51 protein-coding genes and 5 pseudogenes (1 of these 56 running past the window's edge) are annotated in these 56,909 nt (G+C 68.5%); 35 read left to right on the forward strand and 21 right to left on the reverse strand.

Features of this window, described 5'->3' with window-relative positions; all coding sequences use genetic code 11:
* Positions 1 to 237: 237 nt before the first annotated feature.
* The 3 genes from ACF1B9_RS27490 to ACF1B9_RS27500 form a co-directional block, all read right to left on the reverse strand.
* Entirely contained in the window at positions 238 to 1,572 is a 1,335-nt protein-coding gene (locus ACF1B9_RS27490; protein WP_391740672.1) for a flavin monoamine oxidase family protein, read from the reverse strand.
* 377 nt (positions 1,573 to 1,949) lie between these two features.
* Entirely contained in the window at positions 1,950 to 4,925 is a 2,976-nt protein-coding gene (locus tag ACF1B9_RS27495; RefSeq protein WP_391740673.1) for an aminotransferase, read from the reverse strand.
* A gap of 50 nt (positions 4,926 to 4,975) precedes the next feature.
* A complete protein-coding gene (locus ACF1B9_RS27500; protein ID WP_391740674.1) occupies positions 4,976 to 5,416 on the reverse strand; it encodes an Lrp/AsnC family transcriptional regulator in 441 nt (146 codons plus the stop codon).
* Positions 5,417 to 5,585: 169 nt separating this feature from the next.
* On the opposite strand from ACF1B9_RS27500, the gene ACF1B9_RS27505 reads away from it, so the two are divergent.
* The 3 genes from ACF1B9_RS27505 to ACF1B9_RS27515 are packed head-to-tail and all read left to right on the forward strand — an operon-like array spanning position 5,586 to position 6,612.
* Entirely contained in the window at positions 5,586 to 5,987 is a 402-nt protein-coding gene (locus tag ACF1B9_RS27505; protein WP_391740675.1) for a hypothetical protein, read from the forward strand.
* Positions 5,984 to 6,232, forward strand: coding sequence for a hypothetical protein (locus ACF1B9_RS27510; protein ID WP_391740676.1), 249 nt, complete (start codon positions 5,984 to 5,986; stop codon positions 6,230 to 6,232). Before ACF1B9_RS27505 ends, ACF1B9_RS27510 begins: the two co-directional genes overlap by 4 nt.
* On the forward strand, positions 6,229 to 6,612 hold the full coding sequence (locus ACF1B9_RS27515) for a hypothetical protein (protein ID WP_391740677.1): 384 nt from the start codon (positions 6,229 to 6,231) through the stop codon (positions 6,610 to 6,612). Before ACF1B9_RS27510 ends, ACF1B9_RS27515 begins: the two co-directional genes overlap by 4 nt.
* 46 nt (positions 6,613 to 6,658) lie before the next feature.
* On the opposite strand, the gene ACF1B9_RS27520 is transcribed toward ACF1B9_RS27515, so the two are convergent.
* The 8 genes and pseudogenes from ACF1B9_RS27520 to ACF1B9_RS27555 form a co-directional block, all read right to left on the reverse strand.
* The gene (locus tag ACF1B9_RS27520; protein WP_391740678.1) at positions 6,659 to 7,516 is read right to left on the reverse strand and encodes a class I SAM-dependent methyltransferase; all 858 of its coding nucleotides are present in this window, start codon (positions 7,514 to 7,516) and stop codon (positions 6,659 to 6,661) included.
* 21 nt (positions 7,517 to 7,537) lie between these two features.
* Entirely contained in the window at positions 7,538 to 7,882 is a 345-nt protein-coding gene (locus tag ACF1B9_RS27525; RefSeq protein ID WP_391740679.1) for a VOC family protein, read from the reverse strand.
* Position 7,883: 1 nt separating this feature from the next.
* On the reverse strand, positions 7,884 to 8,063 hold the full coding sequence (locus ACF1B9_RS27530; protein WP_391740680.1) for a CopG family transcriptional regulator: 180 nt from the start codon (positions 8,061 to 8,063) through the stop codon (positions 7,884 to 7,886).
* 468 nt (positions 8,064 to 8,531) lie between these two features.
* Positions 8,532 to 10,604, reverse strand: coding sequence for a discoidin domain-containing protein (locus tag ACF1B9_RS27535; RefSeq protein ID WP_391740681.1), 2,073 nt, complete (start codon positions 10,602 to 10,604; stop codon positions 8,532 to 8,534).
* 205 nt (positions 10,605 to 10,809) lie between these two features.
* Entirely contained in the window at positions 10,810 to 12,066 is a 1,257-nt protein-coding gene (locus tag ACF1B9_RS27540; RefSeq protein ID WP_391740682.1) for an MFS transporter, read from the reverse strand.
* Positions 12,067 to 12,080: 14 nt separating this feature from the next.
* Positions 12,081 to 13,448 carry a GH1 family beta-glucosidase gene (locus ACF1B9_RS27545; protein ID WP_391740683.1) on the reverse strand — a complete coding sequence of 456 codons (1,368 nt, stop codon included), beginning with the start codon at positions 13,446 to 13,448 and terminating at the stop codon, positions 12,081 to 12,083.
* A 553-nt stretch (positions 13,449 to 14,001) separates the two neighbouring features.
* On the reverse strand, positions 14,002 to 14,664 hold the full coding sequence (locus ACF1B9_RS27550; RefSeq protein ID WP_391740684.1) for a TetR/AcrR family transcriptional regulator: 663 nt from the start codon (positions 14,662 to 14,664) through the stop codon (positions 14,002 to 14,004).
* Positions 14,665 to 14,924: 260 nt separating this feature from the next.
* A pseudogene (locus tag ACF1B9_RS27555) lies at positions 14,925 to 15,365 on the reverse strand (reverse transcriptase domain-containing protein); the annotation flags it as partial.
* Positions 15,366 to 15,520: 155 nt separating this feature from the next.
* On the opposite strand from ACF1B9_RS27555, the gene ACF1B9_RS27560 reads away from it, so the two are divergent.
* Positions 15,521 to 16,189, forward strand: coding sequence for a DUF4232 domain-containing protein (locus ACF1B9_RS27560; RefSeq protein WP_391740685.1), 669 nt, complete (start codon positions 15,521 to 15,523; stop codon positions 16,187 to 16,189).
* A 187-nt stretch (positions 16,190 to 16,376) separates the two neighbouring features.
* A pseudogene (locus tag ACF1B9_RS27565) lies at positions 16,377 to 16,716 on the forward strand (transposase family protein); the annotation flags it as partial.
* Between the two features lie 23 nt (positions 16,717 to 16,739).
* Here the strand turns inward: ACF1B9_RS27565 and ACF1B9_RS27570 are convergent.
* Positions 16,740 to 17,477 carry a hypothetical protein gene (locus ACF1B9_RS27570; RefSeq protein WP_391740686.1) on the reverse strand — a complete coding sequence of 246 codons (738 nt, stop codon included), beginning with the start codon at positions 17,475 to 17,477 and terminating at the stop codon, positions 16,740 to 16,742.
* A gap of 254 nt (positions 17,478 to 17,731) precedes the next feature.
* Between ACF1B9_RS27570 and ACF1B9_RS27575 the strand changes: the two genes are divergently transcribed.
* Entirely contained in the window at positions 17,732 to 18,739 is a 1,008-nt protein-coding gene (locus tag ACF1B9_RS27575; RefSeq protein ID WP_391740687.1) for an LGFP repeat-containing protein, read from the forward strand.
* A 1,327-nt stretch (positions 18,740 to 20,066) separates the two neighbouring features.
* Here ACF1B9_RS27575 and ACF1B9_RS27580 read toward each other — a convergent pair.
* Complete coding sequence (locus ACF1B9_RS27580) at positions 20,067 to 20,948, reverse strand: DMT family transporter (RefSeq protein ID WP_391740688.1); 882 nt, start codon at positions 20,946 to 20,948, stop codon at positions 20,067 to 20,069.
* Between the two features lie 133 nt (positions 20,949 to 21,081).
* Between ACF1B9_RS27580 and ACF1B9_RS27585 the strand changes: the two genes are divergently transcribed.
* The 4 genes and pseudogenes from ACF1B9_RS27585 (at position 21,082) to ACF1B9_RS27600 (ending at position 22,477) form a co-directional block, all read left to right on the forward strand.
* On the forward strand, positions 21,082 to 21,639 hold the full coding sequence (locus ACF1B9_RS27585; RefSeq protein WP_391740689.1) for a CGNR zinc finger domain-containing protein: 558 nt from the start codon (positions 21,082 to 21,084) through the stop codon (positions 21,637 to 21,639).
* A pseudogene (locus tag ACF1B9_RS27590) lies at positions 21,638 to 21,757 on the forward strand (aminoglycoside phosphotransferase family protein); the annotation flags it as partial. The gene ACF1B9_RS27585 and the pseudogene ACF1B9_RS27590, both read left to right, overlap by 2 nt.
* Positions 21,758 to 21,957: 200 nt before the next feature.
* Positions 21,958 to 22,104, forward strand: coding sequence for a hypothetical protein (locus ACF1B9_RS27595; protein ID WP_391740690.1), 147 nt, complete (start codon positions 21,958 to 21,960; stop codon positions 22,102 to 22,104).
* Between the two features lie 43 nt (positions 22,105 to 22,147).
* Positions 22,148 to 22,477, forward strand: a complete 330-nt coding sequence (locus tag ACF1B9_RS27600) for a hypothetical protein (RefSeq protein WP_391740691.1) — start codon at positions 22,148 to 22,150, stop codon at positions 22,475 to 22,477.
* Between the two features lie 126 nt (positions 22,478 to 22,603).
* On the opposite strand, the gene ACF1B9_RS27605 is transcribed toward ACF1B9_RS27600, so the two are convergent.
* Positions 22,604 to 23,626: an NUDIX domain-containing protein gene (locus ACF1B9_RS27605; RefSeq protein ID WP_391740692.1), complete on the reverse strand. Its 1,023-nt coding sequence runs from the start codon at positions 23,624 to 23,626 to the stop codon at positions 22,604 to 22,606.
* A gap of 77 nt (positions 23,627 to 23,703) precedes the next feature.
* Positions 23,704 to 25,566 (reverse strand): ABC transporter ATP-binding protein, encoded by a 1,863-nt coding sequence (locus ACF1B9_RS27610; RefSeq protein ID WP_391740768.1) that lies wholly within the window; start codon positions 25,564 to 25,566, stop codon positions 23,704 to 23,706.
* Between the two features lie 1,361 nt (positions 25,567 to 26,927).
* On the opposite strand from ACF1B9_RS27610, the gene ACF1B9_RS27615 reads away from it, so the two are divergent.
* The 12 genes from ACF1B9_RS27615 (at position 26,928) to ACF1B9_RS27670 (ending at position 39,486) form a co-directional block, all read left to right on the forward strand.
* Complete coding sequence (locus tag ACF1B9_RS27615) at positions 26,928 to 28,319, forward strand: ATP-binding protein (protein ID WP_391740693.1); 1,392 nt, start codon at positions 26,928 to 26,930, stop codon at positions 28,317 to 28,319.
* A gap of 5 nt (positions 28,320 to 28,324) precedes the next feature.
* Positions 28,325 to 28,762, forward strand: coding sequence for a roadblock/LC7 domain-containing protein (locus ACF1B9_RS27620; protein WP_391740694.1), 438 nt, complete (start codon positions 28,325 to 28,327; stop codon positions 28,760 to 28,762).
* Positions 28,759 to 29,142, forward strand: a complete 384-nt coding sequence (locus ACF1B9_RS27625; protein WP_391740695.1) for a DUF742 domain-containing protein — start codon at positions 28,759 to 28,761, stop codon at positions 29,140 to 29,142. The genes ACF1B9_RS27620 and ACF1B9_RS27625 overlap by 4 nt, the downstream gene beginning before the upstream one ends.
* Positions 29,114 to 29,734: an ATP/GTP-binding protein gene (locus tag ACF1B9_RS27630; protein ID WP_391740696.1), complete on the forward strand. Its 621-nt coding sequence runs from the start codon at positions 29,114 to 29,116 to the stop codon at positions 29,732 to 29,734. Before ACF1B9_RS27625 ends, ACF1B9_RS27630 begins: the two co-directional genes overlap by 29 nt.
* A complete protein-coding gene (locus ACF1B9_RS27635; RefSeq protein ID WP_391740697.1) occupies positions 29,731 to 31,005 on the forward strand; it encodes a cytochrome P450 in 1,275 nt (424 codons plus the stop codon). The genes ACF1B9_RS27630 and ACF1B9_RS27635 overlap by 4 nt, the downstream gene beginning before the upstream one ends.
* A 148-nt stretch (positions 31,006 to 31,153) precedes the next feature.
* Complete coding sequence (locus ACF1B9_RS27640; RefSeq protein ID WP_391740698.1) at positions 31,154 to 32,233, forward strand: polyprenyl synthetase family protein; 1,080 nt, start codon at positions 31,154 to 31,156, stop codon at positions 32,231 to 32,233.
* A gap of 47 nt (positions 32,234 to 32,280) precedes the next feature.
* Entirely contained in the window at positions 32,281 to 33,840 is a 1,560-nt protein-coding gene (locus ACF1B9_RS27645) for a prenyltransferase/squalene oxidase repeat-containing protein (RefSeq protein WP_391740699.1), read from the forward strand.
* Between the two features lie 61 nt (positions 33,841 to 33,901).
* The gene (locus ACF1B9_RS27650; RefSeq protein ID WP_391740700.1) at positions 33,902 to 35,266 is read left to right on the forward strand and encodes a cytochrome P450; all 1,365 of its coding nucleotides are present in this window, start codon (positions 33,902 to 33,904) and stop codon (positions 35,264 to 35,266) included.
* A complete protein-coding gene (locus ACF1B9_RS27655) occupies positions 35,263 to 36,240 on the forward strand; it encodes a terpene synthase family protein (RefSeq protein ID WP_391740701.1) in 978 nt (325 codons plus the stop codon). The genes ACF1B9_RS27650 and ACF1B9_RS27655 overlap by 4 nt, the downstream gene beginning before the upstream one ends.
* Positions 36,241 to 36,684: 444 nt before the next feature.
* On the forward strand, positions 36,685 to 37,998 hold the full coding sequence (pcaC, locus tag ACF1B9_RS27660; protein WP_391740702.1) for a 4-carboxymuconolactone decarboxylase: 1,314 nt from the start codon (positions 36,685 to 36,687) through the stop codon (positions 37,996 to 37,998).
* A gap of 12 nt (positions 37,999 to 38,010) precedes the next feature.
* Complete coding sequence (locus ACF1B9_RS27665) at positions 38,011 to 38,658, forward strand: MBL fold metallo-hydrolase (protein WP_391740703.1); 648 nt, start codon at positions 38,011 to 38,013, stop codon at positions 38,656 to 38,658.
* Between the two features lie 48 nt (positions 38,659 to 38,706).
* Positions 38,707 to 39,486, forward strand: coding sequence for an exodeoxyribonuclease III (locus ACF1B9_RS27670; RefSeq protein WP_391740704.1), 780 nt, complete (start codon positions 38,707 to 38,709; stop codon positions 39,484 to 39,486).
* A gap of 18 nt (positions 39,487 to 39,504) precedes the next feature.
* On the opposite strand, the gene ACF1B9_RS27675 is transcribed toward ACF1B9_RS27670, so the two are convergent.
* Complete coding sequence (locus ACF1B9_RS27675) at positions 39,505 to 39,747, reverse strand: mycoredoxin (protein ID WP_391740769.1); 243 nt, start codon at positions 39,745 to 39,747, stop codon at positions 39,505 to 39,507.
* 218 nt (positions 39,748 to 39,965) lie between these two features.
* The gene (locus ACF1B9_RS27680; RefSeq protein ID WP_391740705.1) at positions 39,966 to 41,144 is read right to left on the reverse strand and encodes a Cmx/CmrA family chloramphenicol efflux MFS transporter; all 1,179 of its coding nucleotides are present in this window, start codon (positions 41,142 to 41,144) and stop codon (positions 39,966 to 39,968) included.
* A gap of 586 nt (positions 41,145 to 41,730) precedes the next feature.
* On the opposite strand from ACF1B9_RS27680, the gene ACF1B9_RS27685 reads away from it, so the two are divergent.
* From ACF1B9_RS27685 to ACF1B9_RS27705, 5 genes are all read left to right on the forward strand, one after another.
* Positions 41,731 to 42,171, forward strand: coding sequence for a DUF6278 family protein (locus tag ACF1B9_RS27685; RefSeq protein WP_376277006.1), 441 nt, complete (start codon positions 41,731 to 41,733; stop codon positions 42,169 to 42,171).
* Between the two features lie 123 nt (positions 42,172 to 42,294).
* Positions 42,295 to 43,038, forward strand: coding sequence for an amino acid ABC transporter ATP-binding protein (locus ACF1B9_RS27690; RefSeq protein WP_391740770.1), 744 nt, complete (start codon positions 42,295 to 42,297; stop codon positions 43,036 to 43,038).
* 13 nt (positions 43,039 to 43,051) lie between these two features.
* Positions 43,052 to 43,963 (forward strand): glutamate ABC transporter substrate-binding protein, encoded by a 912-nt coding sequence (locus ACF1B9_RS27695; protein ID WP_391740771.1) that lies wholly within the window; start codon positions 43,052 to 43,054, stop codon positions 43,961 to 43,963.
* Between the two features lie 16 nt (positions 43,964 to 43,979).
* Complete coding sequence (locus tag ACF1B9_RS27700) at positions 43,980 to 44,624, forward strand: amino acid ABC transporter permease (protein WP_391740706.1); 645 nt, start codon at positions 43,980 to 43,982, stop codon at positions 44,622 to 44,624.
* A complete protein-coding gene (locus ACF1B9_RS27705; protein ID WP_376277009.1) occupies positions 44,621 to 45,493 on the forward strand; it encodes an amino acid ABC transporter permease in 873 nt (290 codons plus the stop codon). Before ACF1B9_RS27700 ends, ACF1B9_RS27705 begins: the two co-directional genes overlap by 4 nt.
* 348 nt (positions 45,494 to 45,841) lie before the next feature.
* Here ACF1B9_RS27705 and ACF1B9_RS27710 read toward each other — a convergent pair whose 3' ends face one another.
* Positions 45,842 to 47,056 carry an Ig-like domain-containing protein gene (locus ACF1B9_RS27710; RefSeq protein WP_391740707.1) on the reverse strand — a complete coding sequence of 405 codons (1,215 nt, stop codon included), beginning with the start codon at positions 47,054 to 47,056 and terminating at the stop codon, positions 45,842 to 45,844.
* Between the two features lie 224 nt (positions 47,057 to 47,280).
* Here ACF1B9_RS27710 and ACF1B9_RS27715 point away from each other — a divergent pair, with 224 nt between their 5' ends.
* The 6 genes from ACF1B9_RS27715 (at position 47,281) to ACF1B9_RS27740 (ending at position 53,862) form a co-directional block, all read left to right on the forward strand.
* Positions 47,281 to 48,447, forward strand: a complete 1,167-nt coding sequence (locus ACF1B9_RS27715) for a lipid II:glycine glycyltransferase FemX (protein ID WP_391740708.1) — start codon at positions 47,281 to 47,283, stop codon at positions 48,445 to 48,447.
* On the forward strand, positions 48,444 to 50,105 hold the full coding sequence (murJ, locus tag ACF1B9_RS27720; protein ID WP_391740709.1) for a murein biosynthesis integral membrane protein MurJ: 1,662 nt from the start codon (positions 48,444 to 48,446) through the stop codon (positions 50,103 to 50,105). Before ACF1B9_RS27715 ends, murJ begins: the two co-directional genes overlap by 4 nt.
* Positions 50,106 to 50,170: 65 nt before the next feature.
* Positions 50,171 to 50,854, forward strand: coding sequence for a response regulator (locus tag ACF1B9_RS27725; protein ID WP_376216796.1), 684 nt, complete (start codon positions 50,171 to 50,173; stop codon positions 50,852 to 50,854).
* Entirely contained in the window at positions 50,851 to 52,284 is a 1,434-nt protein-coding gene (locus tag ACF1B9_RS27730) for an ATP-binding protein (RefSeq protein ID WP_391740710.1), read from the forward strand. Before ACF1B9_RS27725 ends, ACF1B9_RS27730 begins: the two co-directional genes overlap by 4 nt.
* A complete protein-coding gene (locus tag ACF1B9_RS27735; protein ID WP_391740711.1) occupies positions 52,281 to 52,811 on the forward strand; it encodes a hypothetical protein in 531 nt (176 codons plus the stop codon). Before ACF1B9_RS27730 ends, ACF1B9_RS27735 begins: the two co-directional genes overlap by 4 nt.
* A 343-nt stretch (positions 52,812 to 53,154) precedes the next feature.
* Positions 53,155 to 53,862: a hypothetical protein gene (locus ACF1B9_RS27740; protein ID WP_391740712.1), complete on the forward strand. Its 708-nt coding sequence runs from the start codon at positions 53,155 to 53,157 to the stop codon at positions 53,860 to 53,862.
* Positions 53,863 to 53,877: 15 nt separating this feature from the next.
* Here the strand turns inward: ACF1B9_RS27740 and ACF1B9_RS27745 are convergent.
* Positions 53,878 to 54,159, reverse strand: a pseudogene (locus ACF1B9_RS27745) (restriction endonuclease); the annotation flags it as partial.
* 54 nt (positions 54,160 to 54,213) lie between these two features.
* Between ACF1B9_RS27745 and ACF1B9_RS27750 the strand changes: the two are divergent.
* A complete protein-coding gene (locus ACF1B9_RS27750; protein ID WP_391740713.1) occupies positions 54,214 to 54,567 on the forward strand; it encodes an antibiotic biosynthesis monooxygenase family protein in 354 nt (117 codons plus the stop codon).
* A gap of 240 nt (positions 54,568 to 54,807) precedes the next feature.
* Here ACF1B9_RS27750 and ACF1B9_RS27755 read toward each other — a convergent pair whose 3' ends face one another.
* Both ACF1B9_RS27755 and ACF1B9_RS27760 read right to left on the reverse strand, forming a co-directional pair.
* Positions 54,808 to 55,368, reverse strand: a complete 561-nt coding sequence (locus ACF1B9_RS27755) for a cysteine hydrolase family protein (protein WP_391740714.1) — start codon at positions 55,366 to 55,368, stop codon at positions 54,808 to 54,810.
* A gap of 224 nt (positions 55,369 to 55,592) precedes the next feature.
* Positions 55,593 to 56,158 (reverse strand): annotated as a pseudogene (locus ACF1B9_RS27760) (DUF1062 domain-containing protein); the annotation flags it as partial.
* A 402-nt stretch (positions 56,159 to 56,560) separates the two neighbouring features.
* Here ACF1B9_RS27760 and ggt point away from each other — a divergent pair.
* Positions 56,561 to 56,909, forward strand: the 5' end (the start) of a protein-coding gene (gene ggt / locus ACF1B9_RS27765; protein WP_391740715.1) for a gamma-glutamyltransferase. It continues 1,460 nt past the right edge of the window; only the first 349 of its 1,809 coding nucleotides appear in the window; it begins with the start codon at positions 56,561 to 56,563; its stop codon lies beyond the right edge, outside the window.

Raw genomic sequence — 56,909 nt, forward strand, 5'->3', positions numbered from 1 at the left:
GGGGGGGTGGGTGGGGGGGGGGGGGGGCGGCCCCCGGCGCCGCGCCCCCCCGCCCCCCGGGGGCCCCCCCCCCCCCCCCCGCCCCGCGCCCCCCCGCCCCCCCCCCCCCCCCCGGCCGGGAAGGCGAGCCGAAACCTATGGCCGACGCACGCGCCGCTGACCGGACCACCGGTTGCCGCGAAGGACCTCGGACTCCGCCGGTCGTGCTGAGCCCCTGCACCGCTGGACCCGGCTACGTCACCTCGAAGGGTTCACGCCCCGTGTGAGCTCGGCCGGGGAGATCGGTGAACCGAGGATCCGCTCGGCCGCGCGATGCCCTGAGTGGAGCGCGCCGTGGACAGTAGCCGGCTCGCGCCCCCAGGTTGCTTCTCCCGCAAAGTGGAGAACGCCGTCGACGGGTCCTGCCATCGCATCGTGATCGTCGTGCGAGGAGCCGAGGGCGACGTAGGAGTACGAGCCGAGGGCGAGAGGGTCGATGCCCCAGCGTGTGATCCAGTGCGCCACGGGCCCGGGGACGGAGTCGCCGTAGATCTTGCGGAGGGAGCTGAGTACCGACGAGACCACCTCTTCGTCGGTCTTCTGCTCGATCTCCCGCCCCCAAGCACCGCCGGCGAAGGTCAGCAGCATCGGCTTGCCGCTCACCACGGAGACGTCGTACCAGGAATGCCAGGGGACGCCTGCCCGGCCGTGCTGCCGGATCGCGTAGACATCGTCCTGCCAGAACCGGTCTGGAAACTGAAGGAAGACCTTGTTGAAAACGCCCATTCCGAGTCGAGCGATCGGTCCCGCAACGGCTTCGGGCAGAGCGGGCGTGAACTTGATCGCCCCTGCTTTGAGCACGCCCAACGGCACCGTGACGATCACGTGGGCGGCGTCGAAAGACTCGTCCTCCGTGTCGACCCGCATCCCTGTCGCCGACCTGGTGATCGCGGTCACGGTCATTCCCGAACGCACGTCGAGGCCTTCCGCGAGAGCCCGGGGAAGCACATCGTAGCCACCCGGGAAGATCACTTCGTCACCTTCGATGGTGTCCTCGTCGAGGGCGTGAGCGGCGACCTGTTCGACCTCTGCGCCGCATTGCTCCTCCGTGCGATGCCGATAGAACGCGCGGACCCGCTCGACGCGTTCGGGCTTCCATCCGGTCGCGGCAAGGGCGCGCTCGGCCGCAGTGGCGTAACTCTCGTCGTGGCCGGATGCCGCGACGGTCAGCTGGAAAAGGTCATCTGCCGTGTCGACGTCGGTGGTCCACTGCCGTGTCGCGTCGTCGTCCAGCAGGCGCCGCGATTCGTCGTAGTCGGCGATCGGCCGCCCGCCGGCCTGGAAGCTCCCCACTGTGAACTCGCGTGTCTCCATCTCGAGCGCGGTGACAAGTCCCGTGAGTGGGTTGCCGGTGAGGCCATGGATCCATGAGGCGCCGTGGTCGACGGAGAACCCTGCCGTGCGGTCCGTCCATATCCGCCCACCGATGCGGTCTCGCGCCTCAAGCACGACAACACGTTGTCCTGCGGCGTGAAGCAGTCGCGCTGCGGTGATGCCGGCGATTCCCGCTCCGACGACGATAGTGTCCATCATCTTTTCTCTTCTCCAGGGAACTCAAGGTCGGATCTGCAAGTCGGCTGTCGAGGGAGGTGTGCCGTCGACGGCGAAGCGGTTCATTCAGGAGCGAGCACCTGCAGTGCGGCCGTCGCGTGGACCCACGCCCGAACCTTCCGCACCCGGACAGGGCTGAGGACACCACTGCACAGCTGTTCCGGCCACTGACGTCCCTCACCGGTCGGCGCGACGCGCCTTTGCCGCCCGTGCGATCCGCCGACCGGAGCCGGAGCCGGAGCCGGAGCCGGAGCCGGAGCCGGAGCCGGAGCCGGTCGAGGCTCGGAAGGCCAGGTGCCGCACGGAGGCGACCGCGATAGAAGCACGTGTGGCCGAAAGCGCCGATGCCGAGCCCGGGGTCACCAGGTGTGGCCGTGGCCGAGTTGGGTGAGGGCCAGGTCGAGCATGTCGGCGAAGAAGTCCGCGGCGGTGGTGTCGATGCACAGTGGCGGCTTGATTTTCAGGATGTTGAGGTGGTCTCCGGTGGGCTGGACGATGACGCCGAGGTCGAGCATGCGGTCGCAGAGTTCGGTGGTCTCTTCTGTGGCGGGTTCCAGGGTGGTGCGGTCCCTGACGAGTTCGAGGCCGAGGTAGAGGCCCGTGCCGTGGACGGCGCCGATGATGCCGTAGCGGTCGGCCAGCGCTTCGAGTCGGCGCTTCAGATGGCCGCTGACGCGCACCGCGTTGCCCTGGAGGTCCTCGTCCTGCAGGGCGTCCAGCACGGTGAGGCCGACGATGCTGGAGACCGGGCTGCCGCCGGTGGAGGAGAAGAAGTAGCCCTGCTCGCGGTAGCGATCGGCGACCGCCTTGGAGGTGATGACGGCGCCGAGGGGATGTCCGTTGCCCATGGCCTTGGCGACGCAGACGATGTCGGGGATGACCTGCTGCTGTTCGAAGCCCCAGAACCAGTGTCCCAGGCGGCCGTAGCCGACCTGGACCTCGTCGGCGACGGCCAGGCCGCCGTGACGGCGGACGGCCGCGTACACCTGGGCGAGATAGCCGTCGGGCAGGGCGACTCCTCCGGCATTGCCGTAGTAGGTCTCGCTGATGAAGGCTCCGGCCGGGCGGCCGACGGCGGCCAGTTCGTCGATGACCGCTACGGCCTCGGGCCCGTAGTGCACGGCGTCCGCCCCTCGGTGCCGGCCTCGGTAGGAGTTGGGGGAGTCCACGGTGTGGACCCAGTTCGGGCGGGTGGCGAGGGCGTTCGGGTTGTCCTGGAGCGAGGTGGAGACCGCGTCGGAGGCGTATGTCCAGCCGTGGTACGCCTCGCGCAGTGCGACGACATCGTGCTGCCCGGAGGCCCCGATGGCCAGCCGGAGGCCCAGATCCACCGCCTCGGAACCGGAGTTGACCAGGAACACCGTGTCCAGGGGCTCGGGAAGCAGTCCGGTGAGGCGTTCGGTGAATTCCACCACCGAGGCGTAGTGGAATCGCGAGTTGGTGTTGAGCCGTCGCAGCTGCCGGGAGACCGCCTGCTCGACGCGGGGGTGGGCATGGCCCAACGGGGTGACGTTGTTGACGATGTCGAGGTACGAGCGGCCGTCGGTGGACAGGAGATGGTGGCGCCAGCCTCGTTCGATATGGGGAGGGTTGGCGTAGTAGTGCTCCTGCACGGCGGCGAACGCGGCGTCGCGCCGGTCCAGCAGGTTCCTCTCGCGCGTACGGTCGGAGTCGACCAGGAGGCCGAGGAGCGGGGCCGGGTCGGCGGTGAGCGCGAGCCAGCCGGTGGCGTACTCGGGCCGGACCAGGCGCGGGGCAGCGGGGCCGTCGGCGGCGCGCAGCGCAACGTGGACCGAGGCGCCGGAGCTGAGGTGGGCGATGTCGTCACCCGCCTGTACCGTCGCACCGGTGCTGACCACGGGCCGGACCGCGCGGGGGAAGGACAGCGACAGCGCCTGCGCGCCGTAGGTGAGTTCCATACGGCCCGGCGCCGCGGCGAGGACCCTGCCCGCGGCGGGCGCCTGCACCACGGTATCCCGGCCGAGCCAGAGGTCGATTCCGGTAGGCACCGTGGCGGTGGACACCGCCGACAGCGCCGACGTCCGAGAGAGCCGCGCATGGGCGTACCGGGTGGCGACCGCGGCCGCTCCTTCCACGAGCGCGGAGGCCGCCAGCTGGGCCTCGATGCCGGCGTCCGTCCAAGCTCCGCCGTCCATGGAATCGGCGTCGGCGGACAGGTCGAGGAGGGTGATGTCGCCGACGGCGAGGTCCCGCAGGAGAGGGCGCACCGGCGTGTCGGTCTGCGCGGCCTGGGCAGGCACGTCGGCCATGTCGGTCGCGTCCCTGACGAGGTGGATCATCACGGGAAGGGGCAGGCGGGTGGCCTGCTCGAATATGCGCCATTCGCGGTCGAGCGCGGCCTTGGCGTAGGCGTTGTCCTCGTCGACAGCGGCCTGCTGCCGCCCGCTGGCCACCAGGACGGCGGCGCGCAGGACCACGAGCGGCCACACCGACTCCGCCTCCTCGAGGGAGAGCGGCCGAACGGCGTGGAAGGCCCGGACGGCCGGCAGCACGTGGTGAGGCTCGATCCCGTCGTGGTGCATCATCGAGGAAAGTGACACGGCAAGTTCGCCCACCGCCCAGCTCGTGGTCACGTCACCGAAGTCGATGACCCCGTCCGGCATCGACGGACGGCTGTCGGGACAGCGGATCAGATTGTCGTCGGTCAGATCCAGGTGCACGGCCTGCAACGGCAGCGCGGCGGCGAGCTTCTGGACACGGGCCCAGGCTTCGGCGGCCGCGGCCTGGACGGCGGCGCGCCGGTCGGGCTCCTCGATGTGCCCGGCGAGCTCGGCGACGACACGGTCGGCGTGCTGCAGGTCCCACTGGAGCACGCGCTCAAGGCCCGGGTGCCGGAAGTCGCGCAGGGCGGTGCTGACCCTTCCGGCGATCGTGCCCATGGCCGCCACCGTGGTCGGGGACAGATGTCGTGGTCCCGAGAGCGTGCCGCCGGGCAGGTGGCGCAGCAGGCGCGCGACGGCCGGACCGTTCTCGGTGTCCACCGTCGTGCGCCGCGGGGAGCCGTCGGGGCGGCGCAGGACGGTGGCGATGCGCAGTTCCGGGCAGGCCGAGGCGATCAGGTCGGCTGCCGCGTCTTGGGCTTCGATCTCCGTGGTGCCGAAGGCGGGGTTGGCGATCTTCAGAATCGTGGCGGGCGTCCCGTCGTCGGTGTGTAGCAGGAAGTTGGCGTCCTGCTGGCTGCCCAGCGCCTGCGCGCGAGCAGTCATGTCGAGGTGTTCGGCGGCGATGAGCTCAGCCTCGGCCGGCGCCACGCGGGGTGCGGGAAGGGCGCCCTCGGCGAAGAAGTCGATCGTGCGGTACTCGTCGGGCAGCATGCAGGGTTCCTCGGCTGGTGTGGGCAAGCAGGCTGGGGCGCTCGGATGCCTCAGTCGACGTGCCACAAGAAGCGGTGGGTGTGGATCGCGAAGTAGGGGAAGTTCTCCACGGACGCCACACCCTCGACGGGCCGCACGACGTCGTTGATGAAGTCCAGAAGATCCCGAGGCTTACTGCACACCACCTCCGCGAACAGGTCGAAGTTGCCGGCCGTCAGGACCGTGTACACGACTTCGTCGTGCCGGGACAGCTCATCGGCCACTGCCCGGGGATCGCCGTCGATGCGCAAGCCCAGGAGGGCCATCGTCTGCTGGCCCATGGTCATCGGGTCGGTTACTCCGACGACCTGGACCGCCTTGGTGTCGATCAGCCGCTGCAGCCGGAGCCTTGCGGCCGAGGGTGACAACCCCACCTTCGGCCCCAGATCGGCGTAAGGGATACGGCCGTCAACCTGCAGCTCCCGCAGGATGGCCCGGTCGGTGTCGTCCATGAAGCACCTCTCTCCTGCGTAAACGGCAGGCATCACGCTTGTTTCAAGCACAATGCCGGATCTATGTGCTCGATTCAAGTGTGGAGGCGATGAAATCGAACGAATCGTGGTACGGGTTCTCCTGAGCACTCCAGAGTCCTGACGTTTCTGGAACGTGCTGCCGGCGGTGATGGCTTTCAGGCAGCCGGGCCTTGGGTCAAGGCCCGGCGGCGCCTGCCCCTGGAACCTGGACTGCCACACCTGTGACAAGTTCGTCCTGTCCGGCGCCGACTGGCGCCGCAAGCGAGAGCAGTGGCGGCTACTGGCCGAGCGTGCCCCCGACGACTGCCTCCACCGCTGCTTCGAGCCCACTGCCCGCGCCATCGACGGCCTGGAGACGGCCCTGGCCGGCCTCGGCCTCCTCGACGACGCCCTCGCCCTGGATCTGCGTCAACCCCAGGACTACTTCCACCGCGTGTGGTCCACCGCCTTCCGCGCCGCCGACCTCGCAGGCGCGGGGTGCGAGGGGGAGGGCGAGTACAGCGATACGTGCACAGCCGAGTACACCAACCCCGAGCAGGACATCGCATGAACACCGCTGCCATTCCCGAGCCTCGCACCGCGGCGGCCCTGGCCGCCCGCCGCCGCAGGACCGAGACCGCCCTTGAGCGGGTCCGCGAGGCCATCGCCTGTCTCCGGCGTGAGAAGGCACAGGTCGGCGTCACCGCCGTCGCCCGCCGTGCGGACGTCTCGCGCACCTTCCTCTACGGCAACCCACGGCCACAGCCGCGGTCGCCGCAGCGATGGCCGAGGCCGGCGAACGTCGGCCCCAGATGATCGCCGACCAGGACGACGAGCACGAGGCAACTTGGCGCGAACGTGCCCGGAACGCAGAGGAAGGTCTCAAGGCTGCCAGGGCCGAGATCCTGACCCAGCGCACCCGCTTCGGTGAACTCCTCGGCCAGATCAGTGACTTGCAGGCCGAATGGACCGAGGAAGCCATCCAGCGGATCAGCGTCGAGAACACCGCCCTCAAACAGCGAGTCCGGCAGCTCACCACCGACAACCGCAGCTTTGACGAACGACTCAAGCCGCCAGCTCAAGGCTGCGTTTCCAGGATCGTCGCGTCGCCGACCTCGCAGCCCAGCTCACCGGTCCCGACAACTGATGGTGCGTTGGCTCTGATCGCCACTCGGCCACCGAAAGCGTGTCTTTGAACCGCAAGGCCCGGAGGCTCCTTGGAACAGAAGGCGTGACGAGCAGTCAGGTAGCGGCCAGCAGCAGGTCCTCTCCGCTTGACGGGCGGAGATCGTCGGTGCGATCGGCGAAGTAGCGCTCGGCGAGCAAAGCTCCCGACACGTGTCGCGCGTCTTCGAAGCCGGCTTCGCGCGCCAGTGCCAGCATCTCGGGCGGTGTGTAGAAGCTGATGAACGGCGTTCCGGATGCTTGCGCGCCTTCCCTGCTCGTCCGGAGGCCGGGACGGTCGGCGGCGTCGAGCAGTTCGGTTGGTAGCAGGAAGGTCATGGCGAGCGTCGAGCCGCGTGCGAGTCCGGTGATCTGGCGCAGGGTGGCCGCGGTGGCGTCTTTGGTGAGGTACATGGTGACGCCGGTGGAGACGATGACCGCCGGCCGGCCGGCATCGAAGCCGGCAGCGGCCAGCTTCTTCAGCCAGTCTTCGCTTGCCTCGAAGTCGACCGGCACCAGGTGCAGCCAGTCGGGGATGTGGTAGCCGAGTTCGACCAGGCGGTGGCGCTTCCATGCCTGGGTGCCGGGCTGGTCGACCTCGAAGATCCGCAGGCGGGAGGCGAGCTCCGGCTTGCGCTGGGCGAAGGTGTCCAGACCGGCCCCCAGGATGACGTACTGGGTCACGCCCCGGTCGGCCTGCTCAGCGATCAGGTCCTCGATGAAACGAGCGCGTGCAACGATGGCTGCCCGGAACCCGCTGGTGGCCTGCGGGTCCATGTCCGGACGGGCGTGCCAGCCATCGCCGGGGGCCGCCAGCTGCAGGCCGATCTCGTCCTCGATCACATGCGGGGGCGGGTCGACCCGGAGGTGCATCGCCCGCCAAAGAGCGGTCCGCACTGCGGTGTTGTCCGGTGCTTGCATCTGCTCGTGCGCCATGATGTTCCCCCTTCGTCGCAGTCAGTTCTTGGCAGGAGCCTGGAGGCTCCACAGGCGCCCGTCGGGGTCGCGGACGGTCATCTCCTTGGTCCCGTAATGGGTGTCCTCGAATGGTGTGACCACCTCGACGACAGGATCGGGACGGAACCTGTCTGCGTCTGGCACCTTCAGCGCGAGCCGTGCCTGAGGCTCTTGGTCCTCGGGAACCTCGGCGATGAAAACGTAGGGGCCGTCGCCGTTGCGCAGCTGGCCGGAGTTGTGGTCCGTCGCGAACTCCAGCTCGTACCCCAGCGCCTGGAAGAACCGCGCCGCCTTACCCCAGTTGTGGGTCGTCAAGAACACGGCCTCGATGCCTTCGGTCGCCATGTCAGGTCTCCTTCTCAGTCGACTGCTGTGCGTGCCCATGAGCGTCCTCGAGGTAGGCGCGCAGTGCGTCAGCGACCAGTGCCGACAATGACATGCCCGACTCGATGGCGCGGTACTTGACCTGCTTGATCAGCCCGATCGGCAGGTACACGTTGAACTGCTTGACTTCCTCATCACTCACAAGGAAATGCTAGCACCCTAGCAAGCTAGATGCGAAGCGTGCCGATGACGTCCGGGCGTCCCACGAGACCACCCGGACGAGCTGCAGCAGCGGCCTCGACTCACCGTCACGGACATGTGATCTACGAATCGTCGCAGTTCAGAGCCGGTGTCCGCTGGAGCCGGCCCGCGACCTCCACGACTTCGTGGCCCACCACGTGCTGCCGGCCGTCGCTCCACTTCTTCGCAGTGCCGCTCCTTTTGGCGCTTGCGGCGGTCGTGCCAGTACATCCACGAGGCCGTCAACTCCCGCAACGAGCCCAGCGGTATTGACCCGTTCCCCATCCTTCCCGCACTCGCCCAGGCGCCGGCACCGGCGCCGGCACAGGCAGGGCGCCTGCGCTCTTCGTGGCGTGCCGGGACGTCAGGCCGGCCGGATCGGGAGAGTTGATCCGGCCGGTCCCGGCCCGGGACACCGCCGCCGGTGCCGTCAGTCGCTGTAGACGCCGACCTCTTGGAGTGAGTAGCCCCACTTGGTGCCGCGCTCCAGGCCGTGGATTCGTACGTAGCGCGCCGGAGTCCGGGCGAACCACGCTGTGTCCAGGCCGCCGTCACCAGCGGCCGTGGACCATGCCGTCTGCCAGTTCTTGCCGTCCTGCGACAGCTCGATGCGGTACGACTTCGCGTATGCCGCCTCCCAGTCGAGGGTCACGCGCTTGACCGGCTTCGCGGATCTGAGGTCGATCTGCAGCCACTGGTCGTTCGTCCACTCGCTGGCCCAGCGGGTGCCCTTGTCTCCGTCCACGGCGTTGCCGGGAGCGAAGCTGACGAACGGGTTCCACCACTCCGACGTGGACGCCGAGGCGTCCGCACCCGAGGCCAGATTCACCCCGGACTTGTGCTTCTCGGCGTTCCCCCAGGTGCGCAGGTAGGACTCGGCACCCGTGAAGAGGTCGTCCACGACCTCCTGGCCGCCGACGATCCGGATGTCCTCGATCCAGTCCGGGACCATGCCGTAGTGTGCTGCGCCATCGGTGTTGAAGTCCCACGTGCGCTCGCCGGTGGTCTGCTTGTCGATCACCGAGCCGCCATCCGTGCTGCGGAAGGGGTATTTCACCGGGTTGGGGGTGTCCCCGCCCCGCGGACCCGGCCAGCCGCCGACGCCGTTCATGTCGGTGCCGTAGCCGTAGCCGACCCGGTACTTCTCGCGCAGCGCGTTCGTGCGCCCGGCCTCCGCGCTGAACGCCGCGGAGCCGCTCATGTACTGGGCGGCGAACCCGCCGAGCTTGTAGAGCCGTTCGGTCCACCCCAGGTCCATCCAGCTGTGCGAGGAGATGACGCCCGGGTACGACTCGGACTCTAGGACGTCGAAGGCCTGATCCGCGGCCTTGACGCTCATGTGGTCGATCTCCAGCATCATGTGGCGCTTCATCAGCCCGCGTACCGCATACTCACCCAGGCTGGTCAGCCCGCGGGTGTTGCACTGCGCGCCCGAGGCGTACGAGGGGACGGCCACCCCCTTCGGCAGTTGCTTCTCCGCCTCCGCCGCCACCGCGTTGCCGATGGGGTTGTCGTGCTGCGGGCCGCGGCAGGTCTCCGTCTTCCAGAAGGTGCCGGTCGACAGGAACTGGCCCACGTTGATCGCGGTACCGAGGGCGCCGGAGTCGAAGCGCACCCCGCACAGGGCGTTGTCGAACTTGTGACACAGGAACATGCTGCTCACGCCCAGTTCGTGCAGCTCGTCCAGGCCGCGGTCGATGTCCTCCTTGCTGCACTGCGCGATGTCCAGGATCTGCTTGCAGCCGAACGGCTCGGAGGTCTCGACCCCCAGGACTACGGCCAGCTTGCCCTGTTCGATGACCTCACGGGCCTGCGTGCTGTTGGTGACGATCCGGAACCACCCCTTGCCCGGGCCGCCGTACATCTTGTCGATGAAGGCCTGCATGTCGTACGACTTCTTCGCCTCAAGACGGATGGCGGTCATCTCGTCGCAGCTGCGGTCCTTGAAGAAGTAGACCGAGCAGATGACGCCGTTGGTGACCAGGTCGTTGACCAGCACCCGCTGGCCGCCGCGCCATGCCCGCTCGATTTCGGCGTAGTAGTTCTGCTGGTGGGTCAGCGAGTCGTGGGCGGGCCAGTCCTTGAAGGTGGGCCACCCATTGGGGTCGTGCTTGCCGTCGCCGCCCTTGGTGACGAAGTCGAAGATGGCGAGCGAGCCGTCGGGGTAGTGCTCGGGGCAGTCCTTGAGCGCATCAGCGACGCCCTGCTCCGAGAACGGCTTGCCGCAGATCAGCCGGCCGCCGAAGCCCTCGTTGGCCATGATGTGGTCGTGGGCGTCGACGAAACCTCTTACGCGGCCCTGGGCGTCGGTGCCCTTGAAGGGCTCGCCCGTGACGTCGATCTGCGCGTCGGGCGTGGGCCGCGCGGTCGGGTTCCACCAGCCCGGGTCGGGCTCCGCCGCGGAGCTGGGCATCGGGCCGAGTACCAGGGACATCACGGCGAGGAGCAGTGACACCACCGTGAGGGATCTGATTCTGCGGCGCGGAGGTTGAGCCATGGTCATCACTCACTTTGATTGACATGTGCACTCAAGTTACTGACGAGTTTTCAGAATCGCGACCGCCGTCGACAGAGTCAACGGTCCGGGTCGAAAAACATGAGAACTTCTCAACTTTTGTGAACTCGTGTTTGCTCGCAGTCAGTTGGGGGTTGATCGATTGTCAGGAGTCGAGCGGATGGGACGGGCGGGCCCGCACGCCCGGCCATCGTCAGGCGACGCTGCGGATGCGGTTGACGAGGAGGCCGCCGATGAGGATGACCAGGGCCGCGGTGGCGTACAGGCCGGTGTAGCCGCCGAGGTGGGTGATGATCGGCGAGGCGAGGGCGGGGGCGAGGACCTGCGGGCCGGAGTTGGCGATGTTGATGACGCCGAGGTCTTTGGCGCGGTCGGCGGCCTCGGGCAGGACTTGGGTGACCAGGGCCTGGTCGACGGCGAGGTAGATGCCGTAACCCGCGCCGAGGACCGCCGCGGCGGCGAGGGCGGACGGCCAGGTGTGGAGCAGGGCGAGCAGCACGGCCGCTGCGGCCATGACCAGCGAACAGAGGACGACGAAGACCTTGCGGCGTCCAACACGGTCGGACAGGACACCGGCGGGGATGGCCGTGAGTGCGGCGCAGAGGGTGTAGATCACCGTGAGGATCAGTACGCCGGTGCCGGGGTCGCCGTAGTGGACGGCGTCGGCGAGGAAGTAGAACAGGTAGAGGGTGCCGAGGGCGTTGCCGAGGTTGATCAGGAATCGGGTGAGCCAGGCCCAGCCGAAGTCGGGGTGCTGCCGGGGACTTACCCAGAGCGAGCGGGCGAAGGCGCGGGCGTCGAAGGCGGGGCGCAGTGCCCGGGGCAGGGGCGGCTCGGAGTGGCGCAGCACGAAGGGGAGGGCGAGTGCGACGGTGAGCACGGCGAGGGTGCCGTAGCCGGAGCGGACACCGGTGATCAGCAGTGTGGTGATCAGCGCGCCGAGGACGAGGCCGAAGGACTGCATGAGGCCGGTCCAGCCGGAGACGTGTGCGCGTTGGGTGAGCGGTACACGGTCGGCGATCGGGGTGGTGACCCCGGCCAGCATCGCGTTCAGGCCTGCCTGCGCGAGGCACCAGCCGACGGCGACCCCGGCCACTGCGTGCTGGGTGGCGGTGACCGACAAACCCGCTGCCCCGGCGAGGGCGCCGCCGAGAATCCAGGGCCGGCGGCGGCCGAACCGGCTCGTGGTGCGGTCCGACCATGCGCCGGCGAGCGGGTTGGCCAGCACCGCGACGAGCGCGCCGAGGCCGGTGACGAGCGAGAGCGCATCGTTCTTACCGAGCGGGTCGATGTGCTCCAACTGGAGTGGCAGCAAGATCTGAATGGGGGTCATGAACGCCATGAAGACGGCGAGCGTGGCCAGCGAGAGGTTCGCCGTCCAGCCGGCCCTGACCGGGACGAGGGGCTCGGCGAAGACGGCGGCGTCGTCCGCTGCGGAGGCGTGGGGCATGACGAATCCGTCGCTCAGGACCGCTGGGAGGCGATCAGGTCGCGGTACCACTCGAAGCTCGCCCGGGGCGTGCGACGTCGGGTGGCGAAGTCGACCTCGACCAGACCGAAGCGCTGGTGATAGCCCTCGGCCCACTCGAAGTTGTCGAGCAACGACCACGTGAAGTAGCCGCGCACGTCCACCCCGCGGGACACGGCGCGGGCGACCGCGGCGATGTGTCCGGCGAGGTACTCGATGCGCGCCTGGTCGCGCAGCCCGGCCGGCTGCGAGCAGCCGTTCTCGGTGATCCACACCGGTGGGAGGCCGTCGCCGTAGCGGGCCTTGAGGCCGGTGAGCAGCTCCGTGAGCCCGTCGGGGACCACCGGCCAGTCGAACGCGGTTCGCTCGTACGGCTCCGCGGGCTCGGTCAGGTCGAAGGGAAGTGCGGCGGCAGGATCGGCCGGGGCTGTGACCCAGGTGGGGTTGTAGTAGTTGACGCCCAGCCCGTCCAGCGGTGCGGCCATCGTGGCGAGATCGCCGTCGCGCACCACTCCGCCCCAGCTCGGGTCGGTCATGCCGTAGGCCGACAGGTCGGGATAACTCCCCAGCAACAGCGGGTCGTTGAAGAGCCGGTTGTGCAGGGCGTCATAGGCGGAGGCCGCCGCCACGTCCTTGTCCTGCTGGGCGTCGGAGCGCAGACGGACGGGCGTGCAGTTGTTGGCGATCAGTATCTGCCCACCTGGAACGGTGGCCCGCAGCGCCGCGGTCGCGAGGCCATGGCCGAGCAGCTGGTGATGTGCGACGGGCAGTGCGTCCAGCATCAGTGCGCGGCCTGGGGCGTGGACGCCGAAGCCGTAGCCGAAAGACATGTGAACGAAGGGCTCGTTCAGGGTGATCCACCGCTTGACCCGGTCGCCCAGCCGTTCCGCGACCACGGTCGCGTACTCGGCGAACCGATCGGCGGTCTCGCGGTTCAGCCATCCGCCCTCGTCCTCCAGGGCCTGCGGCAGGTCCCAATGGAACAGGGTGGGTGTGGGCTCGATCCCGGCGTCGAGCAGCGCGTCGACCAGGCGGTCGTAGAAGTCCAGTCCGCGCGACTCGACCTTGCCCGCGCCGGTCGGCAGGATGCGAGGCCAGGAGACCGAGAAGCGGTACGCGTCGAGCCCGAGTCGGCGCATCAGCGTGACGTCCTCGTCGAACCTGTGGTGATGGTCGCAGGCAATGTCGCCGGTGTGGCCGTCGCGTACGGCCCCGGGGCGCCGTACGAAGGTGTCCCAGATGGACGCTCCCTTGCCGTCCTCGTCGGCGGCACCCTCGATCTGGTATGCGGCGGTCGAGGCGCCCCAGGCGAAGTCGGCCGGGAGCCGAGGGAGTCGGGTGGCATCGGTGGAGCTTGTCGTCATTGGCGCCTGCCTTCATCGGTGATGCGCGAGTAGCCCGGGTTCGGCCGCCCGCCCGCGGGTCCGGAATTCTGCCGACGGCCGCTCTGCGCGCCCCAACGGCAGCCTGGGGGACGCCTGTTCGTGACCGGGGCACGCCGTCCAAGGTGGGCCGCACCGTAACATGAACCATCGTTCACGTTCTATGGGTCGGGCCTGGCCACGACCTGGCCGGTGGGAAGGGGGAGGGGGCGCTGCTCGGGCAGTGGCAGCGTTGGCCGGGAACTCACTGGGCAATACACATGGGGCGAGCGTCGAGGCCGAGACCACGGTCCGCGGCGGCGGACCTCGGATGGTGGCGGACCTCGGTGGCCGGCTCGGCGAGCCCCCGGAGTCGGCCCCCGGCGGGGGACTTCGGGTGGCTGGGCTCGGCCGGCGCGAGTTGCCGGGCAGGGCCTGGCCGGAATGATTGCCCGTGTCACGACGCCCAGGGTGCGGGCCGGTCAGCGGCGGTACCGGTCGGTCCGACAGTCCGGGCCCGCGGCCCGAGGCCCGGCGAGCTGCTGAACGCCTCGGTTCACCCTTCCGCGGCCGTCAGCCGGCCGCGCAGGTCCTCCCAGTAGGCGTTCAGCATCCGCTTGAGCTCGTCCACGGTTTCCAGGTCCGGTTCGCCGTCGCTCTTGAACACTTCGTGCAGCACGGCGTTGGCGGCCCACACCACCATCCGCGTCGCCCGTTGCGCCCGTTGACCACCGGGCCCGCCGGTCAGGTGCTCCACGATGCGCTGCAGGCCCTTGGCGATGTGTGTGTTGCTCGCCTCGTCGGCCCGCGCGAGCTCTGGACTGAGGTGCCGCCCGGCCCACAGAGCCATGCCGCCCGCCTGGGACCGGAAGAGCTCGGCGTAGACCCCGACCATCATGCCGACCGGGTCGGTCAGTTCGCCCTCGACGGTACGCTCGACGAGTTCGTCGATGGCGGCCTTGAAGGCATCGAGGTACCGCTGGCCCAGCGCGCCCACGACGGCGCTCTTGTCCGGGTAGAACTGGTAGATGCTGCCGACCGGCGCGCCCGCCTCCTCGGCGATCCGCCGCATCGTCAGCGCCTCGTACCCCTCCTGAGACAGGATCCGGTCGGCCGCGGCGAGGATGGCCTCGACCCGGGCCCGGCTGCGTGCCTGCTGAGGCTGCCTCCGTAGCCGCGCCCGCGATGTCGGCTGCGGCTTGCCTGCTTCCGTCACCACGTGCCCCCGGTCGTCCGATGACGCGAACGTAGCACGCGGCCACGGAGCGGGGGCCGGCCATCCAGCATCGCGTCCGGCGCGGGCAGCAGGCCATGCCCCCGGTCTCCGTCTACGACAGTCTGGAACGGCTCTGGAGTGCACCGATGCCGTTTCTCTTCCAGCGCCGCTGCGGCCCAGAGGACCGAGCCATCCCGGGCAACTACCTCTACACCTGCCTCAACGACGCCCTCGCGGCCAGCGGGCTGACCGGGCCCGGCGCCTTCGGTTGACATCGTCCCGCCCGGCTCCCATGGCCCGTGCAGGTGCTCGTCGAGCGCCGACAGGGCGATGTTCGCCAGCAATGGGGACAGGATGCCGCCCTGCGGGGTGCCGGTCAGCGTCTCCTTGCTCTCGCCGAGTTCCATGAGGACTCCGGCCTTGAGGAAGGCCTTGACCAGCATCAGGATGCGCTTGTCCTTCACCCGGTGACGCACTCGGTCCATCGGGGCCGTGTGGTCGATCGAGTCGAAGCACGCCTCGATGTCCGCGTCCAGCACCCAGCGATATCCCCGGGTGCCGAAATAGTGGATCTCGGCGATCGCGTCCTGGGCCCGCCGTCGGGGCCGGAACCCGTAGGAGACCGGCTCGGCCTCGAAGATCGGTTCCAGCACCAGCTTGAGCGCCGCCTGAACGACCCGGTCCGCGATCGTCGGAATCCCGACTGGTGCATAAGAGTGACCGTACGGTGACGCCTTGGCGGTCCGTGAGGTCGATACGCCTGTGACAGAACGAAGACGTCGGGGAGGACCGCCTGTGACTCGGTGCGAGATACAAATACTTCCGACCACATGCACCGCGCTACTCCCGGGGGAACACCATGAAGTACACCCGCATCACTGCTCTCGCCGCCGTCGGCGTCGCCGCCACCTTCTCGCTCACCGCCTGCGGCAGCGACAGTTCCGGGAAGGGCTCGTCCTCCAAGGGCGCCTCGTCCTCGTCTTCTTCGTCCTCGGACGGTGACTCGAAGTCGGAAGGCAGCACGGGCTCCGGCGGCTCGGAGGCCAGCAACGCGAAGTCGGGCTCCGGTGATGACACCGAGACAGAGGCAGCCCCGAACGGCGCGACGAAGACCGGTGGCAAGGTCACGTTCTGCAAGACGGAGGACCTGGCCATCGACGCCAGGGACGCCGCGCCCGACAAGGACTCCGGCAGGATCGACATCACCATGATCAACCGGGGTTCGACCACCTGCTCGGCGACGGGCTTCGCGGGCGTCGACATCAAGGACGCCGACCACACCTCGAACCCCATCGAGCGCGGCCACGCCCAGCCGCGTATCACCACCCTGAAGCCCGGCGACGCCGCTGTCTTCAACCTCGCCTACGACATCGACAACACCGGCGACAGCCTCGCGTCCCCGACCAACATCCTGGTGACGCCCCCGAACGAGACCCACACCGTGAACCTGAAGTGGCCCGCGGGCGCGGGGGAGATCAAGGGCGCCTACACCGACGTTGAGGTCTACCCCACGCACACGACCGAGTAGGGGTGGTGCCCGCGGCCGGCCCCGGTGGCCAACCGCCGTATGCGGCGGGGACCTTGACCATCCAGCATGTAGCCAGCCTCCTGTCGGCGACGCTTGGCATGCCTCTTTCGCAGCAGTTTCCAACGAGTTGGTGTGTGATAGCGGATGAAGCGTCCGCGCTGATGGATGACGTGATCCATTTGTGACGATCAAGGCCAATCGGGCGATCCTCGACATCGGCTCTTCACAGAGATTTCCCGGGGCATCTGGGCTGTCTGGCACAGGAGTTGGCCCAGCCGCGGCAGGCCGCAGTCGATGGGCGCCGTCATGAAGTACGAGGCGGGGCGAGAAGGCGGGCCGCGGGTGCCGGCGCTCGGCACCAGTTGGTCTTCGTCGACCGGCTGGTGGCCACACTCATCCACCTGCGGCACGACTTGCCGCACTTGGTACTGGGGCTGCTGTTCGGTGTCGACCGTTCCACCATCACCAGAGCCGTCGGCGAGATCCGCATCCTCTTGGCCGAGCGGGGCTGCGCGGTCCCCGGCCGACGCCCGCCCTGAATCGTCGCAGTTCAGAGCCGGTCCACGAGCTCCTGCGGTCGGTAAAACGGTCCGCGATCCAGGTCGCGATGAAGTGCTCCATCTGCCCGATCGTCTGCACCGCGTCGGCCTCGGGATCCGCCCCGCGGTCGGCGAAAATCCGTGCCCGTGAACCCCAGCAGGTGCTCGAGCAGCATCGTCTTCAGAGAGCCGAAAGTCCGCTCGACCGCGAACTTGTCCGTGGTCCGCAGCGTGCAGGCCGGCAGGATGTTGCAACCGATCTCGTCCTGGGCCTGGACGATCTGGTGGTTCTTGTAGGAGCGCCGCGGACGGTGGTGACCGTCTCTGGAGCGAAGAACGGCAGACCTGCGACCTTGTGGTCGGCGAAGTCCGCGACGATGTCGGCGGGGACCCCTGGGTAGGGCCATTCCATCTCCTCGCCCCAGCCCTCCCGCATCGGCAGGGGCGTGCGTGTCCAAAGCGAGCGTGAGCATCACCGATACGGCTTCGCCGAAGACGCTCTCACGGAGCTTGACCGGCAGGGGCGTCGAGTCGAGTGCGACGACCTGTCCCGGGCGGTGCACCACCACCCGGGGCCCGGTGTCGTCCAGCATCTCCGCGGTTCCCGGATGGCGCTGGCAGCCGCCGCCGGGCCCGAACCACTCCCGCCAGATCCGGGTCAGGGTGTCGCAGCTGGGGACATCCTTCGTCGGGAAGGCGGGGAACCGCTCGGCCATGCACTGGTGCAGCAGACGGTGCTTGCCCCGCATGGAGATCCGGGATCGCCGTACCGACTCCTGGCGGGGCGCCGCGGCTGACGCCGTGTTCGCGGGCGAGGGCGGCGATCGAACGCCCCTCCAGGTACGCGGCGCGCACGTCCTCGGTCTTGTCGGCGGGGATGGCCGAACGGCGCCCACCCTTGGATGCGCGGGGCGAGACGGTCGCAGTGGAGGACCCTCGTACGATGCGTTTCTCACCCTACAGTGGGGCGGCCACACAGAATCCCGGCAAAAAGGAGCACCGCATGACACCACGCACCAAGCTCTTACAGCGGACCACCCGACTGATCCAGGCTGCAGCCCTCGCGCTTGCTGCCCTCGCCGCGCTCCTCGTACAGGCACCCACGGCCGCCGCTGTGGACATGTGCGGCTACCAGGTCGGCGGGGACATCCTCATCGCCTACAACGCCACCGGCGGCAAGGGCGGGCCGCTCGGCTGCCCCACCACCGACGAACTGGTCACCCCTGACGGCGCCGGCCGCTACAACCACTTCACCGGCGGCAGCATCTACTGGACCGCGCAGACCGGCGCACACCCCGTATGGGGCGCGATCCGTGACAAGTGGGCGGCCCTGGGCTGGGAGACCGGCAAGCTCGGCTACCCCACGTCCGGCGAGCTGACCAACCCCGACGGCACCGGCAAGCGGCAGACGTTCCAGGGCGGCACCGTCTACTGGCACCCCTCCTACGGTGCACACCCCGTGTGGGGGAAGATCGGCGAACTCTGGGGCCAGTACGGATGGGAAGGCGGGGCGTTCGGCTACCCCACCTCGGATGAGCAGTGGGACGAGAGCTACAAGTCCATCTATCAGCGTTACTCGAAGAACAACCTTGTTCTGTTCTGGTCCGCCGGCAACGGCGTCGAAGGCTGCACCGGCGAATGCGTCGGCTATTCCGGCACCACCGGCACAGACTGGTTCCGTGAACTCCGTGTCGAGATCCCGTACGGCACGAGCAACGTCGTCGTCCGCGCGTTCCCGACGGAGGCCGGGTTCATCAACGCTCGCACCGACTTCCAAGGCGGCTGGTACCAGATGTGGTCCCTCGCCCCGTACCCGAACGACGTCAGCCAGACCGAACACAACTCCCTGTACGAGCAGTACGCCTGCCACGCGAAGTTCGCCGACCAACTCCTGCCCGGCGAGTGGAACACCGGCGTCAGCTTCGACCTCGAATCGTGGCGCAGCGACATCGGCATGGAGGACGCCACCAGCCTGACGAAGTTCCTCAGCCACCACTGCGAGTGGGACTGACCAGCAGCACCCTGTACGCACCGCCCCTCGGTGGTCGAGGAGGCGGGGCGTACGCACATCCATACCCCTTCAGTCAGGGCCGCTCGGGTGCAGTCTGCGCCCCCCGGACGGACCGAAGCAGGGCTACGAGCGAACCCCCGTTCTCACCCTGCACGTTGGAGTGAACAACCAGCCCCAGCGGAATCGGGCTTCCCCTGTCGGGACCCGTAGGGAACAGCGGGCCGCGGGCGCCCCGGCGATCCCGGCGCAGCGCAAGGCCCGCCGTGAGTACGCAAACCGCGTCAACGCCCTTGGCGGCAGCATCTGAAGGGGAGCGGGGAGTATCCGCAGGTCAGGGAGAACCACTGCCCCCCTGCCCCCGCCGCGCGGCGGTTCTTCCGCCGACGGGAGTGACGGCTGCACACAGTGAGGCGAGGTCGGCCGCCCCGGTTGCGAAGAAACGCCCCTGATCAGCAGCTCTGTTGCGCAGGCAAGGGATGCGGCACACAAGTCGTAGACCAAACCCGAACGTGTAGACGGCTCCAGCTCACTGTCGGCCGGACTGGCGGGACGCGGCCAGGATTCCTTCGTCCTGGCCGGAGAGGCTCACGCGAAGGCCTCGCGGTTCATCTCGGCGATGACTTTCCGGCGGCGGTCGTCGGGGGCGGCCCCACTTGGTGTTGGAGTAGTACACGAGCACTCCTGTACCGGGCTCCCGGAAGTGATGTTGCACCCCACATCGGCGTGGGTGTGGCCGCACAGACAGGTGCACCTCTTGTGAGCGACTTCCCAGCCCAGCTCGGTGGGGCCGTCGCCGAGGAGCCGGATGAGGTCGGGGCACGGCGGGCCGTCGGTCGTCTCCAGCCGGAAGCCGCGGATGGAGCTCCACGCGTCGGTGCCGTTGATCGGGCCGGGGCCGGCGGTTGCACGGATGAGGCGTACGGCTTTCGCCGCAATGGGTGGCCCGTCTCGCTCGCGATGAGGGAGGGGAGCCGCCTGACTCCGGGGTGCCGCCCCCACGCCGCAGAGTGGCCTGGGCCTGAACCTGGGCCCTGATGCCGACGGCTCCGCTCGTACTTCACCCACGGTCGGCGGGGAGAGCTTTAACCATTTCGCCGTTGACCAGGACGACGAGGCAACCGCAGCCACCGGTGCAGTACTCGACCTCGCCCTCGGACGTACGGTGGCGGGATCGCAGCGTCCACCACCGTGCTTCCCCTTCAGTCGGCTCATGGCAGACGGGGCAGCGGTCCTGCGACGGCGTGACGGTGACCGAGGGCACGGGTGTCATGCCACCAACATGCTGTCACCGTCTATAGCACTTCAACCATTACATCAAGCAGAAGGTTCAGCTGTCAGGGGTGTGGGGCCGGGCCTCCGGTGCGGCAGGCCGTCCAGCCCGCCGCACCGACCAGGCACCGGCCAGGACGACCAGCGCGATCGCTGCCAGCTGGCGTACGGTCAGCTGCTCGCGCAGCAGAAGGAAACCGACGGCCGCCGCCACGGCGGGGCTCAGTGCGAGAAGCACCCCGAAGGCGCGGGCATCGATACGCCGCAGCACCGTCATGTCCAGCGCGTACGGAATCAGCGAGGACAGAAGAGCCACGAGGAGACCGGTGAGGAGAACCGCCGGGTGGCTCGCCACCGCAACGCCGTCCGTGACAGCGGAGACCGGGGTCAGGACGCAGGCACCGCAGGCCAGCGCCAGCGACAGGCCCGTCCAGTCGGGAAACAGCCGGCCGACCCGCCGACTCAGGGCCACATACCCGGCCCGGCACAGCGCGGCGGCGCCTCCCAGCACCAGCCCGGCGGCGGGCAGCGAGGCACCCGGGCCCGTCAGCAGCAGTACGCCCGCCAGTGCCAGCAACGACACCGCGAGATGCTCCAGCCGGCGGGACAGAGCGATCGACAAGGCGAGCGGGCCGAGCAGTTCCACGGTCGCGGCCACGCCGATCGGCAGGCGGCTGATGGCCTGGAAATACGCCACATTCATGGCCGCGAAGACCAAGCCGAGCGGGATCACTGCACGCCACTGCACCGCCGTGACTCTGCGCAGTGACGGCCGGACAAGCAGCCAAAGGATCGCGGCGGAGAAGAACAGCCGCATACCGGCCAGAGCCGAGGGACCGACGGACGCGTACGCCTCCTTGGCGACGGCCGACCCCGCCTGAAGACTGGCGATCTGGACCAGCATCAACGCCGGCGCCGTCGCGGTCCCCTGCCACGGCAAGCGGACAGCCTGCACCATCGTGCCTCCGAGATCTCGTCGTATCCGGTGTCGTCCAGCAGGCCACGACGGCCATACGGCGCTTCAGCCTGTCGCCCCGGTGCGACCCGGAGCCACACGATGATGTAATTGTCTTATGCAGTTCAACCATTACGGCGGTGAGGCCGCCCGACTCGCCGCTGACCTGGTCAACCTGACCGAGGCACCCCATTCCGCAGACCTGGAACCGCTCCTGGCCGTGCACGGCGTGGTGAACCGCACGCTCACCACTGCGCAGGCCGAGACCATCTGGACATGGAGCCGACGCCTGGCCGCATGTTTCGGGCGACAGAACCTCGACGAGCGGTGCGATGCAGTCAATGCGCTCCTCGCCGACGCTTCGAGCAGCCCCCGTATCTCTCTGCACGATGGACGGCCCCACCTGCACTACAGCGCCACCGGCGCCGACCCGGCCGCGCACATCCGCGCCATCACCGCGGCCGGACTCGCCTACGTCATCTGCTCCGCCGACGCCCAGCGGCTGGGACGCTGTGCACGACGCGACTGCGCTCTGGCTTTCGTCGACACCTCCCGCAACGGCAGACGCGCCTACTGCTCAGTGCGCTGCGCCAACAACGATGCCGTGGCCCGCCACCGCGAGCGACGCCACGGAAGCGCGACACCGACAACCAGACCAACAACACCACGAGCATAAAGAAGTGCAGTCGGTGGCGCAGACATGGCGAGAGGCAGGGCGGACAGAGCTGACGACGCGAGCCGTAGAGGAGCGGCTGGATGCCTATGGCACCGCGCTGATGGACGTGCCGGGCTGAGCCAATGAGCCAAGGCGGGCCGGGACACGGAAGGTGCCAGGGCGTCCTGTGCCTCAGAATGGCTGAGCACAGCAATTCGCCTGACAACTGCCTAGCCCTGCGTGGCGGCCCGTCGCGCTGCCAAGTATGTCGGACAGTTCCCGCCGACGAGGGTGGCCCAGCGTTCGGCTGTCTTGGGGTGGATGCCGAGCAGGTCGGCGATGACCACGTTCGTCCGCCGCATCGGCGACCACACCGTCGTCGACATCCCGCTGCGCTACGAGGCCGGCGACATGAAAGCCCGCGTCGCGTTCGACACGGACGAGAAGGTCGCTGGAATCTTCGTCCTCGCCCCCGAGACCCCGTGAAACGCCGCCCCGCAGGCAGTTGGTTGAACTTCAGGAGATGCAGATGAGCGTGAACACGGCCGCCTACGACGATGGCGGAATCCTCTGCGACGATCAGGGGCTCACCATCCGCCGCTACTACCCGTGGGGAACGAAGCGGATCCTCTACACGTCGATCAGGGGCGTTGAGACGCTACCTCTGACCGGCGTGAACAGGGTGCGGAAGTGGCGCATCTGGGGCTCGGGAGACTTCGTCCACTGGTGGAACCTCGATCCGAACCGGCCAAAGAAGAGCGTCGCACTCGTGATCGACGTCGGCCGCCGGGTACGCCCCACGATCACTCCGGACGACCCGACTGTCGTCGCCCGCATCCTCACAGAAAAGACCAAGTGAACCGGGAAGGCTGCCGACAGCCACGCCGCAGAAGCTGACGGCAGCCCCGGGGCTGATCCACACAGACATCCGCGCATCACTCGCGCACGGTCCCCGAGTGGAGCGCCCGCGCTGCCCTCCCGGTCCTCAAGGCGGCACGCTGGAAGGGACCACACCGTGCAGCGGACGGCCCGGCACCGCGGTGATCACCACCGCCCGCAGCGTCTCGTCGGCAGCCACCAGCCGGGGCGCGGCCGCGCCCAGCGCCGGCGCCCACATCCGCAGGCCACGCACCTCCCTGCCGTGGAACCGCTCGCTTTGGTGCACCTTCACATACCAGGCGGCACCCTGGGCGCCGTGGGCACGCCAGACGCGGCTGTTCTCGCGCGCCCACGACGTGTCCGTCCACCCGGTGATCCGGCCGACCGCCCGCTCCGCGAACTCCACGACCGCGGCGTCGGGACCGGTGAGACCCGGCCCGCCGCCGAGGAGAGCGAACGTGCCGGGGGCCCAGATGCCTTCACGCTGGTCCCGCAGGTGGAGCAGGTATCTGCCGTGGCCGTCGTGGATCAGCGCGGAGGCGTTGACGGGTTCCGGCCGCCCGTCGAGGCCCTGGTCGCGGACGTCCAGGAGCTTGGCGCGCAAGGTCGGGGACCTGACGTCGGCGAACTCAAGCCACTGGGCGTCGGTCACCTCCTCGTCCTGCAACGTGAGCTGCGGGTGCTCCTCGGGCACGAGGTAGAAGGCGAAGCGGAAGTCGAAGTGCTGGTGCGCGCCTTCGCCCTTGGCAGGGTTGGCGTCGATGTCGTGGACGGCGATGTCGATCGGAGCGCCGAGGAACTGCGGGGTCAGGCACAGGTCGCCCGGCCGGAGGCCGGTCTCCTCGCATACTTCCCGCAGTTCCGCGGCCAGGAGCGTCCGGTCGTCCTCAACATGGCCGCCCGGATCGAGAAGCAGCCCTGTGGCCATGTGGCCGATGTGCAGAACCCGTTGTTCCCGGTCGATGACTGCTGCGCTGCACGTGACGTGGCCGGGGAGCGTCGCACGGCCGGCCGGGTTGTCGGCCCCGTCCAGGACGGACAGCAGCCCGGCGAGGGATTCCCGCTCGTGCGGATGCCGGGCCAGGTACTTCTCGGCGGTCGTGCGGATGTGAGAACGGGTGAGCGGCACGTCATCACCTCGGGACGGCGGAACGGCCGTAGGGGCGGCCGCTCCGGCAGGGCGTACTGAGGAGGCGCCGGGGCCGCTCATGCGGGGGTCTCGTGCTTCTCGCCGTCCGGCTCGGACGTGATCTGGTAGGACAGCAACTGCTGGAACAGACCGGGCTGTCGGGAGAGCTGGGCGTAGGTGCCCTCCTGAACGATGCGGCCTTCGTCGAGGACCACGATGCGGTCGGCGACGGCGACGTTGGTGATGCGGTGGGTCACCAGCAACACCGCTCGGTCCCGGGCGAGGGCCCGCAGCCGCTGGAAGATGCGGTACTCGGCGCGGGGATCCAGGTTCGCCGTCGGCTCGTCGAGGACCAGCAGACCGGCCTGGCGGAAGAACGCTCGCGCCAGGGCGATGCGCTGCCACTGACCGCCGCTGAGTTCCTCCCCGTTCAGCCACTCGCGGGCCAGGAGGGTGTCCAGGCCGGCGCCGAGCCTGTCGACGACCTCGTCGGCGTCGGCTGCCTGGCATGCCTCGTGGACCGCCGCGTCGCCGCGCGCGGTGGGCTGTCCCTGGGTCACGTTCTCGCGAACGGTCAGTGGCCAGTGCGCGTAGTCCTGGGGCACGAGGGCGACCTGCTGCCACAGGGCCTGCGGGTCGGCGTCGCCGGTGGGGACGTCGTCCCAGAGCACTTGCCCGTCGGTGGGCAGATAGAGGCCGCTGACCAGCTTCGACAGCGTGGACTTGCCCGAGCCGTTGAAGCCCACCAGCGCGGTGACCTCGCCCCGGCGCAAGGTGAGGGAGACGTCGGACAGTGCGTCGCGGTCCTTGCCGGCGTAACGATGGGTGACCGACTTGACCTCGATCGTCTCCGGCGGCTCGGGACGGTGCGGGCCCCGGCGCATGCGGAAGCCGCCGGCCCTGTCGAGGAAGCCGGTCCAGTCGTCCATGTACAGCCCGGTCCGTACGGCGCGCGCGCCGACGGCCACCAGGCCGCGGACCGACATGCCGACGGTCTGCAGGGCGAAGACGGCCGTGCCGGCATGTCCGACGGTGATACGGCCGGTCGCGAGCAGCCACACGACGGCCGCCCACACCACCGCCGACCCCAGCCCTCCGCACACCGCGCCGGCCAGGGACATCCGGGCGCCCTGGTCGGCCGCGGCCCGGTCCTCGCGGTTGATCCGGGCGACCGTGTGCCGGTACCGGCCGGACAGGAAGCCGGCCATGGTGCCGGCGCGGATCTGGTCGGCGGCGTCCTTGGTGTAGATGTGCCAGCGCAGCACCGACAGCATCCGGTTGTCGCCGTTGCTGCGGAGGTTGGCCAGGTACCGGACGCGCGCGGCGCTGACCTGGGCCAGGGCCTGCGGCAGGCTGGCTGCGACGAGGAGCGGGAGAAGAACCCAGTGCACGCCGGTCAGCACGATCGCCCCGGCGAGGAAGCCGGCGCCCGAGGCGATCAGGTCCTGGCCCTCGTTGATCAGGTCGCCGGTGACTTGGGCGCCGCGGTCGGCGGCTTCCCGGTCGCGGTTGAAATCGGGGTCGTCGTACGCGCACAGTTCGACCTCGGCGCAGCCGGTCAGCAGCATCTGCTCGGCCTCGCGTGACATCAGCGGACCCAGCCGGGAGGACAGCCAGTTGACGGTGATTCCGAGGAGCGCGCGCACGCCGGCGGCACCGGCGAGCAGGGCGACGGAGGGCCATGCCTGAAGGAGCCGGTGGTAGACGTCCCCGTCGCGCAGCAGGGCGGTCAGGGTGCCGGCGATGGCGACCAGGCCCAGGGCCTGCATCACGCCGGTTACGGTCTGGCACAGCATGAGGCCGACGGTCGCTCGGCGGTCGACGCGCCAGGCGAGAGCGAGCGAGCGGCGCACCAGTTGCGGCAGGCGGCGGGCCATGTCACGCATCCGGATCGAGCGGCCGGCTGCCTCGCGGCTGCCGGTCAGGTCGACGTACCGCATCTGCGGCTCGGGAGAGGGCGCGGGCGGAGTGCCCGCCGGCGAGAGTGCGGACACGGACGGCGCGGTGGGGGACGCCGCGGGGGTGGTGCGCGGTCCCGGAACACTGTCGGCTGATGCATCGGTGGGCTCACTCATGCCGCCCACCCCGTATCCGGACGTTCTGAGGTGAGCTTGCCGTCAATGTTGTGTGTGATCACGCCGGGCCGCTGTTCGATTCCGGGAGGCTGCTGCAAGGGGGCGGGGGTGGGGTGCATGGCGTTCCTCCGTCTGGGCGTCGGTGTGGCACTGATGCTCTAAAAACGCGCTGGATCTGGTCCCGTCACGGCCCGATCGGAGGACATTCGGTGAACGCGCGTTCTCATGCCGGGGGCGGGGCGTGCGGGCTCTGGGGTGTCGCCGCTCAAACTCGTTCGATCAGCCCTTGACCCTGCTCGGGACACGCCTGCGGTGCAGCCACGCCGCCGGCTCGCCAGCGCCAAGGTGATTGCCGCAGGGCTCACCACTGTCGCCCGCTGCGGCCTCCTGGCACGCCTGACGCCGCCCCCCGGGCCACGAGCGAACGCCAACCCTGCAGCCGATGCCTCGTGATCTGCTCGCCTGGTCGGTGTGCGGAGGGGGTGTACTGAGAGCCGCGGTGGTCGAGTCGATCGGTGCGCATCCAGGTGGTGGGGTCAGCGGCGGTGGTGATGGTGGCCTGCGACGGTACCTCCGATGGTGAGCACGGCGGTGTAAGCGCGGGACACGCCGGCTCGGCGACGTCGGCGACATCGGCGTCGTCCACAGTCTGCACCCGGGCACGCTGCCGGAGAGTGACATCGCTCACGCCGTGTGAGCGGCGAGAACTCGGCATACAAAGATCACCTGGTTCGTGATTGTGGGGCCCATCAACGCTGCGTACACAGATCAACTCCAGTAAGCTGACCGCGCGTTAGCAAGTGGCAAGGCCGCGAGTCGAGTGCGTGGGATGGCGGGAAGGCTCAGATGGAACCTGCGTTCGCCGTCCTCATCGGAGCTCTGATGAACCTGTTCATTCACGTTCACCGGGCTCCGCCCTGCGACTGTTTCCCAGGCCGGGAGTTGCCCGCGAGGCGGGCTGGACGGCCAATGTCCCTCGTGGGGGATCGCGCCGTCAGAGCCTTGGCCGGTTCGGGCGATTCACCGGGCTCGTCTCGGTCACGCAGTCGTTCGTCTGCGGTGCCACCTCTTCACCCTGCACGAACGGTCCACGGACTGTTCACGAATTGCCACACATTACTCCTGCCCGCCAGTTCTCCGGAGACCGTGCTCACCTCCCTCTGAGGGGAGCGAACCGCTGCGCCGTTCTTCGAAGGCTCGACCCCCGACATCTAGGACCACTCTCCGTGATCTTGTCCTCAAAAATCGCCCTTGCCCTCGGCGTCTTGTCCCTTCTCCTAGCAGTCTGGGCGCTGCTCCTGGCACGCTCGCGCCGCAAACACATACGACGGGGCAGCGAGTTGTCCGCGGAGGCGCAGGCCGCCAGTTCCCGTGCGCAGGCTGCCGAGGGCCGCGCCCGAACCGAGGTGCAGAAAAGGCAGACCGCAGAGTCCCGCACGCAGGAAGTCAGTACCCGCGAGGCGGAGCTTCTCGACGAAGTACGTCACCTGGTCTCCCAGCGGCTCCCCGCTCTGGCACTGCACCTGATCAGCTCTCATCACCCGGTCCCCGGACTGCTGCACAAGAACCTCGTGGGGTCCGAGGCCGCACAGCTCCTCGACGCGCTGCCCGAAGCCGTCTCTGGCATCGTCCTCAAGGAACGGCGCCGCATCGACGCAGCTGCTCGGGCCGCCCTGCGCGGCGCGACTCAGGAGTCTCAGGCTCTTTCCTACCGGCTGCAGACGAATATCGTGGGTCTTCAGCACGAGTTCAGCGCGCCGCCCCGTCTGACGCAGAGCCTGCTTGAATCCGACCACCTCAATGAGCAGAACCTGCGCCTCACACAGAGGTCCGCCATCGTGTGCGGAGGCTGGCCGGGTCACGTCCGCAAGGACACCTACGTGGGTGAGGTCGTCAGTGGCGCCTCCTCCCGACTGCGCGGTTTCGAACGCGTCAACATCGTTTCTCGGCACAGTCTTTCCAGCATCGGAGTGGTCGGGCGCGCGGCCGAGCCTGTTGCTGTGGTCTGCGCCGAGCTGATGGCCAACGCGCTGGAGCACTCCCGTGACGACTTCATGGTGGACGTCACCTTGGTCCAGGCCGGCAACGGCAGTGTGTGCATCACGATCGACGACGCCGGCAAGGGTATGACGTCAGAGGCGCTCGCTCGCGGCCGAGGTCTGATATCGGGTGAACAGCAAGAGGTGATGCTCCTTGAGCTCGGTGACCCGCCGTCTATGGGCTTCGCCGCCATCGGCCGCCTCGTCGCCGACTACGGCCTCCGCGTCTCCATCGACAATTCCTCTCCCTATGGCGGGGTGCGCGCTGTGGTGTCAGTTCCCGAGAACTTGCTGACGTCGATGGACGAAAACGCAACACCTCCGTCGGTCCTGGCGCCCCAACCTGCCGCGGCACCTCAGGCCCACAAGCGGCCCGCGGCTGCCGACTCGCCGGCATCCCCGTCCGAGCCAAGCGGCGCAACGGAGCTGCCGCAGCGCCGCCGCCGTTTCTCAGCGACAGCCACCCATGACGACGCCGCCGTGGCCCCCCGCCCCTTGGACCCGGAAGATACCGGCGCCCTCTGGAGCGATTTCCAAAGTGGCCTCACCAACGGCCGGTCCGTCACCGATTCGGAGTAAACACTGTGATCACGCCTGAAAACCGCGATGTGACCGGCTCGTCCGCCTGGGTCCTGAAGCCCATCACTGAAATCCCTGGTGTCCGGCACGCCCTGACCATGACTCTCGACGGGATGGTCCAGGCCACCTCCGAGAGCCTGACCAAGGACGAGGCGGACGGCATCGGTGCGATGACTGCCGCGTTGCACTCCGCCTCCCGCGCCGCCACCAACGCTGTTCTGGGAGTACCCCCAGGCACTCCACTCAAGACCGTCACCTCACACAATGATCAGGGAATTTACATGGTCATGCCGGTCGGCGAAGGAACCAACACCCTGATCGCGGCGGCGGGCGATCAGGACATGCCGATGGGGGTGGTCGCGGCCACCATGGCCCGCCAGGCCATGAAACTCGGGGAACAGATAATGTCCGTTCCCGCCCGTGTCAGTGACGGGGCATCATGAGTCGCGGCCAGGAACAGCGACGTCTGCTTCCGGCCTACCTGGCCACCGGAACCAGCCCCGGCACCGGCCTCTCGGGCACCCTCGATTCGCTGGCTGCCCTGCGCGCCAGCGGTCTGCCCCTCGCCAGGTTCCACACAGCGGTGCACCAGCGCGTGACCGAGCTCGTTACCGACGGATCTCTCAGCGTCGTCGAACTGGCCGGCTATCTCGGCCTCCCGGTCAGCGTGACTCTGGTACTTGCCGAACAACTCGTAAATGACGGGCAGTTAAAGGCCACCGTTCCGATCCCGGACGCTCTGCGCGCGTCGCAGGATGGCCGACCGTCGAAAGAAGTCTTGGAAGAGGTTCTGAGTGGACTCCACGCTCTCCTTGCCGCCTAGCTCGCCTCCCGTCTACCTGCCTGAGGGAGAACACCGAAGGATCAAGATCCTGGTTGCCGGCCCGCTCGGCATCGGCAAGACGACTGTGGTCAAGTCGCTGTCGCAGATTCCGACCCTGCACACCGACGAGGTCATGACGAACGCCGCCGTCGCTACCGACGACCTCAGCCACGATGTCCTGCGTGACAAAACCACCACCACGGTCGCCATCGACTTCGGCCGTCTGACCCTGCCAGGCGACAAGATCGTTCTGTACCTGTACGGAACTCCCGGGCAGCGCCGCTTCCTTCCTCTGTGGGAAGGCATCGCGTTCGGAGCGCTCGGTGCCCTCGTCCTGGTCGACACCCGGCGGCTCAAAGACTCCTGGGAAGTGATGGAACTCATCGAGGAACGCGGTTTGCCGTACGCCGTCGCTGTGAATGTCTTCCCCGACTCACCCAAATACGACCTGGCACTCATCCGTTCGAAGCTCGACCTCGCCCCAGAGACCCCCCTGGTCACCTGTGACGCACGACAGAAGAACAGCGGCCTCAGCGCCCTCATCAAACTGACCGAACATTCCATAACCCGTGCCGGAGTCAACGCCTCGTGACGCTCACACCACCCGAAGCACCCGTGTCCCTCCACGGGGCCGAACACGCCGCCAACCCGCAGCGCAGCTATGAACTGCTGCGCATGCAGGGACCGGTCGGCGTAGCCGAGGTGGCCCCCGGTCTCGTGGTCAACCTGATCACCGACTACCGGGCCGCCCTTGACCTCCTCCAGGACACCGATACATGGACCAAGGACACCCGGAGCTGGCTGCCGCAGGTGCCGGAGGACAGCCCGATCCGGCCCCTGGTGGAGTGGCGGCCGAGTCTGTTCTTCGCCGACGGCGAGGCACACGCGCACCTGCGACGTGTGATCACGGACAGCTTCGGTCTCCTGGACCCGAACGATGTGCGTGTCCTGACATTCCGTTATGCCGACACACTGCTTCAGGAATTCGCTGATACCGGGAGCGTCGACCTCGTCCGCCAGTACGCGCAGCAGCTGCCGCTGATGGTCTTCAATGCTCTGTTCGGCATGCCGGACGAGGAGGGCCCCCGGCTCGTTTGGGCGCTAGAGGCGATGATGGACAGCGATCCGGAAACACAGGCAGCCGGCGGGCAGTCGTTCGGCGCCTACCTCGAAACTCTGTACAGGACGAAGGCGGCGCAGCGCGGCCACGACTTGACCTCCTGGTTCATCGATCACCCCAATGGGCTGAGCCAGGAAGAGGCCGTCCATCAGATCCTCATCACCCTTGGGGCCGGGAACGAGCCACTGTGCAACCTCATCGCCAACACACTCGTCCGCATGCTCAGCGACGACCGCTATTTCGGCACCCTGACCACCGGGAGCCTGCCCATCCAGCACGCCATCGATGACGCGCTGTGGCACGACGCGCCGCTGGCCAACTACAGCGTCCACTTCCCCAAGAAGGACGTGACCTTCCACGGCACCCGCATCCCTGCAGGATCGCCCGTCATGGTGTCGTACGCCGCTGCCAACACCTGCCCCCACTCGGGCATGCCGAAGGACGGCTATCGCTCCGGGACCAAGGCGCACCTGGCCTTCGCTGCAGGGCCCCACGCATGTCCCGCCCGTGACGTCGCCATGCTGATCGCCACCGCCGCCATCGAGAGGCTCCTGACCTACCTGCCGGACATCGAACTGGATAGTTCCGCCGACAAGCTGACCTACCGCCCCGGGGCTGTCTACCGGACACTCACCGCGCTCCCGGCCCGATTCACGCCGCTGACCCCCGACGCCAACGGGGCCACCCCCTGGAGCCGGAGCCCCGCGCCACTCTCCCCGACGCCAGGCGGCACCAAGGCGTAGAAGCCGTATCACCTGCAGTCGATCGTCGCGGTGGTGCTCGCCGACACCACCGCGACAGCCCTGGCGAGAAGACACGTGCTGGTGGCTCCGTCCTCTGCAAGAACGGAACCGCAGCAACGGGTCTCGAACGAAAGAGGATCAACCGCCGGTGACACAAACACTTCCCACGGAACTCCCCGACCTCGCATCCCTACGACAGAACGTGGGAGCGGTTCTGACCGGGTTCCTGGACACCAAGGAACGTGCTGCGCCAGGAGCAGAGCTGCTCTACCTGACCACCGCCCTGCGCGGATTTTTGACTGGCGGAAAACGACTGCGGTCCCTGCTGTGCCTGTACGGATGGCAAGCCGCCGGAGCAACAGGCGACATGACTGCTGCCGTTCGTGCTGCCGCCAGCCTCGAACTTTTCCAATTGTTCGCCCTGGTACACGACGACGTGATGGATGACAGCGACATCCGCCGCGGCCAGCCGTCCGCCCATCGCGCACTGGCCACCGCCTATACCGACAGCGGCGGCCCGGGCAGCAGGGCCGAGGCACACGGCCTGGGCGCGGCCGTCCTCCTCGGAGACCTGGCCCTGGTGTGGTCCGATGAACTCCTCCACACAGCGGACCTCGGCCCGGGGCGGCTGGCACAGGTACGGCCCCTGGTGGCCGAAATGCGGAGCGAAGTCATGTACGGCCAGCTCCTGGACTTGCAGACCACCGGCCGTCTTGCTGGCGACGTGGATACGGCATTGCGCGTCATTCGATACAAGACGGCTAAATACACCATTGAGCGGCCTCTGCACATAGGGGCGGCCGTGGCCGGAGCGACCCCTCCCGTACTCGATGCCTGCACCGCCTTCGGCATACCGCTAGGAGAAGCGTTTCAGCTGCGGGACGACCTGCTCGGGGTCTTCGGTGATCCCGCCAAGACAGGCAAGCCAGTACTTGATGACCTGCGCGAGGGCAAGGCCACCGTCCTGATGGCACTCGCGGTCCGGCGAGCCTCCAAGGCCGAACTGAAAACGCTGCGCGAATTCGTCGGCCGAAGCGACCTCGACGATGAACACGCCGCCGCAATCCGCACGGTCCTGAACTCTACCGGCGCCCGGCAGACCGTGGAGGAAATGATCACCACGCGACGGACGGCCGCCCTCGCCGCCCTGGACGACGCTCCGTTCCCGGGAAGTGCCACAGCCGCCCTGCGCCGGCTCGCACTGGACGCAACAGCCAGGCAGTCATAGGGCGTTGCCGCACAGCGTGATCAGAATCCTGAGGAGAAAGTCACCCCATGAGCATCAGCACACCCATTGGCACGTCCTACGCCGAACGAGCCACCAGCCTGGTGGCCAGGGCCGACCAGGACAGCTGGGGAAGCGTCCGCCCCTCCCTGTACGAGACGGCCCGCGTCCTGTCGGCGGCGCCGTGGCTGCCTGGGGAGCCACGGCGGATCGCGTACCTGCTGGAACAGCAGGCGCCTGACGGCAGCTGGGGGGAGGGGCCGCTGCCCTACCGGCTCCTGCCGACACTCAGCGCGGTGGAGGCCGCGCTGGCGGTCCTGCGAAGGGGCACCACGTCCGCAGAGGTCACCGGCCGGCTCACGACCGCGGCGAACAAAGGCCTCGACGTACTACGCGCACTGCCACCAAAATGCCCGTGGCCGGACACGGCTGCAGCAGAAATACTCGTACCCAGCCTGGTAGCCGAGATCAACGAGAAGCTGGACTCCCTGACCACCAGCAAAGACATGCCGCACGTCGACAGCTTCCGCCTGCCGGTTCCGGACGGCTTCCACGAGTCGGCACCTGCTCATGTGGCCAGACGGTACGAGTCACAAGGCAGCCTGCCCGTCAAGTTCCACCACACGTTCGAGGGCATAAACAGCTACATACCGTCCGCTCTCGTTCCTGATGCCGAAGGCCTGCTGGGCAGCTCGCCGGCCGCCACCGCGGCACGCGCAACGCGGTCACCTGCCACCACCGCTCAGGCTGTCGCCGACCTCTCCGCAGTGGCGCAGCGCTACGGCGGACTCTTCCCCGAGGCCGCACCCCTGCGCGTGGTCGAACGGCTTTGGGCCGCTGCCGCGCTGGCGCGCGCCCACCTGCCCACTGCCGCTCTTCCCACGGTCTGCGGATGGGCCGAGGAGATCTACGACCTTCAAGGCGTGCGCGGTGCGCCCGGCCTCATGACCGATGCCGACGACACCGCCATGTCAGTGCTGGTGGCCTCGCTCGTCGGCCTGCCGCACGACCCGGCACCGCTGGACCCGTTCCATAACGGCAGCCACTACGACTGCTACATCGGCGAGGACACCGGATCGGTCACCGCCAACGCCCACGCCCTCCAGGCCCTCGTCAGCTACCTGAGGCACTGCCCGACGGCAGACGACACATACGGCCCCCGAGCGGCGAAACTGTGCGACTGGCTGGCCGGCCAGCAGCAACCCGAAGGCCACTGGACCGACAAATGGCATGCCTCCCCCTACTACGCCACCGAGCGGAGCGTCACCGCACTCGCACAGTACGGCAGGCAGCACGCATCCAGCGCCGTCCAGAGGGCCGCCGCGTGGACCATTGACACTCAGCGCACCGACGGCTCCTGGGGCGTGTGGGGCAGCACCGTCGAAGAGACCGCATACGCCGTCAAAATCCTACTGAGCGCCGCGACCCCCACACCGCAGCCACAGCTCACCCGGGCCCTGGACCTGGCCGAGACATACCTGCGGGCCGCCTCGCACCCCAGCCACCAACACCCCGCCCTGTGGCACGACAAAACCCTGTATGCGCCCACAACTCTGATCGAAGCGGAGGTGCTCGCCGCGCGGGAGAGGCTGCGCACCCGTTGCAGCTGAGCAGACCGCCATCGCACCCAGGGACCACACAGAACCACAAGCGAGGGAAAAGGACAGGTATATGACTGCCGACCTACGTACTGCGCCGATCGCCCCTGGTCGGATACCGCTCATCGGGCATGCCTTGCCTCTGCTCAGGGACCGCCTGGCCTACGTCCAACGCCTGCGCACCTACGGGCCCATCGTGCAACTCGTCATCGGCCCGAAGAAGACGATCACTGTGATCAACTCGTTTGAGCTGCTCCAGGAGATGCTCACCCGCAAGTCCGACCACTTCAACAAGGGACTGCTCTTCGACAAACTCAAGATCTTCGGCGGAGACCCCCTGCCGGTCGCAGAAGGCAAACCGCACCTGAAGCGGCGCCGCCTGATGCAACCCGCCCTGCATCGTGAACACGTCAAGGGCTACATCGAGACCATGCGGGCCACAGCGGAACCCTCCGTCTCTGCCTGGCGCGACCAGGAGATCCTCCACGTGTCCAACGAGATGCAGCTCATGGCCCAGGGGGTCGTCATGGCGGCACTTTTCTCCTCGAACCCGGAGCGCGGGCCGGCGCAGACGATCCTCGACAGCGTCGACACGGTCTTCAAGGCTGCCCTCATGCACGCCATGGTGCCCATCTCCGCACTGGAGCGACTGCCAACCCCCGGCAACCGCAGAGCCCGGGCCGCCAACGCCGTCCTGCGCAAGACCATCGCGGACATCATCGCCGACCACCGGGCGAATCCTGACGCGTACGACGACCTCGTCTCGCTCCTCATGACCGCCCAGGACGGGACGGGCGGAAACCTGAGCGACGAAGAGATCACCGCGGAGATCACTGCCCTGCTCGCCGCCGGCTCCGAGACCACCGCGGTCACCCTCGCATGGCTGTTCCACGAGATCGCCCGCAACCCGGAACTGGAGCACAGGCTCCACGAAGAGGTCGACACCGTGCTTGCCGGAGATGAGCTCGCCGCCGAGCACATACCCCGGCTTACCTTCACCCGCAGGCTCATCGACGAGACCCTGCGCCTGCACAACCCCGCCTGGATCCTGACCCGACGGACCATCTCACCCGTCCAACTCGGGCAGTTCAATCTGCCTGCGGGGACAGACGTGATGTGGAGCCCGTACGCGATATACAGAGATCCGGACCTGTACCCCGACCCGCTGCGTTTCGACCCCGATCGTTGGTTGCCCGAGCGCCCTCAGCCGCCCAGGGGAGCCTTCGTTCCGTTCGGGGCCGGCAAGCGGATGTGCATCGGCGACCAGTTCTCCCTGATGGAAGCTGTCGTCATCACGGCGCTCATTGCGTCACGCTGGCGGCTGCGGCCGGTACCCGGCGCAACCGTCCGGCCGGTTCCAGAGATCACCGTGCATCCCTCATCCCTCGACATGATCGCCGAGCCCAGAAAGCACGCGGTCACGGAGAGCACGGTATGAACGACTCTCCCCTCACTTCGGCCCCTGGGCCCAGCGCCGCCCTCCCGATGCCGGACCTCGGAGGTTCCTTTCCCGGCCCGTTCGCAACCAGCCCGTATGCCGAGGCCATCGAGCGGCAGACCGCCGACTGGCTCCGTACCTTCCCCCTGGTCCGCTCACCGAGCGAGCTGAAGACTCTCTGCAACATCACGGCCCAGGGGGTGGCTCGCCTCCTCCCGACAGCCGACCGGGACGGCGTCTTCCTCTGTGCCGATCTCTTCCTGTGGCTCACCGCGTTCGACGACACACACGGCGAGGCCGTAGGAGCCCGCGACACCACCCGCCTGGTCCACCACATCAGTCAATGTGTTCACCTCCTCACCGGGCATGACGAGTCGGCAGGCGAGGACACCGTCTACACCGCCGCCCTACGGGACCTCCTTGGCCGGTTCCGGGAACGGGCCACATCCACGCAGTACCTACGGCTCACCGCGCACCTGAGAGACAACCTCTTCGGCATCCTCTGGGAAGCCCATCACCTCGACAGGCCCGACCAGGTCACCCTGAGCGACTATTGCGCGATGCGCCCGCACACAGTCTTCGTCCGGACCGTTATGGCGACCGCGGAAGTCGCGCTCAGGTACGAACTCACCGAGGACCAGCGAGCCTCGGCAGCGGTGCGGGAACTTGAGAAGGCCGTTGCCAACCTTGCCGGGTGGATCAACGACCTTGCCTCGTACGGGAAGGAGACACGTCGCGGTGTCTCAACTCCCCTGAGTCTGCCGACACTGCTGATCCGACACCATGAGTGCGACCTCGAAGGGGCGTTCCGCCTGGCCTCCCGCATGTGTGAAGACCAAGCCTCCACCGCACGCCTTCGAATCACCGAACTCACCGTCAACGGCAATAACTCGCTACCGGATCACGCTCGCGCCATGGAAGGCATCGCAGCCTCCTACGTGTGGCACATAGGGCACGCCCGCTACAAGCGTTAGCCACGTCCCTATGCGTCGAGAAGCCGTGCTGTATCGATAGCGAGGACAATTCTGTTCGAACGGGACGGTTTGTTGAGCCGGACGATTCAGACGCCCTCCCGGGCCGCGGTGACGGCTTCTGTCCGTTCAACGGGGGCCGGGAGCCGGGCGTCACGCCCGGGCCACTGGAACACCAGTCGGGCGTGCTTATTGTCCAGGACATCCCCGGCGGGCGGCCGGCGATCGGGGGTGATGGCCGGGTGGACGGTCAGGACCGGGTCTGCCCCGTGACCAAGGAGGAAGCTCTCGCTCGTAGAAACTGGGAGAGGGCGCGCGCCGGGAGGACCCATTGTCGACACGGCCACGAGTACACGCCGGAGAACACGTACCTGGACTCTCGAGGGTTCCGGCAGTGCCGGACCTGTCGTCGCGAGAGGGACAAGGCCCGCTTGGTTCGCCCCGGCGATGTGGGATTTCGTGATACATGAGAGGGTCAGACGGGTGAGCGAAACACCACCGAACACCCTGCAATACCGCTTTGACGGGCCAGAAGACGCACCGGTGCTGGTCCTGGGCCCCTATCTCGGTACCACATGGCATATGTGGGACCGGCAGATTCCGGAGCTCACCCAGCACTGGAGAGTGCTCCGCTTCGACCTCCCCGGCCACGGCGGTGCACCCGCCCGCCCGGCCTCCGCCGTCACCGAGCTCGCCGACCGACTGCTGGCCACCCTCGACGGACTCGGCGTCCAGCGCTTCGGGTACGCGGGCTGCTCCATAGGCGGCGCGATCGGCGCGGACCTCGCACTGCGTCACCCGCACCGGGTGGCCTCACTCGCCCTGGTCGCAGCCTCGCCCCGGTTCGGCAGCGCCGACGAATTCCGCCAGCGCGGAGTGGTCGTCCGTACCAACGGTCTGGAGCCGATGGCCCGGACCGCACCGGAGCGCTGGTTCACCCCCGGTTTCGCCGCCGCCCAGCCGGCCATCGTCGAGTGGGCCGTCCAGATGGTCCGCACCACCGACCCCGGCTGCTACATCGCCGCCTGCGAGGCCCTCGCCGCCTTCGACATCCGCGGTGAACTCGGCCGCATCACCGTCCCGACCCTCGTCCTGGTCGGTGCCGAGGACCAGGTGACCGGGCCGGGAGACGCCCGCACTCTGGTCGCGGGCATACCGGACGCCAGGCTCGCCCTCGTCCCCGGCGCCTCGCACCTCGCCCCGGTCGAGCAGCCCGGAGCCGTCACCGACCTGCTCCTGACCCATTTCTCCACGGCCTGGCAGGACACTCTCGCCGCCATCCCCGTACCGCCGCACACCCCGCAACTCTCCGCCCCCGTGCTGCCCGTCGCGGAGATCACCGCCGCCACCGCACAGCCCGAGACCGGGGCCACCGGACGCACCGACCCGTACGAGCCCGGCATGAAGATGCGCCGCGAGGTGCTGGGCGACGCCCATGTGGACCGGGCCATGGCCGCCGCCGACGACTTCACCGGTGACTTCCAGGAGCTGGTCACGCGCTACGCCTGGGGCGAGGTGTGGAACCGCGAGGGCCTGGACCGCCGTACCCGTAGCTGTGTCACGCTCACCGCGCTGGTCGCCTCCGGCCGTCTGGAGAGCCTGGCCGCGCACGTCAGGGCCGCACTGCGCAACGGACTCGCCCCGGCCGAGATCAAGGAGGTGCTGATGCAGACCGCCGTGTACTGCGGCGTACCGGCCGCGAGCGCCGCCTTCTCGATCGCCCAGACCGTGATTCAGGAAGAAACGACGCCCCGTCCGTAGCAGGATGGGGCCATGAACCCCGTGCACCTGAAACTGACCAAGAAGACGCACTCCTGCATCCGCCTGGAGAAGGAGGGGCAGACCCTCGTCATCGACCCGGGCGGCTTCTCGGAGCAGGACGCCGCCGTCGGCGCCGACGCGCTGCTGGTGACGCACGAGCACCCCGACCACTTCGACGAGGAGCGGTTGCGTGCCGGCATGGAGGCCAACCCGGCCGCCGAGATCTGGACCCTGCGCAGTGTCGCCGACCGGCTTGCCGCGGCCTACCCCGGCCGGGTCCACACCGTCGGTCACGGCGACACCTTCTCCGCCGCGGGTTTCGAGGTACAGGTGCACGGCGAACTTCATGCGGTGATCCATCCGGACATCCCGCGGATCACGAACATCGGGTTCCTGGTGGACGGTTCCGTCTTCCACCCGGGCGATGCCCTCACCGTTCCCGACCGGCCGGTCGACACACTGATGCTGCCGGTGATGGCGCCCTGGAACAAGATCTCGGAGGTCATCGACTACGTACGCGAGGTCGGGCCGCGCCGCGCCATCGACATCCACGACGCACTGCTCACCGATCTGGCCCGCCCGATCTACGACACCCAGATCGGCAGCCTCGGCCGCACCGACCACGGCCGGCTGACCCCGGGGGACTCGACCGGCCTGTGACCGGCACCGGTCCGGCGACTGTCAGTGGGAGCGGCTAGGTTTACGTACATGCGCATTGCCACCTGGAACGTCAATTCGATCACCGTCCGGCTCCCGAGGCTGCTGGCCTGGCTGGAGCGCACCGGCACGGATGTGCTGTGCATCCAGGAGACCAAGTGCACCGCCGAGCAGTTCCCGGCCGACGCGCTCCGCGAGCTCGGCTACGAATCCGCGGTCAATGCCACAGGCCGGTGGAACGGGGTCGCGCTGGTTTCCCGGGTCGGCCTGGCCGATGTCGTCAAGGGGCTGCCCGAGGGCCCCGGGTACGAAGGAGTGGAGGAGCCCCGGGCGATCTCCGCGACCTGTGGCCCGGTCCGTGTCTGGTCGGTGTACGTGCCCAACGGCCGCGAGATCGAGCACCCGCACTACGCCTACAAGCTGCGCTGGTTCGAGGCCCTGCAGAAATCCGTCGCGGCGGACGCCGCCGGCTCGCAGCCCTTCGCGGTCCTGGGCGACTTCAACGTGGCCCCGACCGACGAGGACGTATGGGATCCGGCGCTGTTCGAGGGCGCGACCCATGTCACACCCGCCGAGCGGGCCGCGCTCGCCGCTCTGCGCCAGGAGGGGCTGTCCGACGTCATGCCCCGCCCGCTCAAGTACGACCGTCCTTACACCTTCTGGGACTACCGCGAGCTGCGCTTCCCGAAGAACAAGGGCATGCGGATCGACCTGGTCTACGGCAATGTGCCCTTCGTCACGGCGGTCGAGGACAGCTATGTGGACCGCGAGGAGCGCAAGGGCAAGGGCGCGTCCGACCACGCCCCGGTCGTCGTGGACCTGGATCTCTGACGGCTTGCCCGCCGGGGCTCACTTCTGCCGAGCCCCCGCGCGGACGGCCTCCAGCACCTGGCGCCTGGACGGATTCACCATGGGCCTGCCTGCCACGGTGACCGTCGGCACGGTCTCGTTCCCGTCCGCCACGGACCGGACGAAAGCCGCCGCTTCGGGGTCGCGCCAGATGTTCACCTCGGTGTACCGCAACTTCGTGAGCCGCAGTTGCAGGCGCAGCTTCATGCAGTACGGGCAGCCGGGCCGCCAGTAGACGACCATGCCATCGCGGTCCTCGGTCACTGGATCCCCCTGTTCGCGTGTGTGCGGCAGATTTTAGTGCGCCGTCGGCTCCGAAGGATGGCGGACCCCGGCCTACGGCGCCTTTGTCAGTGGCCGCCGATACGGTGGTCCATGTCCTTGTCCCGCTCGCTGGCTGCTTGCTGTGATCAGGACGGCCCCGCCCGTTCAGCGCCGGGCGGGGCTTCATCCATCGGCGGTCACACCGCGGGAACGCCGTCCCGACCGCGGTCGACGGCCCGGCGCGTTCCCAGTGACACCCAGGCGGTTCCCAGTGCCAGGACCATCAGCAGCGCGCTCACCCACAGTGGTGACCGGAAGCCGAGTCCCGCATCGATCGCGAGGCCGCCGAACCAGGGGCCGAGCGCGCCGCCCACGTTGAACGCGGCCGTGGCGAACGAGCCGGACAGGGTCGGTGCGTCGGCTGCCAGCCGGAACACCCATGAGATCAGAGCCGTCCCGGTGCCGAACGCGAGCAGCCCCTGGACGAAGACGAGCGAGATCGTCGCGAACGGGCTCCCCGCACTCAGGGCGAAACCGGTCCAGCCGACGGCGAGCGAGACGAGGCCGGCCGTGGTGAGGGCGAGAGGCCGTGCGTCGACGAGCCGGCCCGCGGCGGTCACCCCGACGAACGAGCCCAGGCCGAACAGCGCGAGCAGGGCCGGCACCCAGGCGTCACCGAGCCCGGTGACATGGGTGGCGAGCGGTTCGAAGTAGGAGAACGCGCAGAACGTCGCCCCTTGGACGAGGGCGCTCGTCAGGAGGGTGAGCAGCAGCTGTGGCCGGGCCAGGGTCCGCAGCTCGACGCCCGCGCGCGCGGGGGCGGCCTTCGGCCGTTCCTGCGGAATCGTCCTGGCGATCACGACGACGGCCGGTACGGAGACGAGGGCCACGGCCCAGAACGCCGACCGCCACCCCCAGTGCCCGCCCAGGGCCGCACCGGCGGGCACTCCGGCCACACACGCGATGGTGACGCCCCCGACCACCACGGACGTGGCGCGCGCTCGGGCCTCCGGGCCGACCATGGAAACCGCGGTCACCAGTGCCACGGCCCAGAAGCCGGCGTTCGCCAGCGCCCCGACCACCCGGGTCGCGAGGAGCACCCCGTAGCCGGGGGTGAGCGCGCCGACGACATGGACGGCGCTGAAGACACAGAGGAAGAACAGCAGCGCGCGGCGGCGCGGCCAGTTGCGGCTGAAGAGCGCCATCACGGGCGCTCCGACGATCATCCCGACCGCGAAGGCCGAGGTCAGCAGCCCCGCTGCCGGAATGGATACGTGGAGGTCGGCGGCGATGTCCGAGACGAGACCGGACAACATGAACTCGGATGTGCCCTGGGCGAAGACGGCGAGCCCGAGCGCGTACACAGCGAATGGCATGAGGAACCCCATGGACGGCTGATGGATGGACCAGACAGGGGGTGTGGGCCGCGCCCGAACGTGATGACGAGCGGCAACGCGGAAGAACGTCCATGGTGGTCATGGACGGAACCCGGCGACGCGCAAGGAGCCGGAGCCGGAGAATCCGCGCAGGGATACGTCACGTGCGCGTACGGGAAGACGCAGCCCACACTGCGGTGGTCCGGCGGCGGCAGCCGGGCCGAAACGACCTCGCGACCGGTACTCGACCGTGCGGGATCGGTTCGCCGACGATTCGGCCACCGGCGGACCGGTGGCTAGTGTCTGTCGGACTCGGGGCTGGACATGATCGCGAAACTACCAGCTCGGATCCTCCGGCTCCACCTGTTTTCCGCCGTGAAGCCCGCGGTGACGGCGACTTTGTGCCGGGCCGGGACCCGCCGCGCGGGCGGTTGCGAGGGGGCGCGCGACCGTGTGCCTCCCCGAGTGGTCGCGGACGGCGCGCACTTCGGCGCGCGGCAGGAGCGCGCGCATCCGGTTCGGCACTCGAACGACAGACCGCGCGCCCTGTGGTGCGCAGCACGTCGAGGGTGCGACCCTGAGTGGTATGAACATCCCTTTCTTGGACAACTGGCGTAAGCGTCACGACGGTACGCGAGGGACGGGGCTCGCCGCCGCCGTCGCGGCCGATCCGGAGGGCGTGGCCGAGCTTCTCGCCGAGTGCGAGCTGCTGCGTGTCCGGGCGGGGCAGCGGGGGCTCGAACTCGATGACAGTCCGGCCTCGTTGGCGGCACTCGACCAGTTGCCGCCGCGCTGGCGCGACGATCCCGAGGAACTGCCCTGGCTGGGCAACGACGCGGGGCTCTACCTCGGCACCGTCCTGGTACGCAACGTCCCCGGTGCGGTCTGGAGTATCTGGCCGAGCGGGCAGCCCGTCGTGCGGCTCGCCTCGGGGCGGGAGATCGACGTGGTCGAGGCCGGGCTGGACTGGGCGATGGCGGGCAGCCCCGAGCTCTCGCAGGTCTATTCGGAGTCGGCCGAGGGGTAGCGCTTTGGTTAAAACCAAATAAGACGCCTTATGCCCCATTTGTGCGTGTCGGGAGTGAAGTCCCTTTTCGCGCTGGATAGTTTGCGCTGACCTCGACATAGCGACAAGTGGGTGGGGCAGCGTATGGCCGTCGATCCGTTGATCGAGCTGCGGGACGTCAACAAGTTCTATGGACAGTTGCACGTACTGCGCGACATCAATCTCACCGTCGGCCGCGGGGAGGTGGTGGTGGTCATCGGCCCCTCCGGCTCCGGTAAATCGACGCTGTGCCGGACCATCAACCGGCTGGAGTCCATCGAGTCGGGCCGGATCGCGATCGACGGCAGACCGCTTCCGGAGGAAGGCAAGGGACTGGCCCAGCTCCGTGCCGAAGTCGGCATGGTCTTCCAGTCGTTCAACCTGTTCGCGCACAAGACCGTGCTGGCCAATGTCTCGCTCGCCCAGCTCAGGGTCCGCAAGCGGAAGAAGGACGAGGCCGACCGGCGTTCCCGGGAGCTGTTGGAACGGGTCGGACTCGCCACACACGCCGACAAGTTCCCCGCCCAGCTCTCCGGCGGCCAGCAGCAGCGTGTGGCCATCGCCCGCGCTCTCGCCATGGACCCCAAGGCACTGCTCTTCGACGAGCCCACCTCGGCACTCGACCCGGAGATGATCAACGAGGTGCTGGAGGTCATGCAACAGCTCGCCCGGGACGGCATGACCATGGTCGTCGTCACCCACGAGATGGGCTTCGCCCGCTCCGCCGCCAACCGCGTGGTCTTCATGGCAGACGGCCGGATCGTCGAGGACCGCACTCCCGAGGCGTTCTTCACCGCTCCGGAGAGTGACCGCGCCAAGGACTTCCTGTCCAAGATCCTCAAGCACTGACGGGGGCTCCGTGTTGCGTACGAGAAAGGTCCTGGCCGCCTGCGCCGGTCTCCTGCTGGCCGTGCTCGCCGCCGCCTGCGGCAAGGAGGGCAGCCCGCCGGTGAAGGGCCCGAAAGCCGATCAGTTGCCGGTGTATCAGGTCGACACGAGCTTCCGGCTGCCCGCATCACCGACCTGGACGAAGGCGAAGAAGCGGGGATACCTCCGGGTCGGGGCCAAGGAGGACCAGCCCTACCTCGGCGAGAAGGACCCGGCCACCGGCGTCTACTCAGGCTTCGACATCGAGATCGCCAAGATGATGGCGGCCTCGCTCGGCTTCGAACCCAAGACGATCCGTTTCAGGACCATCGCTTCCGCCAACCGCGAGACGGCGCTGCAGAACGGTCAGATCGACTACTACGTGGGCACCTACACCATCAACGACATGCGCAAGAAACTCGTCGGCTTCGCGGGCCCCTACTTCATGGCCGGACAGTCGCTGCTCGTACGCACCGACGAGCATGACATCCACGGCCCGCAGGACCTGGCCGGCAGGACCGTCTGCTCGGCGGCCGGATCGACCCCGTACCAGCGCATCGCCGCCGACTACCCGAAGGCGATCCTGGTCGCCTACGACACGTACTCGATCTGCGTCGACAACCTGCTGACCTACCAGGTCGACGCAGTCACCACCGATGACGCGATCCTGCTGGGCTTCGCCGCCAAGGCGCCCACGGAGCTGAAGGTGGTGGGCAAGCCCTTCTCCCAGGAGCCGTACGGCATCGGCGTCCCGCGCAGCGACAACGCGTTGCGTTTCGCCCTGGACGACGCCCTGGAGGCGAACCAGAAGAACGGCAACTGGAAGAAGGCGTTCGAGGCCACACTCGGTCTGTCCGGAGTGCCCGCGCCGCCCCCGCCGCCCATCGACCGCTACCCGGCGACCTGAGAGGGCGGGGACCGACATGGACGTACTCACGCAGAATTTCTCGCTCTACGGCAAGGGCTTCCTCGGCACGGTCGAGCTGACCGTCTACTCCTCGGTCCTGGCCCTGCTCCTCGGCTTCCTCATGGCCTCCTGCCGGGTGGCTCCCGTGGGCTCGCTCCGGGTGCTCGGCACGGTCTGGGTGACGGTGCTGCGCAACACCCCGCTGACGCTGCTCTTCTTCGCCGTCCTGCTCGGACTGCCGCGCTTCGGGCTGGTGCTTCCCTTCAAGGTCTTCGCCGTCCTGGCCCTCGGCTGCTACACCTCCGCGTTCATCTGCGAGGTGCTGCGCTCCGGTATCAACACCGTGCCGACGGGGCAGGGCGAGGCGGCCCGCAGCCTCGGCATGACGTTCGGCCAGACGCTGAACCACATCGTGCTGCCACAGGCGTTCCGTTCGGTGATCCCGCCGATCGGCTCGACACTGATCGCCCTCGCCAAGAACTCGGCGATCGCCGGGGCGTTCAGCGTCATCGAACTGCTCGGCACCTACAAGACCCTCAATGAGCTGGGGTACAGCATCATCTGGACGTTCGTCTGGATCGCCGTCGGCTACCTGATCATCACCCTGTCCATCAGCGCGCTCTTCCACATGACGGAGAAGCGCTGGGGAGTCGCCCGATGACCACCCGCACCCCGCCGTCCGCCACCGCGCTCTACGACATCCCGGGACCGGTCACGCGCAGACGCCACCGTGTCTACGGGATCGTCTCGACGGCATTGATCCTGGCGTTGGTGGGCTGGATCGTCTATCTGCTCTTCGACACCGAGCAGTTCACCGCCGCCAAGTGGACCCCCTTCGAGTACAAGGGCATTCAGGAGCTGTTGCTGCGCGGACTGGGCAACACCCTCAAGGCGTTCGCGTACGCCGCGGTGCTCTCCCTCGTGCTCGGGGCGGTGCTCGCCGTCGGACGCCTCTCCGTCCACCGGGCCGTGCGCTGGGTCTCGACGCTCCTGGTCGAGTTCTTCCGGGCCATGCCCGTACTGGTGATGATCTTCTTCATCTTCGTGGCGCTGAAGGTGCAGCCGCTGCCCGCGCTGGTCACCGGTCTGACGCTGTACAACGGCTCCGTGCTGGCCGAGGTGTTCCGTACCGGAATCAACTCGGTGGAGCGGGGCCAGCGCGAGGCCGCGTACGCGCTGGGGCTGCGCAAGACGCAGGTCACCACATACGTTCTGGCCCCGCAGGCGGTGCGCGCCATGCTGCCCACGATCATCAGCCAGCTGGTGGTGGCGCTCAAGGACACCTCGCTCGGCTATCTGATCACCTACGAGGAATTCCTCCATGCGGGCAAGCTCATCGCCTCCAATCTCGACTACGATCTTCCCTTCATCCCCGTGGTGATGGTGATCTCGCCGATCTACATCGGGATGTGCATGCTGCTCTCCTGGTTCGCGACCTGGGTGGCGAAGCAGGAGCGGCGCAATCCGAAGACGAAGGCCGTGGAGGTCGCACCGGCCGAACCAGGAACGCTGCTGCCGGGAGTGCAGTAGCCGGGATCCGCCGCGAAGCGGTCCCGAGGAGTGGTGCCCGCCCGGCAGCAGCCGGTGATCACTTCTCGCGCAGGACAACGGATCCGTGCGACGGGTCGTCCATGGGCGAGAAGAAGGTCAGCTGCGTGTCGGCCGGGCCGTGCTCGATACAGGGCGGCCGACGGCGCCGGTCGATGCGGCGAACCGTTGACCGTCCGGGACGTCCTCGGTGCCGTTGCCTTCCCGCTCCCGCCCGAAGTCCGGAGGGGAGGGCAGCGGCTCGGACGGTTCCCGCGGGGGGAGAAGGATCCGGCAGACGTACGCACCGGCCCCGGTTGCGGCGTCGGTGGCGCGACGCGGCCGTGCGGCTCACTTCAGCGCGCTCTTCGCCTGCCAGTCGGTCCAGCTCACATTCCACGCCCCGTATCCGTTGCCCTCCGCGACCGTGCCCTTGGCATCGGCGCCGGTGATCTCGAACGGGTCGCCGACCCGCACCTGCTGGTACAGCGAAGCGGCGTTGGCGTCACTCATGCCGACACAGCCCGAACTGTGGTTGGCCACACCGAAGTAGGCGGCGTTCCACGGCGCCGCGTGGGCGTACATCCCCGACCAGGTCAGCCGCATCGACGAGTCGACCATCTTGTCGTAGGCATCGCCCAGGCCGACCGTCTCGGAGCGCATGTTGATCGTTCCCTCCTTGGCCATCAGCACGGCCGTGCCGCGCCAGGACGCCTTCTCGCCGCCCGGGGTGCCGGCCGACATGGGCACGTTCATGACGGTCTTTCCGTCCCTCTTCAGCGCCAGCCGGTGACGGTCGAGGTCGACCTTGACCACCTGGTCGGCGCCGATCGCGAAGGTGGTTCGGTAGTCGCGGACGAACCAGCCGCCGGACGGGCCCGAGTCGATGCCGTTGAGATCGGCGTCGAGCGTCACCTTCGTACCGGGCGTCCAGTACTCCTTGGGCCGCCAGTCGACGCGGTCCTTGCCGGAGTAGTCCTGCAGCCAGCCCCAGGAGCCCACGGTGTTGTTCGAGGTGGAGACCTTCAGGGCCTTCTCCACCGCGGCCCTGTCCTTCACCGGGTTGTCGAAGACGATCGACAGCGGCTGGGCGATGCCGACCGTGGTGTTCTTGCCGGGGGCCAGCGTCAGCTTGTTGACCTTCTCGGCTGCCGAGGTGGTGAACCCTGCCTTGGCGCTGCCGCCCTCGGTGTCCTTCGCCTCGACACTGTACGTGGTGCCGGGCGCGGCCGGCCGGTCCGATGTCCAGGTCCCGCCGTCGGCGGATATCCGGCCGGTGAGCGCGTCGCCCCCGGTCGCGTTCACCGTGACCGTCTTCAGCTTTCCGGCGCCCAGGGTCACCTTCACCGGCTCGCCGGGGGCGGCCTCAGCGCCCTTCAGGTTCACCGAGATCCTGGTGTCGTGCGCCGGTGCGACCCCGGTCGCCCCCTTGCCCGAGTCCGACGCGGAGGCGCCGGAACAGGCGGTGAGCGTGGCGCCGAGCACGGTGGTGCCGGCGATCAGGGCGAGCCGGACCGGGCGGACGAGCGGGGCGGTACGGCGTATGCGCCGACGTGCGGAGAACAACGGAAACCTCCAAGGCATTGCTTCTCATCGATGAAGAGGCGTTACCACCGACGATAGGTTCCACAAATCGGCTGAAAACCAGGAAATCCTCTGTGTGACATGGACCGCAGCTCAACGGTCATCGTCCGGTCACATACGCCGCGCGGCTCCGTCACGGACCGCTGTGAGCATCCTGTGCAGCCCTGCGGAGCCGACAGCGGGGCGGACCAGGGAGGGCCACGAACATGTCAGCGCTGCTCGCGACCGGAGACCGCAGCCGCGACCAGGAGCTACGGATACGCGGCCTGACCGCCGCCGAGCACCGGGCATTCGTCGCCACCCGCACGGAGGCGAGCTTTCTGCAGTATCCGTCCTGGGCCGGGGTGAAGGACCAGTGGACCTCGGAAATGGTCGGCTGGCACAGCGATCTCGGCGAACTGGCCGGGGCCGCTCTGGTGCTGTACCGACAATTGCCGGGAACCCGCAAGTACTTCGCCTATCTGCCCGAGGGCCCGGTGGCCGACTGGGCCGATCCCGACATGGACCGCTGGCTGCGACCGCTCGTGACCCACCTGCGGAAGGCGGGTGCCTTCGCCGTTCGGATCGGCCCCTCACCCGCGTACCGTCGTTGGGACACCGCCCGCCTCAAGGCGGCCAGCGGCCCTGGCCGGAGGATCGGCGACGTGCTCGCCACCGAGGTGGACCCGCTCGGCACGGCCGTCGCCGAACGGCTCCGGGCCCGCGGCTGGCGCCGCTGCGGCGGCGACGGGGGAGAGGACGCCGACGCGCAGCCGCGCTACGTCTTCCGGGTTCCGCTCGCCGGGCGGACCCCCGACGAACTGTGGTCGGGACTCAACCAGGAATGGCGCCGCAACGTCCGCAAGGCTCAGAAGGCAGGGGTGCGGATCGTCATCGGCAGCGAGGCCGAACTCACGGAATTCCACCGGCTGTTGCGGATCACCGAGGAGCGCGACGGCTTCCGGCTCGGCCGCTCCCTCGCCTACTACCAGCGGCAGTACGCCGTACTCAACGCCGAGCGGCCCGGCCGGATGAGACTCTACCTCGCCGTCCACCAGGGCGAGATCCTGGCCGCCCACACCATGATCAGCACCGGTCGGCGTGTCTGGTACCAGACCGGCGCCTCCGCCGACCACCGCCGCGAGGTCCGTCCCAGCAACGCGTTGCAGTGGAAGATGATGCTCGACGCCCATGAGCTCGGTGCCGATGTGCATGACATGCGCGGGGTACCCTCCACCCTTGACCCCGACGACCGCCCCTTCGGGCTGCTCCGTTGGAAACTCGGCACCGGAGGCCAGGTCGTCGAGACCCTCGGAGAGTGGGAGACATCGGTGGGCGGAGCCGCCAACAACACCTTGTACCGTGCGTTCCAGGCATACCTGGCCCGCCGATGACGGCCACCGAGGCGGCCTCGAAGGCCGCGGAACGCACGTCCGGCTCGGTGCTGCGCAGCGGCGCCGTCATGGCGTCCGGCTCCGTCGTCTCCCGGGCGACCGGCTTCGTACGCTCGGCGGTCGTCGTCGCCGCGCTCGGCACCGGACTCCAGGCCGACGGGTACACCGTCGCCAACACCGTGCCCAACATCCTCTACACCCTGCTCATCGGCGGTGCGCTCAACGCCGTCTTCGTCCCGGAGCTGGTCAGGGCCGCCAGGCACCACGCCGACGGCGGAGCCGCGTACACCGACCGGCTGCTCACCCTCTGCACCATCGGGCTCCTCGCCCTCACCGCGCTGACGGTCCTCGGCGCACCGTGGATCGTCTCGGTCTACGCCCCCGACTACCACGGCGAACAGGCCGATCTCACCATCGCCCTGGCCCGCTACTGCCTGCCGCAGATCCTCTTCTACGGACTGTTCACACTGCTCGGCCAAGTGCTCAACGCCCGCGACCGGTTCGGCGCGATGATGTGGACCCCGGTCCTCAACAACGTTGTGATCATTGCCGTGTTCGGGATCTATCTCGGCGTAGCGACCGGCTCCGACGGTACGTTGACCTCGACGCAGGCCGGGTGGCTCGGCTGGGGAACCACCGCCGGGATCGCGGTGCAGACGCTCGCCCTGGTGCCCGCGCTGCGGGCCGCGAAGTTCCGCTGGCGACCGCGGTTCGACTGGCGTGGCAGCGGTCTCACCCGACCACTGCGCGCGGCCGGCTGGCTCGTCATGCTCGTGCTGACCAACCAGATCGCCTACTGGGTGGTCACCCGGCTCTCCACCGCCACCGGCCAGCATGCCGTCGAACAGCACGTGTCGGGCGGCGTCGGTTACACCGCGTACAGCTACGCCTATCAGCTGTGGGTGGTGCCGCACGGCATCGTGACCGTCTCCCTCGTCACGGCGCTGATGCCCCGGATGAGCCGGTCGGCGGCCGATGACGACCTGGCGGGTGTGCGGCGCGACGTCTCGTACGCGTTGCGCACCTCGGCCGCGGTCGTGGTGCCCGCCGTGGCCGTGCTGTGCGCGCTGGCGCCGTGGGTGATGGGGGCCGTGTACGGATACGGGCGCACCGGCGCCGCGGACATCACGGCCATGGCGGGGATGATGATGGCATTCGCGCCGGGGCTGATCGCCTACTCCGGGCAGTACGTGCTCTCCCGCGCGTTCTACGCGATGAGCGACACCCGCACGCCGTTCCTCCTCAATCTGGTCATCGCGGCGCTCAACGCCGGACTCTGTGTCGTCGCGTATCTGCTGCTGCCGGTCCGCTGGGCCGTGACCGGAATGGCCGGAGCGTACTCGGTGGCCCTGTTCGCCGGCTTCGGCGTCACCGCGTACGTGCTGCACCGCAGGGTCTGCGCCGGCGCAGCCGCCCGGCCCTCGCTGCTGCGCTCGGCCGGCCTGTGGGCGCAGCTGCGGCTGGTGGTGGCGAGTGTGCCCGCCGGGCTGCTGGGATACCTGGCCGCTCGCGCCTGCGAGGGATTCGGTGACTTCGCGGCGGTGGGGGCGGGGACCGCCGTGCTCCTGCTCACGGTCGCGCTGCTGGCCCGGCCGCTCCGGCTGCGGGAGATCAGCGCCCTGATCGCGGCGGGCCGCGGGCGGCTGCGGCGGGCCTGATCCGCCGGGCGCACGGCCCGCTCATCGGTTCGAATCCACTCCTTGATCGCTGGGATACTGCTGCCATGCCTCGCGTGTTGCTGATCGAAGACGACCCCTCCGTACGGGAAGGGGTCGAGCTGGGGCTGCGGCGGCGCGGCCATGAACTGCGGGCCGTCGAGACCGGTGAGGCGGGGCTGGCCGCGCTGGGAGAGTTCCGGCCCGATCTGGTGCTCCTCGACCTGATGCTCCCCGGAATGAACGGGGTCCAGGTCTGCCGACGGGTCCGGGAGACCAGCCAGCTCCCGATCATCATGCTCACGGCGCGCGGCGACGACTTCGACGTGGTCGTCGGTCTGGAGGCCGGGGCCGACGACTACATCGTCAAACCCGCCCGCACCGAGGTGATCGAGGCCAGGATCCGTGCCGTACTGCGCAGGCTCGCCGAGCCCGCGGGACGCAGCGGCCTCGAACACCACGGGGAACTCGTCGTCGACCGCACCGGGCTCTCGGTCGCCAAGGCGGGGGAGCGGCTTCTCCTGGCGCCCTCAGAACTGAAGCTGCTGCTCCACCTCTCGGCCTCGCCCGAGCAGGTGTTCAGCAGGCAGCAGCTCCTCGAATGCGTCTGGGAGCACAGCTACCACGGAGACGCCCGACTGGTCGACGCCTGCGTGCGGCGGCTGAGACAGAAGATCGAGGATGTGGCGGGCAGCCCGCGCTACATCCAGACCGTCCGCGGCTTCGGCTACCGCTTCGGGCCGCTCGCGTGAAGCTCTTCGCCGCCCGGTTCGGACTGCGGACCCGTCTCATAGCCGCCTTCCTCCTGGTCGCGGCGATCAGCGCCGTCACCACCGCGACCCTGACCTACCGCGAGGCCCGCTCCGCCATCCTCCAACAGGCCCAGGACACGGCCGTCGACCAGTTCCGCGACCGCATCGGTGCGCTGGCCGTGACCCTGCCCATGGACGAGGAGCAACTGCGGCGGAACTGTCAGCACCTCGCCAGGGAGGGAAAGCCACAGACCCGCGTCTTCGCCGAGTACGGGAAGATCCGCGTCTCCTCGTCGGACCGGCCCACCTCCAACGTCATCACCCCCGCACTGCGCGACGCCGTCCAGGGCAACGCGAGCGGCTCCTTCCAACGGGTCGTCAAGGACGGCAGGGCCTGGCTGACCGTCGGGATGCCCGCTCTGTTCGACCGCGGAGACGGGCGTCAACCCACCGGGCTCTTCCTCTACGCCGTGATACCGCTGACCACCGAGGAGGCCAATGTCAAGGCCATGGTCACCGCAGCCCGCGACGGTGCCCTGCCCGCACTTCTGATCGCCCTGGTGCCCGCCCTGCTCGCCGCCCGCAGCGTGCTGCGCCCGGTACGCGATCTTCGGCGGGCGGCGGCGGGCATCGGCCGGGGCGAGCTCGACACCCGTATCGAGGTCCGGGGCTCCGACGAACTGGCCGAACTCGCCTGGACGTTCAACGAGTCGTCGACAAAGCTCCAGGAGTCGGTGGAGGAGCTCCGGCGGGCGGAGGCGCGGGCCAGACGCTTCGCCTCGGACGTCTCGCACGAACTGCGCACCCCGCTCGCCGGCATGCTCGCCGTCACCGAGGTGCTCGACGAGGACGCCGCCCAGCTGAACGCAGACACCGCGGCGGCCGTCCGGCTGATCAGTGCCGAGACGGGGAAGCTCGCCACCCTCGTCGAGGATCTGATGGAGATCTCCCGCTTCGACGCGAAGGCGGCGGATCTCCATCTCGACGAGGTCGATGTCGCCGAGACGATCCGCAAGACCCTGCAGAGCAGGCACTGGGAGGACAGGGTGGACACCGAACTTCCCGACGGAGTGAGGGCGCTGCTCGACCCACGTCGATTCGATGTCGTCGTCGCCAACCTCGTGGGCAATGCCCTCCGGCACGGTGCACGGCCCGTCACCCTACGGCTGCGGACCGAGTCGCGGGGCGCAACCTCCTGGCTGGTGACCGAAGTCGCGGACAGCGGACCGGGTATAGACCCGGCAGTGCTTCCGCACATCTTCGACCGGTTCTACAAGGCCGACGCGGCCCGCACCCGTTCGGCGGGCAGCGGGCTCGGTCTGGCGATCACTCAGGAGAACGTTCGGCTGCACGGCGGTACCGTGCACGCGTCCAACGAGCCCGGAGGCGGCGCGGTCCTCACCGTGGAACTCCCGCTGGAGGGGCAGTGAGGGGCGTACGAGTCCTCGGCCTCCTGCTGCCCCTCGTGCTGACGGTGGCCGGATGCGGGATACGGGCGACGGATGTCGTCGAGGTCGGCGACCCGGCGACGGTGGACGTGGCGCCGGGCGGCCCGGAGGGCACGCTGCTCTACTTCGTGTCCTCGTCCTCCGCCGGCCGGCTGATGCCGGTGGTGCGGCAGGTCGATCTGACGACGGAAGGCGATGCCGGCTCCGGGGGCGCGGTGCACGTGTGGCGCGGATCCGACAAGGCCATGATCATGCTCTTCGACGGCCCCACCAAGGCCGAGGCCGACGCGGGGCTGCGCACCGAACTGCCGTACATCCGGGCACTGGATCTGACTCTGGGGCCGGACGGGGTGACGGTCCGGGTGAACACAGCCGTCACGGAACTCTCCGAGGTCGCCCGGCAGCAGCTGATCTGCACGGCCGCCCAGGCCCGTACCGCGGACCGGGGTGCGGCGGTGAAGGTGATCGGCACCGACGGTGTCATCGCAGCGGCCCACTGCTCCATCTGACGCCCGCCCGGTCCGTGGGGTGTCGACCTCCATGCTCAGCTCCCGGAGTGCCGTCTTCGCCGTCGCCTCGATGGGCTGCTCGGCTACTCCGATGGCCCCTCGCGGGTCGGCCGTCGGATCGCGCGGCGCTTTTCGGGGCTGCTGTGGGCTTGTTTGCAGGAGTGCGGGCCGGAGTTGCGATCGGGCTTCTCACAGGCTTCTGCAACCGCGGTTCTGGGTGGGGGCAGAGCGGCCTGGGGCAGGTCACCGATGGTTGCCACCACTGGGTGTGTAGTGAATGATCTCGGAGGCGGCGGCCGCGTCCCTCCAGGGGCATCGGGGTAAGGGGGCAGCTATTCTTTCGGTGATCGTCAATGTGCTGATCGGCCTGGCGACCAGTCTCATCGGTGGTGCGTGCGTATGGCTCTGGGAACGCGGCAAGCGGTCCCGCGTGGTACGGCGCAAGGCAGACTTCTTCGGTGTGGTGCCGGGCGAGACCTGTGTGATCGTCATCGGCAACAAGTACAACCTGCCGGACGCGACGAACCGCAAGGACGTCCGCGCCATCGTCGAGGTGGCGACACTGGCCAGCCAGCTCGGCAGTGATGTAGTCACTGAATCCAGCAACGACTTCCGCGGCAGCAACGACGTCCGGACGGAGTTCTGCATCGGTGGCCCGCTCGGTGACGCCAACATCCGTACGGGTGGCCACCTGGCCGCGCATCTGCCGGGAGTCACCGTCCTTCCGTACAGCGAGGAGCCCGAGTCGGGGGCCTTCATCGTCGGCGGTCACCGGTATGTGTTCGAGAAGGACAGCGTGGAATTCACGCTGGTGGCCAAATTCACGCCACCGGAGGCCACCCGCCCGGTCTTCCTCATATGCGGACATAGCTCCTTGGCGAACCAGGCCGCCATCCACTACCTCAAGCGGCACCACCGTGACGTGGCTCGCTCCCTCGAATCGCTGGACCGTTTCTGCATCCTGATCAAAGTGCCGGCCATCAGAACGTACGGTTTCCAGGCCGCCGCCCTGGAGCGTGACATCACAAGGGAGGCATTCACCCGGGTCTGACGTCATGGGTGACGCCCGGCCGTCCGAAAGCCGACCGACGACGTCGGCACCGTCGTCGTTCGCACCGCCCACTCGTCGGACCTCAGTGCGGCCGTCCCGCCGACACAGGCTTGCCACAAGCCCCTCAAACTCAGCGCCCGTCATCGCATCCACCTCGGCCAGTGCCGCATCAGCCGACGATCGCCCCAGTGTTCCCCGCCCCTCGCGCTGTTCTGTGAGCCGGTAGCCTCGTGGCCGTCTCCGGGAGCTGGAGGAGAGATCGGACAGCTTTGGCCAAGAGCCCGGTCGCTTATGCATCCCGTTCAGGAATGACGCTGGATTATTGGGCGCCTCCCGCCTTACGGTGGCGCCATGAGTGATCATCCCGAAGCGCCTGTCGCGCCCGTCGAGGCCTATGAACCCCCCTACTACGTGGCCGTCTTCACTGCGGTGCGAACGCAGGACCAGAGCGGCTACGGCGAGACCAACGCACGTATGGAAGACCTGGTGAAGGACGTCCCTGGGTTCCTGGGGATGGACCACGCGCAGACTCCTGGCGGGCTGGGCATCACCGTCGGGTACTTCCGCGACGCCGACGCCCTCACAGAGTGGCGGAGCAACGTCGATCACCGCGCGGCGCAGCAGCGCGGGCGAGCCGAGTGGTACCAGAGCTACACGCTGCACGTGGCGAAAGTGGAGCGGAGCCACGGATTCACGCGAGCGTAGGTACCGCAGAGCCCGACGGCAGCCTGACCAACCGGAGCCACCTCAGCGACCGTCCCGCCACAAGCTCGCATCGAACAGGCCTGCGTCGCCCTCGCGAGCCCGATCTGGCGCCGCATCAGAGCACAGCTGCCTACGAGGATTCGCAGGTGCCGTGACGCGGCGTCATGGCAAGGTCATGCCCGAAGCAGCAGCGATGTGCCGACATGCGCCACCACACACCAGTCTCTCCCTGGTCTGCCGCTAACGAGGCGCGGTCGCTTTGAGCCAGTCGTCGACGGTGACGACGTCCGCCCACTGCGGGAACAGCTTCTCGGTGAGGAACCGGTGAACTTCGGCGTCGGTGTCCAGGCAGGCGTCGGCGAGGACGGTGAGGTCGAAGTCCAGGTCGTTGGCCTGGCACAGGGTGTGCAGCACCACGGCGCTGGTGGCGATGCCGGTGAGGACGAGGCTGTCGATGCCGTGCGCTCTGAGTACCACGTCGAGGTCACTGCCCGAGAACGCGCTCGCCCGTCTCTTGGTGACCACAACCTCGCCCGGCCGGGGCGCGACATCGGGGTGGATTTCGGTGCCGGGGTCGCCCTCGACATGGAGCCCGGCTCGCGCGACGGCGGTGAGTGCCCTGTTGTGCGGGCCGACTTCCGGAAAGCCCGGGCGCAATGCGATGACCACGTAGATGACAGGGATGTCTGCCGCACGGGCACCATCGATCGCCCTGCGCAGGCGCGGCAGGTATCCGGAGCCGTCGTCGGCAATGTCCACGACGGCTCGCTGGACGTCCATCACCAGAAGGGCGCTGCTCATACGGTCTCCAGGAACGACGTCGGTTCGCGCTGAAGCGGGCCGGGTTCTCCCTGCTCGGGGAGTGCGCGGCCGCCTGCACTGTGGCAGTGTGCCCGCCGGGGACGAGTTTCGCCAGGCGGCCTGCCATGGCGAGGTGGTCCGGTGCGTCCGGGGCACCGTTGATCGCGCACACGGGGACGGCGATCCCGGGTGGCCGTGACCGGTATCCGAGGGGCCGCTTCGCTGAGCATGAAGGGGAAGTCGCCGGAGAGCTTGCCGCTCAGACGCACGGTGGATACGAGGTTCCCCTCGGCGAGTAGTCTCCGGACCTCGACTCGCGAAAAGCCGAAGCCTTCGGCGATCATTCGCACCGGCCGCACCGGTATCCGCGCCGCACAGCCCGAGGCCTGGCCACTGTCGGCACAGGCTCCCACCGGCCGCGGTGCGTCCGGTGCGGCGGTGGACCGTACGGCGACTGCCAGGCAGGCCGTTCGGTTCGACCCGAGCCGGCCACGTCGCGGCGCCGTACGTCCGGGTCCTGGAACTCTTCGGCCGCCGGGCAGGGGGCATTGTCGTGCAGCAGGTCCAGGAGCTCGGGTGGTACGGAACGGACGTTCATCCGTTCCAGGACAGTGAGCTTGGTGGTGCCCCCGCACGCGGTGCACAGCGCGAGGAGCCACGCGTCGAGGAGCTTGTGGTTCGCGTCGACGCGGGATGTGCCGTTCGCCCGGAAGCGCTCGGAGGCGCACCTGTGGCAACGACGGGGAACGATGGTCAGGCAGGTGGGCACGACCACCCAGGTTTTGGACACAGAAATACACCGGTTCCAGTGAGAAGACCGCAGCGAAAAGGAGCGCGGCGCACATGTGCGTCGCGCGACGGATCAGCGCTCGAGGGGTCTCACTTGGTGTACAACGGCATGTCCTTGACCGGATGGCTATGGGCGGGAGCACGCTAACGGCACGCGGCAGTGTGGTTCCACTGATTTGCCGGGCGCGTGGCGATGCCTCGTGGTGGGCGCCCGCGCCACCCTCGGCCCATCGGACATGTCCTTGCAGTCCGGTGGGCGCCGGCCTGTTCGCTGCGCGAAGACCTCTCCTGACGCATGGGCGGGCATGTCGGCGGGCACGTGGTTCGGGATTCACGGCGGGTCCTGACGAGGCGGTCGGAGCGGCGCTACCCTGCGGCGAACAATCCTTCACTGGAGGTGTGCATGCGACGTTCCGTCGCGCGGAGTGTGTCGTTGTCGGCTGTTCTCGCCGCTGTCGTCACGGTCGGGGCAGCGGCCCCTTCCTCGTCCGCACCACCGACCGCGCCACCCCCCAAGTCGCCTGTCGCGGTGGGGTACGGAGGGGCGGTCGCCAGTGTCGACGCGGATGCGTCGGCTGCGGGCATCGAGGTGCTGCGCAAGGGCGGCAACGCGGTGGACGCCGCTGTGGCGACCGCGGCCGCGCTCGGTGTGACCGAGCCCTACTCGGCGGGTCTCGGCGGTGGCGGCTACTTCGTCTACTACGACGCCAGGAAGCACACCGTGGAGACGATCGACGGCAGGGAGACCGCAC

The sequence above is a fragment of the Streptomyces sp. NPDC014727 genome, from assembly GCF_043083485.1.
GTDB lineage: Bacteria > Actinomycetota > Actinomycetes > Streptomycetales > Streptomycetaceae > Streptomyces.

Coding starts and splice junctions, on each gene's coding strand:
- ACF1B9_RS27490 (WP_391740672.1), bottom strand. CDS start 1,572: ATGATGGACACTATCGTCGTCGGAGCGGGAATCGCCGGCATCACCGCA.
- ACF1B9_RS27495 (WP_391740673.1), bottom strand. CDS start 4,925: ATGCTGCCCGACGAGTACCGCACGATCGACTTCTTCGCCGAGGGCGCC.
- ACF1B9_RS27500 (WP_391740674.1), bottom strand. CDS start 5,416: ATGGACGACACCGACCGGGCCATCCTGCGGGAGCTGCAGGTTGACGGC.
- ACF1B9_RS27505 (WP_391740675.1), top strand. CDS start 5,586: ATGGCTTTCAGGCAGCCGGGCCTTGGGTCAAGGCCCGGCGGCGCCTGC.
- ACF1B9_RS27510 (WP_391740676.1), top strand. CDS start 5,984: ATGAACACCGCTGCCATTCCCGAGCCTCGCACCGCGGCGGCCCTGGCC.
- ACF1B9_RS27515 (WP_391740677.1), top strand. CDS start 6,229: ATGATCGCCGACCAGGACGACGAGCACGAGGCAACTTGGCGCGAACGT.
- ACF1B9_RS27520 (WP_391740678.1), bottom strand. CDS start 7,516: ATGGCGCACGAGCAGATGCAAGCACCGGACAACACCGCAGTGCGGACC.
- ACF1B9_RS27525 (WP_391740679.1), bottom strand. CDS start 7,882: ATGGCGACCGAAGGCATCGAGGCCGTGTTCTTGACGACCCACAACTGG.
- ACF1B9_RS27535 (WP_391740681.1), bottom strand. CDS start 10,604: ATGACCATGGCTCAACCTCCGCGCCGCAGAATCAGATCCCTCACGGTG.
- ACF1B9_RS27540 (WP_391740682.1), bottom strand. CDS start 12,066: ATGCCCCACGCCTCCGCAGCGGACGACGCCGCCGTCTTCGCCGAGCCC.
- ACF1B9_RS27545 (WP_391740683.1), bottom strand. CDS start 13,448: ATGACGACAAGCTCCACCGATGCCACCCGACTCCCTCGGCTCCCGGCC.
- ACF1B9_RS27560 (WP_391740685.1), top strand. CDS start 15,521: ATGAAGTACACCCGCATCACTGCTCTCGCCGCCGTCGGCGTCGCCGCC.
- ACF1B9_RS27570 (WP_391740686.1), bottom strand. CDS start 17,477: ATGCGGGGCAAGCACCGTCTGCTGCACCAGTGCATGGCCGAGCGGTTC.
- ACF1B9_RS27575 (WP_391740687.1), top strand. CDS start 17,732: ATGACACCACGCACCAAGCTCTTACAGCGGACCACCCGACTGATCCAG.
- ACF1B9_RS27585 (WP_391740689.1), top strand. CDS start 21,082: ATGCAGTTCAACCATTACGGCGGTGAGGCCGCCCGACTCGCCGCTGAC.
- ACF1B9_RS27595 (WP_391740690.1), top strand. CDS start 21,958: ATGACCACGTTCGTCCGCCGCATCGGCGACCACACCGTCGTCGACATC.
- ACF1B9_RS27600 (WP_391740691.1), top strand. CDS start 22,148: ATGAGCGTGAACACGGCCGCCTACGACGATGGCGGAATCCTCTGCGAC.
- ACF1B9_RS27610 (WP_391740768.1), bottom strand. CDS start 25,566: ATGCGGTACGTCGACCTGACCGGCAGCCGCGAGGCAGCCGGCCGCTCG.
- ACF1B9_RS27625 (WP_391740695.1), top strand. CDS start 28,759: ATGAGTCGCGGCCAGGAACAGCGACGTCTGCTTCCGGCCTACCTGGCC.
- ACF1B9_RS27645 (WP_391740699.1), top strand. CDS start 32,281: ATGAGCATCAGCACACCCATTGGCACGTCCTACGCCGAACGAGCCACC.
- ACF1B9_RS27650 (WP_391740700.1), top strand. CDS start 33,902: ATGACTGCCGACCTACGTACTGCGCCGATCGCCCCTGGTCGGATACCG.
- ACF1B9_RS27655 (WP_391740701.1), top strand. CDS start 35,263: ATGAACGACTCTCCCCTCACTTCGGCCCCTGGGCCCAGCGCCGCCCTC.
- pcaC (WP_391740702.1), top strand. CDS start 36,685: ATGTGGGATTTCGTGATACATGAGAGGGTCAGACGGGTGAGCGAAACA.
- ACF1B9_RS27665 (WP_391740703.1), top strand. CDS start 38,011: ATGAACCCCGTGCACCTGAAACTGACCAAGAAGACGCACTCCTGCATC.
- ACF1B9_RS27670 (WP_391740704.1), top strand. CDS start 38,707: ATGCGCATTGCCACCTGGAACGTCAATTCGATCACCGTCCGGCTCCCG.
- ACF1B9_RS27675 (WP_391740769.1), bottom strand. CDS start 39,747: ATGGTCGTCTACTGGCGGCCCGGCTGCCCGTACTGCATGAAGCTGCGC.
- ACF1B9_RS27680 (WP_391740705.1), bottom strand. CDS start 41,144: ATGCCATTCGCTGTGTACGCGCTCGGGCTCGCCGTCTTCGCCCAGGGC.
- ACF1B9_RS27685 (WP_376277006.1), top strand. CDS start 41,731: ATGAACATCCCTTTCTTGGACAACTGGCGTAAGCGTCACGACGGTACG.
- ACF1B9_RS27690 (WP_391740770.1), top strand. CDS start 42,295: ATGGCCGTCGATCCGTTGATCGAGCTGCGGGACGTCAACAAGTTCTAT.
- ACF1B9_RS27700 (WP_391740706.1), top strand. CDS start 43,980: ATGGACGTACTCACGCAGAATTTCTCGCTCTACGGCAAGGGCTTCCTC.
- ACF1B9_RS27705 (WP_376277009.1), top strand. CDS start 44,621: ATGACCACCCGCACCCCGCCGTCCGCCACCGCGCTCTACGACATCCCG.
- ACF1B9_RS27715 (WP_391740708.1), top strand. CDS start 47,281: ATGTCAGCGCTGCTCGCGACCGGAGACCGCAGCCGCGACCAGGAGCTA.
- murJ (WP_391740709.1), top strand. CDS start 48,444: ATGACGGCCACCGAGGCGGCCTCGAAGGCCGCGGAACGCACGTCCGGC.
- ACF1B9_RS27725 (WP_376216796.1), top strand. CDS start 50,171: ATGCCTCGCGTGTTGCTGATCGAAGACGACCCCTCCGTACGGGAAGGG.
- ACF1B9_RS27750 (WP_391740713.1), top strand. CDS start 54,214: ATGAGTGATCATCCCGAAGCGCCTGTCGCGCCCGTCGAGGCCTATGAA.
- ACF1B9_RS27755 (WP_391740714.1), bottom strand. CDS start 55,368: ATGAGCAGCGCCCTTCTGGTGATGGACGTCCAGCGAGCCGTCGTGGAC.